Origin of the sequence: Thiomonas sp. X19 (assembly GCF_900089495.1) — a bacterium.
Taxonomy (GTDB): Bacteria; Pseudomonadota; Gammaproteobacteria; order Burkholderiales; family Burkholderiaceae_C; genus Thiomonas_A.
This window is the reverse complement of record NZ_LT605203.1, coordinates 4,342,067-4,397,776: the sequence shown is the minus strand read 5'-3', so window position 1 is coordinate 4,397,776 and position 55,710 is coordinate 4,342,067. Positions and strand designations below refer to the sequence as shown.

Genomic DNA, 55,710 nt, shown 5'->3' with positions numbered 1-55,710 from the left:
GGGGTTTTTGCGATGTACAGCGCACGCGCTGGGCTCTTCGGCAGCATGGCGGAGTCCCTGCTCGACCGGCTGGCCTCCGATGTCTCCAGCGGCCTTGATCGCATCGACCTTGCGCAGCGCGCACGTCATGCTGCGTTGTTGCGTGAGGTGCTTCTGGACAACGCGGTTGCCGGCATTGCGCTGACGCGGGGGCGTCGCATTGTCGATGCCAACTCGCGATTTGCAACCCTGCTCGGGTACCCCGACAAGACAGCATTGATCGGTCAGGCCACCGGCATCCTCTACCCCGATGAAAGCGAGTTCGCGCGGATCAAGGCCCTGTACCCGGAACTTTACGCGAAAGGCTCCGTCCAGCTGACGAGCGTACGCCTGCGGCGCCTTGATGGGGGCCTCATCACGTGCGACCTGTCGGGCGGCGTTGTGCAGGACATCAAACAGGCCCTCGCCGTCTGGACCATCGTCGACGTGACCACGCGGGATCGGCTGCAGGCGCAAATCGAGCACGAGGCTCTGCACGACCCGCTGACGGGGCTGCCCAACCGACGGGCGCTGGAAGCACATCTTCCCAAGGCGATCGCGCGTGCACAGCGCAACGGCACAGCTCTGGCTGTGGGCATGATCGATCTGGATGATTTCAAGCCAGTCAATGACACGTGGGGCCATGAGGCCGGTGATGCGCTTCTCCAGGAATTGGCCAAACGACTACGAGCCGAGTTGCGCGTGTCGGATGCGCTCGCCAGACTTGGAGGCGATGAGTTCATCGTCGTGATCGAAGATCTGGACCCATACCAAACGACAGCCGAACTTGCCCGGATTGCCAAGCGACTGCATCACGCAGTGGAAACCTCGGTGAGCGTTGCCGCGGGACACACGGCAACGGTCGGCTTGAGCATGGGCCTGGCACTGTTCCCGGCAGACGCCATGGAAGGCGATGCGCTGATGCGTCTGGCCGATGCCGCGATGTACCAAGCCAAGATGCACAAGCATGACGGCACATCCTGGTGGCGCCTGTCCAGCGTGAGTTTAACCGCCCCGGAGCGCGAAACAGGGTTCGATGCCTACGGCCGGGACGCTGCCGTCCTCCTGGACAAAGCCCATGCGCATTTCGCCAACGTTTCCGAGCGCTTTATCGATGTGTTCTACACCGATCTGGGTCAAGAGCCCCATTCGCAGGCCATCCTGGCAAACCTGAGTCCCTCGGACATGGCTGCGCTCAAACAACGCCAAGCGGATCATCTTCACCTCATGCTCGCCCCTGACACGACTCTGGCGGACGTGCAACGGGCAGCGCAGCGTCTGGGGCGCGCCCACGCCCTGGTTGGCGTGAGCAGCGCCCTGCTGGTGCATTCCATGGCCATGTACCGAAGACTGCTGACGGACCATCTGAACCAAGTCCTTTTGCCGGCGCGGGAGCGTTACCGGATTTTGCTGGTCGCCGAAAGACGCCTTCAGGACGACATTCAAGCTCAATTGCAAGTTGCTGATGCAACCATCGGTGCCTATCTGGACGTCCTGGCGACCCCCCTCCCGAGGTATGGACGGTTACTCGCCGATGTTCGCCCCCTGGAGCTTGCGGCCCTCGCGCAACTCCCCGGTATTCTTGGAGCACTCCTGATGCGCCCGAACACGCTCGGGGCACTCTCGGTCGAGAACTGCGCCGGCTCGCGAGGGGAGGACATCGCAGCGGTCCTTCGCGCCCCCAAGTTGCAGATTGTGATCCATGACCCGGCCGATCCGCGCAGCACCAACGTCATCGCCCAAGCCTGGCGGCGCGGTGAGATCACAGGACTGGCGTCTTTCACGCGTGACCCCAGCCATGACTTTTGGCGCGAATCGGCGCAGGCGTTCGGGCTGCGATCCGTGCTTGCCATTCCGCTGAGCGACGCATCGGACCATATTGTCGCCGTGCTTGCACTGTACGGCGCCTATCCGGGTCAGTTCGAATCGGCGGTGATGCGGCAAATCGCACGGGGAATCCAGCAGCGCTGGGAACAGGTGGGGTTGCGCTGCAGCGCGCCCGCGACCGTCGTGACACAGGAACGTGCGGAGATTTTGCGCCAGCAGCTTTTTTCGGGCGGCTTGCGCATGTTCATGCAACCCATCGTTGACTTGCGCAGCAGCCAGCTGATCAAGGTGGAGGCACTGGCTCGCTTGGAGCTGCCTGACGGGTCGATCATTGCGCCTGGTGTGTTCCTTCCCCTACTGGGGGAGACCGAGTTGAGCCGTCTCTTCCGCATGGGGCTGGACATGGCGCTTGTGCATCTCACTTTGTGGGATGCACAAGGTCTGCGTATCGGTGTGGCGGTCAACATGCCCCCCAGCGTGCTGCGCGACCCCGAATGTGCAGTGTGGGTCGAGGACATCCTTCGCCTGCACAAGATCGAGGCGGACCGGCTGACCCTGGAATTGCTGGAGACGCAAGCTCTGGAGAGCGGAGCGCAGGATGCAGCCCTCTCTCAGATTAAGCACCTCGGCTGCAAACTCGCCATGGATGACCTGGGCTCGGGCTACAGCAGCTTGCTGCGCCTGACGAGCGTATCGTTCGACATCATCAAGATCGATCAGGCACTGCTCACGCGCATCCGTCAAAACCCCCTTGAGACCTTGGGCCTCATGGTCACCATCATCCAGATGGGGCTCGATCTTCGCCGGGATGTGGTCGTCGAAGGCTTGGAGGATGCCGGAATGATCGAAGCGGCGTTACTCCTGGGTGCGCAATATGGGCAGGGCTTTGGCTTGGCCAGACCCATGCCGCCGGATCAAGTCGTGGCATGGCGCGCCTGCCTCCAAGCGCCAGCAAACCCGTTCAGGATTCGGACCTACCTGGGAGCCCTGGCCTATTCCTGGCTCCGCATGCGCGGCGAAGCGCAGGGACAGTCGTTGGCACCCCACCCGGTGGCGGACTTCTTACGCACGCGCGGCCTCCACACCAGCCCCGCCGCCCAGTGGTACGCCCAGGTCCATGCCAATCCCGGCGACCTCGACACGGCCCGCAAACTGCTGGACTGGTTGGTGGCACAAGTCCAGAAGGAAGGGCCGCATGGTGACGCCTGATGCCCTGGCGGGCGACTCGACGAACGATTCAATTCTGGGCTGCCTCACGTTCAGGTGCTTGGGCACCTCCACTCGGCGAGCGGGAGGCGGCGTTCGCACGCGCGACCATGCCAGGCGCCGCAGCGCTTTGCGCGTCCCGGACCTGTACCTGCCAGAGTTGCCCAAGCGCCCGGGGATCGGCCAGGTGCCAAACGCATGATGCCCATGATCTATCTTGACCACAACGCAACCACCCCCGTGGCAGCCGAAGCTCTCCAGGAGATGCGTGACGTGCTCGAACGCGTCTGGGCCAATCCCTCGTCTGCTCACGGCCCAGGCCAGGCGGCACGGCGCGTGCTGGCGGACGCGCGGACTCGGATTGCACGTTTTCTGGGTTGCGGCCCCACTGAACTGGTGTTCACCAGCGGCGCCACGGAGGCCAATCACATGGCCGTGCTCGGTGCCTGCAATGCGCGCCGCCGCGGGGCCCATTGCGGGCGCCGCAGGCTGGTGCTGTCCGCCGTTGAACATCCATCCATGATGGCGTTGGCCGCACGTGTGCGCGACAGCGGATGTCCGGTCGACGTGATCCCGGTGGACGGTGAAGGCCGCCTCGATCTGCAGGCCGCGCATGCGTTGATCGACACGGACGTAGTGCTGGTCAGTGTGATGGGCGCCAACAATGAAACGGGGGTGCTCATGCCTGTGGCGGAGTTGGCCGAGATCGCCCACACGCAAGGTGCGCTGCTGCACGTCGACGCCACGCAAGTCGTGGGCAAGAGCGTGCAGCGCTTTGCCGATAGCGCAGCTGATCTGTGGTCGGTGTCGGCGCACAAGTTCAACGGTCCGAAGGGGGTGGGAGCGCTCGTGGTGCGCAAGGGGCTGGACTGGCCGGGGCTGCTGGCAGGAAACCAGGAGCGCGGGCGCCGAGGCGGCACCGAAAACCTGCCGGGAATCGCGGGATTCGCCGCTGCTGCCGAGGGTGCGGCGCTCGACTTGGCCGCCGACGTCGATCGCATGACCGCACTGCGCGAGCGTTTCGAATCGGGGCTGAAACGGTGCTCGGCGCAACTGAATGCACCACTGACGATCTATGGCTGCGCCACACAGCGCCTGCCCAATACGAGCTTGGTGCGTTTTGGAGAACTCAAGGCCGAGCACGTGCTGCGCGCGTTGGAGCGCACAGGGGTGATCGCCGCATCGGGCTCGGCTTGCTGCAGTGGCAGGGACTTGCCATCCCATGTGCTGCTGGCTCAAGGCGAGAGCCCCCAGTACGCACGTTGTGCGGTGCGGTTTTCGCTCGGACGCCACACCACGTCCGAAGAGATTGACGCGGCACTGCTCGCGGTGCAGCGGGTCCTCGGATCATTGCTGAACACGCGTCACTGACGGCAATCTCCAGAGCAGAAGCGCGTCGCGGAAATCCTAGCGTTTAAACCTTCACGACACGACCGATAGTCAATGCCGAGGCACATCGGACGAGGCCGGTGCCAACAACACCATAGGCGCCGACCTGCGAACCGCCTTGGAAATGGCAAGGGCAGATCGAGCCATGGCAGATTGTCAGGTTCATCGCATGACCGCCGGGGCCATGGCCCGAGGTCACCCGCGCCGTCACCAAGGTGGCGCGGCGGCCTTCTTGACGGACGTCCCTGCTGCCGGCCGCGGATTGGAAACCCAGGGATGCGGCTCGGTGGTCATCGAGAGCCGCAGGATTCGGGCTGTGCAGGTGGAGACGAGGCCAGTGTCGTTGGACTGACCGCGCGCAAGAACGGGGGTGGAGCCCAGCCCGTGAGGTTGACGTCGTTGCAGATGCGGCCCCCTCGTGCCGATCGTTGGCAACAGGCCGATCAATTTTTCGTTGGCGCCAAAGGTCGACACGACTGACCTGCTGACATCCGAGTCAATGGGCTGGCCGGACGGCGCCTCCGCGCGTGAACAATTTCACACTTTGCCCAATTTTCGTCTGCCGCACCTGGCTTGTTTGCGCGAAATCATGGATTTTGCACAGCCCACGGGCCTAGGCTTCGTGTCACACATGAAGATCACTCCCCTGATACGTTTGCCAGACCTCGCGTCAGAAAAAACAAAGCCCCGTCACATGGACAGGGCTAAGTTGTTGATTCTGATTGGTGGCCAGGGACGGAATCGAACCGCCGACACGCGGATTTTCAATCCCTGAAAGTTGACATTTCCAAACGTTGACGGACGATGCTGTTTCAAGCAAAAACAATAACATAGGCGACATGTAGCGCATAAAAGCGTTTCCCATTATTCCCGAATGTGCCTAAAATTCCATTACATGGCCATTACATGGGCCACCTTGGAGGGCTTGGATATGGGCAAGCGCGAGAATTTCACAGCGGCACGGGTGGCAGAGTTCACATGCCAGGCAGGCAAGCAGCAGGCCATCTACTGGGACGCCAAGCAACCCGGTCTAGGGCTTCGCGTGACGGCGAGCGGTGCCCGCGCCTATGTGTTCCAAGGCTGGCTAGGTGCTGGCGCTGTGCGGGTGACGATAGGCCGCCCGGAAGTCTGGCCGCTCGAATCGGTATGGACGCTCGACAAGGCCAGCGGGCAGCGTGTGGAGGTGCAGCGTGGAGCGCGCCAGGAAGCCGCCCGGCTGAAGTCCCTGGTTGATGGTGGCATCAACCCAGCCGAGCAACGCCGCGAACAGGACGAAGTCAAAGCCGCAGCCCGTGTGCAGGCCAAAACCGAGCAGCAGCGCCAAGCACTGACAGTGGGTGAGGTGTGGACTGCTTACATGCAGGAGCGCCGCCCACACTGGGGAGAGCGGCACTTGTTGGACAACACGCGCATGGTGCAGCCCAGCGGCAAGCCGTCAAAGCGCCGGGGCGACAAGAGCAAGGCCCGCACAGCCGCGCCGCTTGCCGAGTTCATGCAGCTACCGCTGGCGCAGTTGGACGCCCCCACAATTGAGGCATGGGCAGCCCGCGAAGGCCAGGCGCGCCCCACATCGGCCCGGCTGGCATGGCGACTGCTGCGCGCATTCCTGACATGGTGCGCAGAGCATCCGCAATATGCAGACATCGTGCAGACGCCGAACCCGGCCAAGACCCGCCGCACCCGCGAAGCCCTGGGCAAGCCCGGCACGAAATCCGATGTGTTGACGCGGGAACAATTGCCCGCATGGTTCGCCCATGTGCGCCAGATTCAAAATCCGACCATCGCCTACGCACTGCAAATCATGCTGCTGACTGGTGCTCGCCCTGGTGAGGTGCTGGCGCTGCAATGGGAGGACATCAACACCCAGTGGCGCAGCATCGCCATTCGGGACAAGGTGGAGGGCGAGCGCATGATTCCGCTCACGCCTTATGTTGCGCAGCTACTCGCCAGCCTGCCGCGCCGCAATGAATGGGTGTTTTCCAGCCCCACAAGCGCCAGCGGGCAACTGTCTAGGCCGCACACGCCGCACGCGCGCGCCTGCAAAGCCGCTGGCCTTGACGATTTGACGCTGCACGGCCTGCGCCGTAGTTTCTCGACGCTCACGGAATGGCTGGAGATTCCCGCCGGTGTGGTGGCGCAAATCATGGGGCACAAACCCAGCGCCACGGCAGAGCGCCATTACAAGGTGCGCCCGCTGGACTTGCTGCGGGTTCACCATGAACGCATCGAGGCGTGGATTCTTGAGCAGGCCGGTATCGAGTTTCAGGCCGCGCAGGCATTGCCGACGCTGCGCCGTGTGCAGTAATTCAGTAGCCTTTACGCTACAATCTGCCCATGCTTGAAGTGCAAAGCTACTTGACAGACCAAGGGCAATGCCCCGTGCAGGACTGGCTGGCCGCTTTGCTCGACAGACAAGCCCGCGCCCGCATTGCAACCCGCTTGCTACGCCTGGAGGGTGGCAATCCGGGAGACTGCAAAGCCTTATCGGGTGGACTGTGGGAATTGCGCATTGACTGGGGGCCGGGCTACCGGGTGTATTACGCCCGCGCCGGTGCCCGCTTGGTACTGCTGCTGGCCGGTGGTGACAAGCGCACCCAGCAAGCCGACATCGCAACAGCCCGGCGATATTGGACAGACTGGCAACAAAGGAACGCACCATGAACGCATCACGCCCCCTGAATCAAACCATCGTCGAGTTGCTGCGGCAGGATGAAGGCTTTGCCGAGGAGCTACTGAATGCAGCCATCGACGAAGCCGACGAACCCGGAGGCCGCGAAGCCTTATTAGCCGCCCTTCGCAGCATTGCCGAAGCCAAAGGCATGCGCGCCATTGCCGAGGAAACCGGGCTCTCGCGTGAAACGCTCTATCGCACGCTTTCGCCGCGTGGCAATCCCACATTGCGCACGCTCATGGCCGTGACGCATGCCGCTGGCCTGCGCCTGCGGGTGGAAAAGGCGCAGGCATGAAACGCAACCTTGCCGCCGAACTGACGGAGGGCATGCAAGCTCTAGCCGCCTCACGCGCTGGCAAGACCCTGCAAAGCATCAAGCGCACCCTACTGGCCGTGCCCGAAGTGCGGGCCGAGTATGACGCCTTGGGGCATGAATTCGCCATTGCCCGCGAAATGATTGCAGCCCGCGTCCGCGCTGGCCTGTCGCAAGCCGAGGTTGCGCAGCGCATGGGCACGACGCAAAGCGTGGTGGCACGGCTGGAGAGTGGCAAGCGCCCGCCATCCCTGCGCAGCGTGCAGCGTTACGCGCAAGCCGCTGGAGCCCGCGCCGTGGTGCGCTTGGAGGCGTGAGCGTTTCGCGCCAGGCTACCCGACGGGGGAAAAAGCGGGAACCTTCGCCCGCCTGCCTGGTGCCCATGAATGAAGGGCCAGCGCGTGAAGGAGCGCAGACATGCCGCACTATGTAAACGACCCCGAGAATCCGGGCCAGCGTATCGACGTTATCGAACTGCTACGCCGCGACCCGCTGACGCCGCCTCCCGTCAACGTCGAGGGACTGCTAAAGCGCGACTTATGGACACGTCAAGAGGCCCTGCTGATTCTGGCCGGTCTTGCGCCGCACAACGTGGTGGGGACTGGTGGCATGCCAATAGGAATTATCCGCGCTGGCATCGTATATCTGGACGGCACAACATCGGCGCAGCTTGACGCGCACGGTTTGCAGCATCCCCGCGACCAAGAATGGCTGCCCGAGTTCATGGACTTGACCAGCTACGCGTCAGGGCAGGACATGAACGAGCACAAGACGCCGGCCGAATGGCTAGCGTGGGCTGATTCCAAAGCCTTTAAGCCCTATTGGCTGGAAGCAGCACGAATGGCTGGTTTGCAGCCGGGACGATTGCAAGGCGAGGGGCATGCAGCCCATTCCAAGCGCCAAGAAGCGGAAAAACGCGCCGCCGGACGCTACACCCTTTGGGACGCCGCAAAGCTGATAGGCGAACAATCCCACACGCCACATGAAGCTGTATTGGAGCGATTGATTGACGCAGCAACAACCCGTCAACTGCGCATTTATCGGGCTGGCGAAAACTTTTCGTATATCCCAGCCGAGCGCCGGAAAGTGCTTTACGGCCACGAAGCGAGTTCGTTCGACCTGAACGCATGGCTGGAGGTGCATGAGCCAACTATTGCGTGGCGTTTCCCTGAACCTGCCTGCCAGAAATCAACGCCAGCGGGCAATAGTCTTATCGAGGGCGAGGACGCGGCCGACTTTATCGAATGCGCGAACAACGAGGGCGAGCCTATCGACTGGCGCGACTGGGTTGCGGATAGGCCAGTGCTGAAGGCGGGTGAAGCCGCTCGACTTATGGCGGGGCTGGAGCCGCACACGCACGCCAGCTTGCAAATGGTTGGACGGCATGACTCTGCCTGGGCTGCCAAACGCAAGGCACGCGACTTTGAAGAAAAAGCGGCATCGCAGGGCATGGAGCGCGCAAGCCCTGCCGCCTGGCTGGCATGGGGCGAAAGCCAGGGCAAGGCTGTGCACATCGGTTTTCGCCTTGCCATGGAGCAATACGCAGCGCCAGCGGTAGAGGCTGCAACCGGCACACGGCCCATGAAGTGGCAGCGACACCAAGAGCAAGAAATCTTGCGCGTGCTGGCCGAAAAGGGTTTCACGGCAACCGCGTTACCGAAGCTGCCGAAGAAAAACAGAGCGGGTGGAGCGAAAGCGATTGTTCGCGCCGAGCTGAAATGGGAGGGCACCAAGTTCGATAAAGCGTGGGAGCGCCTGCGCCACAACAAAGACATACGCGACGCCGAGTAACACTACTCCCCCAAATTGGTGGAACGGGGGAGGGTTGCGGGGGAGGGTTGCGGGGGAGGATAGTCGGGAAATTCCAATCAATTCTGTTTTTCGTTACTGCACATGCAGGGACAAATCGGAGTTGATATGGAAACGTCGAATTACCCGCCCACACTTGCCGCGATTGCAGCAAACCGGGATTATTTGGACACCGCAGAGTTTGGCCGCGCCATCAAGCGCACAGGCCAAACCATCCGCAAGAACCTTTGCATTCAAGGGCACGCCTACGGTATTCGCCCGCACCGCGTTGGTGGTCGCCTTCTGTGGAGCGTGGCGGAAGTGGCGAAGCTGCTGCAAGGGGGTGCCTGATGGACGCCCAGAAAAAACAAACCCCCGGTGGCAGCCGGGGGCAGTCCGAGGCAGCACAGCAAGAGCTTTTCGAACAGCCTGCATTCTCCCCCGTTTGGCCGAACAACGCAACGAAGGAGGGGCAGCTACTCGCCGCTTTGCTCGACGGCGCGACCCTCAACCATCCTGAGTTTGGAAGCATCGCCCGGACATGGCGACTCGCCGCCTACGCTTGGTTGCTCAAGCGCAAAGGCTGGCACGTTCGGACGCTGACAGAGGACGGCCAGCCGTGGACTGGCAAATCCTGCGGCATCGCCCGGTACAGCCTGGAGCCTTCGGATATCAAGGCCGTGAAGGGAGCGCGCCCATGATGAACGGACACGATACCGAACGCGCCCGCAGCGCATTGCAGGCCATCCCGGCAGACTTGCCCCGCGAAGATTGGCACCGCGTAGGCCGCGCCGCAATCGCCGCAGGGTTGGACGTTGACGCCATCGACGCTTGGAGCAGCGCAGCGCCGAATTACAAGGGCGCAAAGGACGTGCAATCGGCATTTCGCAGCATCAAGCCGGACGGTGGCACAGGGCCGGGCACGCTGTTTCACCTTGCGCATCATCACGGATGGAAAGACACAGCAAAGCCGCAGCGCCAAGCAACCCCGCGCAGCGCACAGCCTGACGCTGCCGCTATCTGGGAGCAGTGCGAACCCGCAAGCCCACTGCATGGCTACATCGTGGCCAAGCGTGGCAACGCCGAAGGCTTGCGCCAGGTGCCCGCCGGTTCATCCCTGCGTATTGCCGGGCATGACGTTTCCGGCTGGCTTGTGGTGCCCTGCCGCACGCTGGCCGGTGAACTGCAAACCCTGCAATTCATCCCGCCGCCTGGTGCTGGCAAAAAGCTGAACCTTGCCGGTGCGAGCTTTGGCGACGGCCTGCACATCGTGGGCGAGATTGCGGACGCTGCATGCTGCTATGTGGTGGAGGGCATCGGCCAAGCATGGGCCTGCTGGCAAGCAACCGGGCAACCCGCCGCCGTGTGCTTTGGTGCGGGCCGCATGGGTGCCGTGGTGAAAGCCATCAAGGCGCAAGCCGTGCCGCTGGTGCTGGTGCCCGATGTGGGCAAGGAGGCGCAGGCCGAGGCCATCGCCCGCGAACACGGGTGCCAGGTGGTGCGCATGCCTGCCGATAAGCCCGCGAACTATGACGCGAGCGATTACGCCGCAGAGTTTGGAGCCGATGCGCTGGAGGTGCTGCTATCGACGCCTGCCGAACCCGAACGCCGCTACAAGCTGCGCACTGCCGCCGAACTGGCCGCACTGCCGCCGCTGGTCTGGCTGGTGCGTGGTGTGTTGCCTGCCGAGGGACTGGCCGCGCTGTTTGGCGCATCGGGCAGCGGCAAGACGTTTCTTGCCTTGGACGCCGCCGCCGCGATTGCCGAGGGCCGCCGCTGGTTTACCTATCGCGTGAGGCCCGCGCCCGTGGTGTATGTGGGCCTGGAAGGTGAGGCCGGGCTATCGCAGCGCGTGCAGGCATGGGATAAACACCACGGCAGGCCAGCGCCCGAAGGCTTGCGCTTTGTGGTGTCGCAGCCGTTCGATTTGCTCCAGCCGGATGATGTGGCAGAGCTTGCCGAGGCGTGCCGTGGTGCTGGTCTGGTGGTGCTCGACACGCTGAACCGCGCTGCGCCGGGTGTGGACGAAAACAGCAGCCAGGACATGGGCCGCATCATCGAAGCCGCCGCCGATTTGCAGCGCCGCATAGGTGGCCTGGTGCTGCTGATTCACCATGCTGGCAAAGACTCCACCAAAGGCATGCGGGGGCATTCCAGCCTACACGCCGCCCTTGATGCTGCCATCGAGGTGCGCCGGGATGGTGACGCCAGGGAGTGGCGCATTGCCAAGAGCAAAGACGGTGCCGACGCTGAGAGCATCCCGTTTCGGCTGGAGGTGGTAACGCTGGGCATTGAACCGGACGGCACGCCGGTTTCATCGTGCGCCGTGGTGGCAGACACCACACGGGCCGAGGTGCGCAAGGCACTGCCGCCGAAGTCCGGGAATCAACGCATCGTGTGGGACGCCTTGCCGGATGTGCTGAAAAAAGCCAGCCGCGAAGGCATGCCCGAATGTGTGCCAGCGGGAACGCCCTGCATCGGTGTGGAGGCCGCCATTGATGCGCTGCGGGGCCGCCTGCCGTGCGAAGCGAAGCGCCAGACAGAACGCGCACAGCAGGCCCTTACCGGACTCGCCGGACGGGGTTTGCTCCACATCGAAGGGGGGTGGTTATGGCTTGCCTGAACTTTCCCGCGATTCCCGAAATATCCCGAGAACGGGAACACCGGAACCCCGCGAGCTTTTCCCGCGATTCCCGCAGCAGCTATATAGCTGCGGGAAAGCGGGAAGCGGGAACCGGGCCGGGTGTGTGGTTGCAAAACCTTTCCCTGGAGCAAAGCCAAAACCTGGAGCCAAAGCCATGAACGCCGCCCGAACCTTCGCCCTGCTGGTGCTCTGCCTGCTGGCGCTGCCGCCTGCAACGATTGCAGCCCTTGCCCTGTATGTCCTGACCCGTGCCACTGGAGGCCGACCATGATTGACGCATTGATAGGTGGCACGCTACACGCCGCCGCCGAACAGAAAACCGGCCAAGCTGGCAAGCCGTTTGTGGTGTGCAAGGTGCGCACGCCGATGCAGAGCGGTGAAGCCTTGTTTGTGAACGTGATTGCCTTTGACAAGGCCGCATGCGCTGCGCTGCTGGCGCTGAACGCAGGGGAGCCGGTACACATCGCCGGAATGCTCACGCCGAAAGTGTGGACGCCAGCCAGTGGCGAGCCGCGCCCGGTGCTCGACATGCAGGCCCATGCGGTGCTAACGACCTACGCCGTGCAGCGCAAGCGCAAGGCCAGCGAAGCCCCTGCAAAGGCCGCCCTAGATCCGTTGGACGATGGGAGGCCGTGGGAATGAGCGCATCACAGCGAAACAAGGGCGCATCGGGCGAGCGCGAACTGTTCGCCGCCTTGTCTGAATTGATGGGCTACACGGTGCGCCGGAACATCGGCCAGACCCGCGCCGGTGGTGCTGACGGCCTGGACGTGCCCGGCTGGGCCATAGAGTGCAAGCGGTGCGAGGCGCTGGCAATTCCGGCATGGTGGCAGCAGGCACGCAGACAGGCCGAGGCGATGAACCGCAAGCCGGTGCTGTTCTATCGCCAGAGCCGCCGCCCTTGGCTTGCCGTGGTGGACGCCGCCGAGCTTGCCCCGGCCATCTTCGCGCCAGGCCGTGAACTGGCAACCCTTCGACTTGAGGCCGCCGCGCAGTTGATGCGGGCGGGTATGCGATGACGAAACCCAGAGCAACCAAGCTGCCGCCCGCCGCCAGCCAGGACGAAGCGGCATTTCTCGCCGCGCAAGAGCAGCGTATCGAACAAGGCATTGCACGCGCTGGTGCCATTGCACGCGGCAACTATCAAACCGCCCACGTTGCCGAGGCATTCGCGCGCCGCACGTTTGCTGAAACGCCACTGGGCGACGTAGCGCGGGCCATCAAGCAGGCAGGCGATGCGGTGTCTAGTGGCGACTTGTCAGGACTGGAGCACATCCTTACCGGGCAAATCGTGGCGCTGCATGGCGTATTCGTTGATTGCGCCATGCGAGCGCAGGGCAATATGGGCCAGTACCTGAACGCGGCAGAGAGCTATATGCGGCTGGCGCTCAAGGCGCAGGCTCAATGCGCCCGCACAGCCGAAGTGCTGGGCAACCTTCGCGCTGGCCCGACCATCTTTGCCAAGCAAGCGAACGTGACGACCGGCCCTCAGCAGGTGAACAACGGCAATTTCGAGAGCAGTACGCACGCGCGCACGCACGCCCAAGAAGCGCCGAAGCCAGCAAACGAACTATTGGAAGACGCAACCCATGAGCAGCAGCAAAGGATGGTCCCCGGAGCGCAGGCAGCGCCAGCGCGAGGCAATCAGGCAGTGGAGGCCGTGGGAGCAGTCAACCGGGCCGAGGACGCCCGAAGGCAAGGCCAAGGCGGCAGCCAATAGCACGAAGCACGGCCTGTTTGATGCCGAGCATCGCGCGCTGTTGCGGTGGGCTATCGAAGCCCTGCGGGAGCAGCGGCAGGCCCTTGATGAGCTATGAACGACGCCCGGCCATCGCGCCGGGTTTGTCGTTTCTGGAGCAGCCATTCCCGCACAGACATTACACAGCCATTACATGAGCGCCGGGCAACAAAAAGCCCAGCGGGTAAAGCTGGGCCAAGTGCTTGATTTTATTGGTGGCCAGGGACGGAATCGAACCGCCGACACGCGGATTTTCAATCCGCTGCTCTACCGACTGAGCTACCTGGCCGAAAACTGGACGCGAGCGCTGGGCGCTGCGAGTTGGCTTGAATCGACATGCTGTTTGCAAAGCCGCCGCAAACAAAGCGCGCAATCATAGCAAATTAAGGTTCGGTTGCTGCCGCGATCACTCCGACTGGCCATCGTCAACGGGTGGGGAGTGACTGGTGCCTTGGTTCTTGCGCCCGGTGCGCCCCCAGTCGACACCCAGTTGTTTGAGCTTGCGATAGAGATGAGTGCGCTCGAGACCGGTCTTGTCGGCGACGCGGGTCATGCTGCCGCCCTCACGGGCGAGGTGGAATTCGAAATAGGCCCGCTCGAAGTCGTCACGCGCCTCGCGCAGCGGCCGGTCGAGGGTGAACGATTGTTCGGCGATGAGCGTGAGCGGCGGCGGCTCGGGCAGGCTGGGCGCCGGCGCGGTCAAGGCCACATCTTGATGGGTTTTCGGTGCTGGCTTGCTCAGGCCTTGTTCGACGGCGCGCAGCAGTTTTTGCAGGGCGATGGGCTTTTCGAGAAAGGCCATGGCGCCGATGCGGGTGGCTTCCACGGCGTTGTCGATGGTGCCGTGCCCCGACATCATGATGACGGGCATGGTGAGTTGCCCGGCGCTGGCCCATTCCTTGAGCAGGGTCACGCCGTCGGTGTCGGGCATCCAGATGTCGAGCAGCACCAGATCGGGCTGGTGTCGCAGGCGCACCTCGCGAGCCTGCTGGGCGTTCTCGGCGGCCTCGACAGCGTGGCCTTCGTCACTCAAAATCTCGGACAACAAATCGCGAATGCCGATTTCGTCGTCCACCACCAAGATGCTTGCCATACGCTGAGGGTTCCGGGGTTTGCCGTCATGCAGCGCTTGCGGGCGCGGGGCATGTCACAGCGGGAAATATAAGAGATACACGCGCACCATGCGCATGGGTTGACGTGGGCAGATTCTGCACCTCGACCCGTGCATGGTGCTCCTCGGCGATTTTCTTCACCACCGCCAGGCCGAGTCCGGTTCCGCGCGCCTTGGTGGTGACATAGGGTTCGAAGGCACGGGCGATGATTTTTTCGCTAAACCCCGGGCCGCTGTCGGCCACGGAAAGCCTCACCCGCTGGGCTCCACTATTGGCGGAACGGAAGGTCTCGGTGCGAATGCAGACCTCACGATGTGCTTGCCCAGCGACGGCATCGAGTGCATTTTGCAGCAAGTTGTGGATGACCTGACGCAACTGGGTGGCATCACCCTCGATGCAAGGCAGCCCGGGGGCCAATTCGGCCCGCACCAGGGGGGCTTCCTCGCCGTCGCGCGCAATCATGCCGCTGTAGAGGTTGAGCACATCGCCCACGAGGGCGTTGAGGTCCATCGGGGCGAGTTCGGTGGCCGGTGTGCGGGCGTAGTCGCGGAATTCGTCGACCATGCGGCGCATGGCCGTGACCTGGTTGACGATGGTGTTGGTGGCGCGGCCGAGCATGTCGCGGTCGGCACCGACGAGTTTGCTTTCCAGCTTCATCTGCAAACGCTCCGCCGAGAGCTGGATGGGCGTGAGCGGGTTCTTGATTTCATGGGCCAGGCGTCGTGCCACCTCGCCCCAGGCGAGCGAGCGCTGCGCCGAAATGAGTTCGCTGATGTCGTCGAACACCACCACGGCGGCTGCCTGCCCGGGCAGGGACAGACGCGCACCGCGCACCAGCAGCGTGAGCGCGGTCTCGCTGCCCTGCGGGGTGTAGTCGATCTGCTTGAGCCAGTGGTCGGCGCCGCCGCTGCCGGCAAGCTCCTGGAAGGCCGCATCGATGGCGGCGGCGAAGGGCTTGAGACTCTCCACGCTGTCGATGGTCTGGCCGATGGAACCTTGCAGCGGCAAGCGCAGCACGCGCGTGGCGCTGGGATTGGCCAGGGTCAGGCGCATGCCGTCACCCAGCACCAGCACGCCGGCCGAGAGGTTGTCGAGCACGCTTTGCAAATAGGCACGCGAGGCCTCGAGGGCATGCCGGCTGGTTTCGGCTTGTTGCCGGGCCTCGGACAATTGCGCGGTCATGTCGTTGAACGAGCGCGTGAGGGTGCCGAGTTCGTCGGCCGACTGCAGCTCGGGACGCGGCCGCAGGTCGCCGCCGGCCACGGCCTTCATGCCGTCGGCCAACAACAGCAACGGGCGCGCCAACTGGTTGCCCAGCAACACGGCCATCAGCACCGCGGCGAACACGGCGAGAAACAAGGTGAGGGTCAGGGTTGAGATGTACATGCGGCGCAGGCCTTCACGCCCGAGCGCACGCTCCTGATATTCGGCGTAGGCGCGCTGCACCTCGAGCGCGCTGCGGGAGATGGCCGACGGCACGTTCTGCACCAGCATGAGGTAGCGCTGGTGCCCCGGCAGCAACAGGCTGCGCGCAGGCAGCGGTACGACCACGCGCAGCTTGAGATTCTGGTTCTCGCCGGCGATGCCGTCGTCGCCGCCCTCGACACTGGCCAGTTGGCCCATGAGGCGTAACTGGCGCATGGATTCATTCCCCGGCAAATCGGGCACCAGGGCGAATGGATTGCCGCCTGCCGTGGCCAGGACGTTGCCATTGCTGTCGAACACCGTGGCCTGCTCGACGCCGAGTTGCTGCAACAGTTGCTCCAGCTCCATGGGCGCGACGGCGCCATGGGCATCGATGATCTGGCTGGCGACATTGCGCCCCTTGGCCTGCAGGTCGGCCAGCATGACGTCGAGCGTGGTGCGGCCGAGGTTGAGGCCCGAGTCGAGCGCACGCTCGACCTTGACGTCGAACCAGGTCTCGATGCTGCGTGCGACAAACTGGTAGGAGACGACATAAATCACCGCCCCCGGCAGCACGCCCACGAGCACGAACACCGTGGCCAGCTTGAACAGCAGGCGGCTGCCGAAACGCCGCTGGCGCAGCCGCCACAACAGGCGCGAAGCGAGGCCGACGATGAGCAGCAACAGCAGCCCCGCCACGGCGATGTTGATCCAGTACAGCACGCCAAAATAGGGGTTGATGGCCTGCGTGTTCTTGGTGGACACCGCCAGTAGGAACACCAGGAACACCACCAGCGGCAGGCCTGAGGCCAGCGCCGCCCAGGCGGCTACCCGGGTGATGCGGTTGACTGTGGCGGTTTCCATGTGAAGTTGGCGCGGGGAAAATCGGCTTGCAGCTGCCAGTCGACCTGGGAGCTGACGTTGATCTGAAACGGGCGCGGCAACTGCGACAAATCGAGCTCGAAACTGGCGTACACGCTATAGCTCTGGCCAACCACAAGGTCTTTGGCGTCGGCCACTTTCAGATGCAGCGCATGCTGCACCTGACTGAGCGCCTCGTCGAGGCTGTTGTAGCTCTTTTGCAGCGCGCCGGTGGACACACGGTACTTCTCCAGCAGCGGCTGATAGGCCAGGCGGGTGAGGACTTGGGCGGTGCCGATTTTCTCGTCGAACCACCACCAGCGCCCGCGCACCACCTCGATGCGGGTGAGGAAATAGAGCGGAATGCCGCGGTGCAGCGCATCTTCCAGCGCACGCGGCAGAGCAAACACCACGGTGGCGCTGGCGTAAAGACCATCCGCCTCCTGATCCAGGCTCAGTGGCTGGGCATCGACCGTGGCCGCTCGGGCATGGTCGGCCCAGATGCCAGCGGTCAAGGCCAGCCCGAAGGCGATGAGTCCGCGGCGGCGAATGGGGTCAGGTGCCTGCGGTCGGCTCATGCGAAGGGGTGGTTTCAGTGTTCGGTGCGCTTGGCAAACAGGGCGTAGTAAAAGCCATCGCGTTCAGGCGAGCGACTCGGGAGGATTTGCCCTGGCGCGGTCCATGCTAACGCATCGTCATGCCGCCGCAGGAAGGCCGCAGCTTGCTCGCTGCCCTCTTCAGGAAACACCGAACATGTGGCGTAAAGCAGCTGCCCGCCAGGAGCCAAAAGAGGCCAAAGCGCTTCCAGCAAAGCCGCTTGCTGCACGGCCAGCGCGGGGATGTCGGCATCCTGGCGCAGCCAGCGGATGTCGGGGTGGCGGCGCACGATGCCGGAGGCGCTGCAGGGCGCATCGAGCAGGATGCGGTCGAACGCGCGGCCATCCCACCACGACGCCGTCTGTGCGGCGTTGGCGGCAACGACCTGCGCCTGCGGCAGGCGCAGGCGCGCGAGCGTGGCACCGATGCGCTCGGCGCGCGTGGCGTCGTGGTCCAGCGCCAGCACCTCGCAATCGGCACGCTCCAGGATATGGGCCGTCTTCCCGCCCGGAGCGGCGCAGGCGTCGAGCACACGCATGCCATCCCGGGCATCCAGCAGGCCGGCGGCGAACTGGGCGGACGCATCTTGCACGCTCACGGCGCCAACGTCGAACAGCGGCAAGTCCTGCACCGGCACGGGCCTGTGCAGGATCAGCGCCTGTTCCAGTCCGGGAGTTGCGGGCGCGGCGGCCTCCATGCCCTGCGCCCGCAGCAAGGCGAGGTAGGCGCCGCGGTCGCCCCAGCGGGCATTCACGCGCAGGGTCATGGCCGGGCGCTGGGCGGCAAGGTCCAGCAAGTTCGCCCAATCCTGCGGGTACGCCGCGCGCATGCGCTGCACCCACCAATCCGGATGGTTGTAGCGCGCGGGGTCTCCTTGCATCACTGCTTGCAGCAGGTTTTCGCGCTCGGTTTGCAAGCGGCGCAGCAAGGCATTGACCAGGCCGCGCGCATGCCGGGTCTTGGGCCTCAAGACACAAGCCTGCACCGCCTGGTTGATCAAGGTGTGATCGGGATAGAGAGGCGGGGCGCCGAGGGAGTCCGCTTGCGGACTGCGGGGGGCGCTTAACAATGCGATGGCGACCAGTAGCAACTGTTCGAGTTCGGGTGGCTTGATGCGCTTGGGGTGCAGCGCAGCGAGCAAGGCCTGCGCCCGGCCGAGGCCACGCAAAACCTCGAAGCTGAGGGCCTGCGCCGCGCCGCGTTCGGCCGCGCTCCAGTGTCCAGTCTTGGCGAGCTGGGGCAGCGCCGAAGCGAGGGATTGCCCCGTCAGGACGCAGCCGAGCAAATCGGCGGCAGCTCGAAGGTCGAGGTGCAAGGGACGCCGCGCGACCGTCGGCGAGCGAGCGTCAGGCCGGATGGCGGCGGTGGTTTCGATGGCGATGTTCACGCGGCGCGATGATGCAGCGCCGCACGCATGGCGTCAACCACGAGGGATGCGCGATGGCGCCATCAAGGACAGATATAGGCGTAACCCTCGCGGTATTGCAGATTGGCCGCTTCGGACACGCCGGAGGGGACGATGGAAGCGTCGAGCAACACGCGGTCTTTGGCAATCTTGCGATTGGTCAGGGTGTTGTTGCAAACCCGGAACGACACCCCTTGCGAGGCCAGGCCGCCGACCAGCCCGGCGAACTCGGCACCTTTTCCGTCGACCGCGCCGTTGAGCATGAAGTCGATGCCGGCGCCGTTACCCACAACCACGATCTTGGCCGTGGGCTCGGCGGAGAGGTGATTGCGCACATTGCCCAGGCAGCGCGAGGCTTGCGCGTCACCCTGGGTGATGTGATAGACCACCCTGACCGGGCCATCCGCGTCGGCACGGCCGGCGGCCCGGGCGCTGGTGGAGAACGCCGCAGCACCTGCAGCGGCCGATGCCAGCAGCACTTTGCGACGGATGGGGGTGGGCGTGGATGTCATGGCAAGTCTCCTCGATTCAGCAGTAGGGGGATGTGTTCTTGGACGGTTGCTGGGCAGGCGGAGTGGGACATGCCGGCACCCGACAAAGCGATGGCAAAAAGCCGCAGGCCAATGCCTGCGGCGATGATGCAAGCGTTTGCCATGAAACACAACCAGGTGTAACGCTCACCGAGTGGAAATTCGGGCTGGCGTTGCGACGGCAGATGTTGATCACCACCATTCGGTTGCCTGGGATTTGATGGCAGCCAAGGAATGGTCGAGCGACCACGATTGCGTCTTGTCCAATTTTTTGGCGCGGCGCCAGGAAGCGCGAGGGAGCGCAGACGAAAAGCTGCCGAATCAGGGCTTGATGTAGTACCAGCCCTCGGACTGCAGCTTGACCAGTTCGTACACCCCGGCCGGCACGAGGGTGGCTTCGAGCACCAGCCGCTCCTTGGGAATCTTGAGGAAGGTCATGGTGTTGTTGCAGGCCTTGAACTGCACGCCCTGGTTGGCCAGATCGCCGATCAGCCCCTCGAACAGCGCGCCTTGCGGGGTCTTGGTGCCATTCAGCAGGAAGTGGATGGCCTTGCCGTAGCCCACGACGATGAAGCGCATCTTGGGATCGAGCTGCAGCACGTTCTGGATGTTGATCAGGCCTTCGTAGGCCTGCTCCAGGCCGTCGCTCATCTGCATGGCCACTTTCCACGGCTCGCTGGAAATAGCCTGGGCCGTCACCGGCCCTTGGCTTTGGGCCTGGGCCAGCCCTGCGGCGCCAAGGCTGGCGAGACCGGCGCCGAGAAATTTGAGGCGATCACGAGGGTTCATGCTTGATTCTCCAAAGGCAGCAAGGTGCGGCTCGGTCGCCGGGTGGGCCCGGCTTGGGTTGGTGACTGGGACCGGTTTGGGGAGAGCGCCGGCAGCTCAGGGCGGTAGCGGGCGCAAGCTGATGCGATGCAAGCTCCAGCGACGGCGCCGCGCCAAGGCGCGGTAAGGCCAGTAGCCCACCAAGGTGGCGAACATCAGGGCCAGGGCATTGAACAACACAGCGCCCAGGAACAGACCGAGCACTTGGCCCGGACCGAGTTCCCGCCAATAAAGCCCCACGGCGATGGCGGCGTTGACCACGCCGACGCCCATGCCAATGGCCGCGGTGATGCGCAGCAGAGTGGGCAGGGTGATGATGCCGGTGAGATGCTGAGGTGTCATGGAGGTTTGTGCAGGTGCAGCAGCTCAGTTGCGTCAGGTGCGAATTTCGCCGTCGCCCAGCACCATCCATTTCTGGCTGGTGAGGCCTTCCAGCCCGACGGGGCCACGCGCGTGAAACTTGTCGGTGGAAATGCCGATCTCGGCGCCCAGGCCGAATTCGAAACCGTCGGAAAAACGGGTGGAGGCGTTGATCATCACCGTGGCGGAATCGACCTCGCGCACAAAGCGCATGGCATGCGCGTGGTTCGAGGTGAGGATGGTGTCGGTGTGCTGCGAGCCGTAGCGGTTGATATGGGCAATGGCCGCATCCACGTCCGGCACCAGCTTGATGGAGATGATGGGCGCGAGGTACTCGGTGCCCCAGTCGGCCTCGGTGGCGTCGCGCAGCAGCGGCGCGGCGCCGGGCACGGCCTGCAGCAAGGCGCGGCTGTCGGCGCAGCAGCGCATTTCCACGCCTTTTTGCGCGAACACGGTGCCGATGCGGGGCAGGAAATGGGCCGCTGCATCGCGCGCCACCAGCAGTGATTCGGCGGCGTTGCAAGGGCTGTAGCGCTGGGTCTTGGCGTTGTCGGTGACGCGCACGGCCATGTCGAGATCGACCTCGGCGTCCACATACACATGGCAGTTGCCGTCCAGGTGTTTGATCACCGGCACGCGGGCTTCGGCACTGATGCGCTCGATCAGCCCCTTGCCGCCGCGCGGAATGATGACGTCCACATACTGCGGCATGGTGATCAGTGCGCCCACGGCGGCGCGGTCGGTGGTGGGCACGAGCTGCACGGCATCGGCAGGAAGGTCGGCCTCCACCAGCGCCAACGCCACCAGGGCGGCCAGCGCGCGATTGCTGTGGATGGCCTCGGAGCCGCCGCGCAGGATGACGGCGTTGCCCGACTTGATGGCCAGCGAGGCGGCCTCGATGGTGACGTTGGGGCGGCTCTCGTAAATCATGCCGAACACGCCGAGCGGCACACGCATGCGGCCGACGGTGATGCCGCTGGGGCGGCGGCGCAGATCGGTCATTTCGCCGATGGGGTCGGGCAGCGCGGCGACTTGCTCGCAGCTCTCGGCCATTTGCGCGACGACCTTGTCGCCCAGCGTGAGCCGATCGACGAAGGCCGCTTCCAACCCGGCGGCGCGCGCGGCGCCCAGATCCAGCGCATTGGCATCGCGCAGTTCGGCGGCATGCTCGTGAATCAAGCCGGCCAAGGCCAGCAAGGCGCTGTTCTTGGCCGCGGTGGAGGCGCGCGCCATGGCGCGCGAAGCGGTGCGCGCACGAGCGCCGATGTCGGTGACCAGGGCGTGAATGGAATCGTCGGCGACTTGCATCATGGTGGTGCCTGGATGAGAACAGCTGGGGCCATGCCGCGCAGCCGCCACGTTCGCGGAAGGGTTCAGCGTTCATTGTCGCAAACTGCGGGCTGGCATGCGCGGCGTCTATCGGAAAAATTGATGGCCGTGACGCAAACATTGCGTACGACATGGCGACCATGTTTCCCTAAGCTTGGGTGACTTGCCAGCCCAACCAGGCCTCGTTGCCCCCACCGAAGGACAGCATTGCGAATGCCGTCATGCCAAGACATGCCGCACAACTTTCGTAACACCTCAGAACTGACTCTGCGCCTAAGCTATACCGGGTTTCCCCTGAAGTCCTGGAGCCGCCGCCCATGAAAACCAAGCTCGCCACCCGCCAGTTCCGGTTCAGCAGCTCAAGATCAGGGCTTTTCCTTGCCACCGCCTTCGCCCTGATGGGGCCTGCTGTCGCCAGTTTTGCCGCCGCACCCAGCGCCACCGAGCCTGCCCTGCATGGCGCTGGCAGCGCAGTTCCTGCCATCATCTCCACCTGCATCGCCTGCCACGGCGCCAAGGGCGAGGGCAATACCGCGGCAGGCTATCCCCGGCTGGCCGGGCTGCCAGCGGTCTACATCGCCCAGCAATTGCACAGCTTTACGCGCGGCACGCGGGTCAACGGCCTGATGAGCCCGATGGCCAAGGGTTTGAACGACGGCCAGATCACCGCGATTGCGCACTACTACAGCAGCCTGCTGCCACCCACGCTCGCCTACGGCCCCATGCCTGCTGCAGCCCAGGCTGAACTGGGTCAGCGCCTTGCCGAGCGCGGCGACTGGAGCGTGGGTATTGCTTCGTGCTTCCGCTGCCACGGGCCAGGCGGCGTGGGCGTTGCGCCCAACTTCCCGCCCCTCGTGGGCCAGCCTGCGGGCTATATCGAGGCCCAGATCAAGGCCTGGAAGGACGGCAGTCGGCATAACGACCCGCAAGGACTGATGCACACCATCGCCCTGCGCCTAAGCGATGCGGATGCCCAAGCGGTGGCCATCTGGCTGGCGGCGCAAAAGCCCATGGCCGTGAAGACGCATTGATGCCGCAGGCCCACTCTATTCCGCGGAGACTCGTCATGACACTCGCTTGCACCGCCCCGTCTGCAAGAAACCCGCTGCTCCGGCCTGCGCTGGCGTTTGGCCTGCTAGCCGCCACTCTCGCCGCCGGCGCGACGGCTCTCGCCGCTGATGTTGCGGCCGTACCGAAATCAGCGATCAACGCTGCCGTGGGCACTGGCGCCACCTTTCAGCCGCCGCCGGAAAGCGCCATTCCGAACGACGACTTCGGCAAAGCGATCAAGCTCGGCCGCGACATCTTTCTCGACACCCCCAAGTACGCTGGCAAGTACATCGGCAACACCCTGAGCTGCGTCAACTGCCACACCGACGCCGGGCGCATGGCTGGTTCGGCACCGATGTGGGCCGCCTACGTCAGCTACCCCGCCTACCGCAGCAAAAACAAGAAGGTCAACACCTTCGAGGAGCGCCTGCAGGGCTGTTTCCACTTCAGCGAGAACGGCACACCGCCGCCGCTGGGCAGCAAGACTCTGGTGGCGCTGCAGGCCTATTCCTACTGGCTGGCCAAGGGCCTGCCGACGGATGAGCCGGTTGCGGGACGCGGTTATCCCAAGCTCGCCGCAGCGTCTTTGCCGCCCGACTATGTGCGCGGCAAAGCCGTCTACCAGGCCCAGTGCGCTGTGTGCCACAACGCCAACGGCGAAGGCCGGTATGTCGATGGCCAGACCGTGTTCCCGCCCTTGTGGGGCGCCAAGTCGTTCAACTGGGGCGCGGGCATGGGCAGCATCAAGAACGCCGCGGCCTTCATCCACGCCAATATGCCCTACGGCCAGAGCTACAGCCTGACGCCCCAGGAGGCCTGGGACGTGGCCTATTACATGGACGCCCAAGAGCGCCCGCAAGACCCTCGCTGGCAGGGATCGGTCGCGGCCACCCGCGCCAAATTCCACGACAGCAAGTTCAGCCTCTACGGGCAGACCATCAACGGCAAGGTGCTGGGCGATATCGGCCCGCCAAAAAAGAACTGACACCTGCCCCAGGCCTGCGCAATGCGGGCTCATCAAAGGCCGGTTGATGCCCGTCAAACATGCACGATCAGCCCAATCCAACGACACGGCGCAACCCAGATGCCAGAGAACAACACCTCAGGCTCCGGCGCAGCTTCGTCGCTATTTTTCCGCCGCGTTTTTGCTGCAACCCTGCAGCTTGTTCGCTGCAGCGACGCATTCCTATCCAAATTTCTGGAGATTCCCCATGACAACTCGCCGCCAACTCTTCACCCAAGTCGGAACCGTGGCGCTCGGCGCTGCACTCGCCAGCCACAACGTCGCCCAGGCCGCAACGGCCCCTGCTGCCAATCTTGAGCCTGCCGGCTCCGGCCAGCTCAAGGCCCTGAGCGATGCGCTGGCGAAAGCTCCGCGCCGGCGTGACTTCAAGACCGTGCCCATGATCTTGACCGACTCCTCCGACTGGGACGCCGAGGCGCTCAAGCTGCTGCTGGACTACAAGGCTGGCCCCAAGCAGTTGTGGGACAACACCGATCTGGAAAGCCCCTGGCTGAACTTGATGCGCAATGCGATGAACGCGCAAATTTGGTCGTGGAAACACCCGGATTTTCTTTCAGTTTCAGCCACCCATGGCTCGGCGCACCTCGCGCTCTATGACGACACCATTTGGGCCAAGTACGGCTTTCCCAAAATGCTCAAGGACAAGTTCAAGAGCAATGTGTTCATCACGCAGCCGAAGGCCGCGAGCGATAAGCCCAGCGACTACGAGGCGCCCGAAGGTGTGTTCTCCCCGGCCGACAACAGCGTGACGGTGCTGCAACGTCGCGGCGCGGTGTTCCTCGCTTGCCACAACGCGATTTGGGAACTCACTCGCGGGCTGCACAAAAAAGGCATCAACCCCGACAAGCTCAGCCACCCGCAAATGGCAGCCGAGTTCACCAACCATCTCATCCCCGGCGCCGTGCTCACGCCGGGCGTGGTGGGCACGATTCCCGAACTGCAATTGGCCGGATATCAGTACATCAAGTGATCCAACCCATCAGGAGGAGATTCCAATGAAACGCACCCTGGCCCCATCACGCCTAGCGCGCCCGCACTTACGGCAGCTTGCACTTTGTGCGGCCCTCAGCGCCGTTTGTGCGGCAGCGAGCGCGCAGACAGCAACGAGCACCGACACGCCGACGCAATGGCCGATGTACGCGCTCAACCCCGGCCACAACGCCGTGGTGCCGTCGCACTTTCCGGCCATGGCATGGACTTGGCAGGTGCCCGGTGCGGCCGATGCGGCCAAGGCCAAGGTGCTCAACTCCACCATCATTCGCGATCTGGTGGGCTTCCCCATCGGCGTCGCGGTGGTGGACGGCATGGTCTATGCCACGAATGACAACGGCTACATCTACGCCGTCGATGCCCATAGCGGCAAGCTGGCGTGGAGTTTCAACGCCTACAACCAGCTCATGACCACGCCCATCGTGGCCGCCATCGACGGCCGCCCGCTGGTGTTCATCGGTGCCGGCAATTCGGTGTTTGCCTACAGCCACGCCAAGCAGTTCGGTGTGCCCGGCGCACAGGTGATCCGCGGCAATGGCGTGTCGGCGATCTACGCGCTCGACGCCAAAACCGGGGATGAAGTCTGGGTGCACAAAACCAAGGGCGAGGACATGCCGACCCCGGCGCTGTATCAGGGCAAGCTGCTGTTCGGCAACGGCGACGGTCATGCCTACGCGCTGGATGCCGCCACCGGCAAGCTGGCCTGGCGGACGCCGATCCACTCCTTCGTCAGCATGTCCTCGGCCACGCTCGATCCGGCACGCGGCGTGCTGGTGATGGGCGGCACGCATCCGAGCAAGATCTACGGCCTGGATGCCGCCACCGGCAAGCTGCTGTGGTCGGTGGAGCCGCCGCTGGTGTTCTCCAGCAGCGCCGGCGATGGCACCTGGGCGATGGACGGCAAGGGCTTGGCCATCGGCCAGATCGAAACCCGCACCAGCGCGCAACAGGCCACGAAGGAGTCGGCGTCGGAAGAACTCGCCATCGATCTGAAGACCGGCAAGATCGTCTGGAGCACCGAGCTGGGCGCGGGCAAAACGCCGCCGCGCAACAAGGACGCCGTGCCCACCGTGGTCGACGGCGTGGTCTACACCGGCAGCCCGGTGACGCATACCGAGTACGCGGTCGATGCGCAAACCGGCAGGATTCTGTGGCAGCAGCCGCTGAAGGTGAGCATGAAAGGCGCCCCGGTGATCTTTGGCAAGGTGCTGATCCAGGCCACCGCGTCTGGTGAAATCTTCACCCTCGACCGCGACAGCGGCGCGGTGCTCCACACCTACAACGCACACCAGGGCGGGTACGGCCCGCAGAACGGTGTGGTCGTCGGCGGCACCTATTTCAACGGCACCAATGCCGGCATGCTGCAGGCCATTCCGTTGTCGACCCTGGGGGTCACGGGCAAGCCCTGAACCAAGGGCAATCGCTGCCCTGTGGAGATTCACGGCTGGCCAGGAACTGGAGCGACTGCGACAGCCCAGCGCGGTCGACGGGCATCCCGATCTGGCGCCTTCCCCCGCCGGATCTCAGCCGACTTCGGCGATCTCCACGCTGCTCGTGATGGCCGCCGTTTTCGCCAGCATGGCGGTGGCCGAGCAGTATTTTTCCTGCGAGAGACGCACGGCCCGCTCCACCACCGACGGCGCCAGTCCTTTGCCACTGACGGTGAAATGCAAATGAATGCGGGTGAACACCTTGGGGTCGGAGGCGGCGCGCTCGGCCTGGAGCTTGACGCTGCAGCCACGCACGTCCTGCCGACCTTTTTTCAGGATGTAGACCACGTCATAAGCCGAGCAGCCGCCAGTACCGGCGAGCACGGTTTCCATGGGTCGCGGCGCGAGGTTGTGACCACCGGGGTCGCCGGCTTGTGCGGCCGGGGCGCCATCCATCGCCAGAATATGCCCGCTGCCGGTGGTGGCGATAAAGGCCATGCCGTCTTCGCCGGCCCATTGCACTGTGCATTCCATCATTGTTCAAACTCCTGGGTTGTTGGCAGCCTGTGTTGTCGTTGTAGGGCACCCAATACATTGCACTGCACCAAACTGGCCGGTCTTCAGCACCGCGCAGGGGAAGCAACACCAGTGGCAGGCCAGCGTTGCATCAAAATTTTTCGATAAGTCATTGATCTTATTAAACTTTATATATAAGTTGATGCTGATTTTCTAAAATACCAGACTGGCTCAAGGGGTTTTGCAACGCAGCAGCAATTGTCTTACTATGTGTTCACGTTGATCGATTTGGATCAGCTCCCCTTGTCTCCTCCACCCTCCTCCTTAGGTGGATTCCAACCCAGGCAACAAGCCTGGGTTTTTTTTGCCCGTCGTTCAGGCAGAGTCTCAACCGCGTGACGCTGTGGCGGCCCTTCCTACAATGACCGATTGTCCTCTTTTGCAGGCCGGCCGTGACCAAGAAGCATACCGATTATCTGCAGCGCATTCTCACCGCCCGGGTGTACGACGTGGCGCAGGAAACCGCGCTGGAACCCGCGCGCAATCTGAGCCGCCGGTTGCACAACAAAGTGCTGTTCAAACGCGAAGACCAGCAACCGGTGTTCAGCTTCAAGCTGCGCGGCGCCTACAACAAAATGTCGGGCCTGAGCGAAGACGAGCGCAAGCGCGGCGTCATCTGCGCCTCGGCTGGCAACCATGCGCAAGGCGTGGCGCTGTCGGCGCACAAACTGGGCTGCCGCGCTGTCATCGTCATGCCCTCGACCACCCCCAAGGTGAAGATCGACGCGGTGCGTGCCTTCGGCGGCAGCAATGTGGACGTGGTGCTCGAAGGCGAGAGCTACAGCGACGCCTACGCCCATGCGCTCACGCTGCAGGCCGCGCAGGGGCTGGCCTTCGTGCACCCCTTCGACGACCCCGACGTGATCGCCGGCCAGGGCACCATCGCCATGGAAATCCTGCGCCAGCACCAGGGGCCCATCCATGCCGTGTTCTGCGCCATTGGCGGCGGCGGCCTGATTTCGGGAGTGGCCGCGTATATCAAAGCGGTGCGACCGGAGATCAAGATCATCGGCGTGCAGACCCCCGATTCGGACGCCATGCTGCAAAGCGTGAGGGCCGGCAAGCGCGTGGAGCTGAGCGAAGTGGGCTTGTTCGCCGATGGCACAGCGGTCAAGCGCGTGGGCGAGGAAACCTTCCGTCTGGTGCGCGACCTGGTGGACGACTTCGTTGTCGTCAGCACCGACGAGGTGTGCGCCGCGCTCAAGGACGTGTTCGAGGACACCCGCAGCGTGCTGGAACCGTCCGGCGCGATGTCGGTGGCGGCGCTGAAGCAATACGCCGCTGCGCACAAGCTCAAGGGCGAAACCCTGGTGGCCATCACCTGCGGCGCCAATATGAACTTCGACCGCCTGCGCTTCGTCTCCGAGCGCGCCGAGGTGGGCGAGGCGCGCGAAGCCTTGTACGCCGTGACCATCCCCGAGCAGCCGGGCAGTTTTCGCCGCCTCTGCGGGCTGGTGGGTAGCCGCAATGTGACCGAATTCACCTATCGCATCAAAGGACCGGAAGCGGCGCATGTGTTCGTCGGCCTGGCCGTGAATGGCCGCGCCGACGCGCAGAAAATGACGCAGATTTTCGAGCGTGCCGGCTATGGCGCGCTCGATCTGAGCGACAACGAGTTGGCCAAGGTCCATCTGCGCCATCTGGTTGGCGGCCCCGCGCCGCGCACGGTGACCGGCGGCAACATGGCGGAACACGAGAGGCTGGTGCGTTTCGACTTCCCCGAGCGCCCGGGCGCGCTGCTGCGCTTCCTCGACAGCCTCTCACCCGACTGGAACATCAGCCTGTTTCACTACCGCAACCAAGGCGGCGACAGCGCCCAAATCCTGGTCGGCATCCAGGTGCCGCCGAGCGACAACCGGGCATTCAGCCATTTCCTGCAACAACTCGGCTACCAGTACACCGAGGAAACCGACAACCCGGTGACGCAGTTGTTCTTGTCTTGACCGGTTGCGGCCTGCGTGAGATCAGCCTGCGCGCGGCAACACCAGCTTGCGATGCCCCGATTCTTGGGGAAAGCCGTGCAGCGCGGCTTGCGCCAGTGGCGCGGCGACGGAAGCCAGACCGCGCTCGTAGCCGCCAATCGCGGCGTGAGAGCTCCACACCAGCGCGCCGGTGGCGGTATCGCGAATGTCCAGGGTGAGGCTGCGGACATACCAGATGGGCGGCGGCATCCAGCCGCCGAACCCGTCGTCATCGTCGCCGCCGTCCTCGTCGTCGAAACCACCAACGTATCCAAAACCGCCGGTGAAATACACACCGCTGCTGGGCAGCAGCATCGGCGCCGGCCACCCCAAGGGGCCGTAGGTGGCCGCGAGATCGGGCCGGATGCGGTAGTCGTAGCGGGCGGTGTAAGGCGCAGGCTGGTTGAGCAGGGGCACCATGCCCGCCCGCGCCATGGCATCGACCACGGCGCTCTGGAATTCGTAGGCATGAGCACTGGCCTCGTTGCCGGCAGACGCCTGAACCAGCACCTTGGCGCCGACCAGGGCCTGGGGCGCTGAGTGGGGGGTCACCACGGTCGTGCGCAAGGCGCCGAAACTTGCGCAGCCGCCGAGCAGCAAAACAGGAAGCAGCAGGCTGATGGAAACCCGCCGCCGGAGCCCGGGCAGCATGTCGCCAATGTTCATGGGGTCGACTCCTACGGCCGTGGCGCGAAGCCCGGGGCGAGATTGGGCGTAAAGCTGCTGACGCCGCCGGGGGCGGGGGCAGGCGCCGCTTGCACGCCCCCGATCTGCGGCGGTATGTAGTCTGGCGGGGCGCCGGCGCCGGGCAAAGTGGGGCTGCCGCCCTGGGGCTGGAGCTTGAGGTTCACATGCGTGCCGTTCTGGACCAGAACCGCATGGCCGTATGTGGTGGAGTCGAGGCGCACCCCGGGCGCAACCGCCCCACCCACCGCCACCGCCTGCGGCGGCTTGCCGTCCACGCCGATGAGCGCGGCGCCAGCTTCCGAACCGCCACCGATCACTCCCCAAAGCCGGTAGCGCGCCGGTGCGGCCGGTCCCTTGTCCGGCAGGGGCGCGGTGGTGCCAAACAGCCGCGGCGCCGCGGCCACCAGAGCGTCGGTATCCAGCCGGCCCACGGCTTGGGCGTCGCTGGGTATGGAGGCCGGGCGTGCCAGCAGCTGCAAGGCCCAGTAGCCGAAGCTGGCCGCGCAGGTGAATGCCAGCAGCAGCGAAACCAACCAAGCCACGCGCAGCGAGGACGTCGAGGGGGTGTCGGCAACCATGCCGGCAGCAGGCGATAGGCGAGAGAACTTGAACATGAGGCCACTATTATGGCCGTCCGGTGAAGACAGGCAAGTCGTCTGCCACCCACCCCGATGCCCGCATGGCCAACACACTGCGCGTGCGGGCTTTTGCACCAACCTCCGGGCCGGCCCCGACGGCCCACCATGGACGCCTCCGCATGATTGCCGTTTCCCCATCTTCCAAACCCCTGGCGAGCGCGGATCGATTCGCGCCTCGCCAGCGCCGCCACAGCCGCGGCTTCACCCTGATCGAGCTGATGGTGGTGCTGGTCATCATGGGCGTGCTGGCTGCGCTCATCGTGCCCAACATCCTGGGCCGTACCGACGAGGCGCGCGAAACCGCCGCCAAGACCGACATCGCCACCATCATGCAGGCGCTCAAGCTGTACAAGCTCGACAACGGCAACTACCCGACGCAGGAGCAGGGCTTGCAGGCGCTGGTGGTCAAGCCTTCGACGCCGCCCATCCCCACCAACTGGAAACCCTACCTGGACAAGTTGCCGACCGATCCCTGGGGTCGCCCCTACCAATATCTCAACCCCGGCGTCAAAGGCGCGGTCGACGTGTTCAGCTACGGCGCTGACGGCAAGCCCGGAGGCGAGGGCGCCAATGCCGACATCGGCAGCTGGCAGTAGGGTGAGCCCCCAGGCTGCTGCCTTGCAGCAGCCACCCCCCCAGGGGGATGAGCTTGGGCCAGCGAATAGACCTGTGCCTGTGCCTGTTCGCGCGCCATGCGAATGGTCTCGGCGCATGCTCAGCACCGAGCCACCCGAGAAAACTTCGGGCGGCCGTGCGTTTTCCCAAGAAGCGGGGGCAATGGGCCCCGCCACGGCGCGGCACGCCGGAACTTGCTCGCCGGCACACGCAGCGCGCGGTTTCACCCTGGTGGAGTTGCTGGTCGCGCTGCTGGTGATGGCGTTGCTCACCGGCCTGGCCGCCATGGCCCTGCCGCAAAGCGGACAGGAAAGCATGCAGCGCGAGGCCGAACGTCTGGCCGCCTTGCTGGACGCCGCGCGCGAGCAGGCAGCTGCGCGCGGCGAACCGCTGGCCTGGGCGCCGGGACCTGCCGGCTACACCTTTTTGCAACCCTCGCCGCGCGGCTGGATTCCACTGGACGATGCCCCGCTCACGGCACGGCGCTGGCAGTGGCTGAGCGGTGACGCCGCCCTGCCCGCCAACTACCAGCCACGCGGCACCAGCGCCACGGTTCAGGCCGGGCAGGTCGCGGTGCGGGCCAGCGGCGGCGTCGCCGGACCGGGTGCCGCGCCCAGCTGGCTGGTGTTCGGCACCGAGCCGGTGTCGCCGCCGCTGGACATCACGCTGCAGGACGATGGTCGCGTCGTCACCATCGCCAGCGACGGACTGGCGCCGTTCGCCGTGCGCAGCCAGCGCTGATTCGTGATCCCCGCCATGCTCCGATCGCGTCCCAGGCATCCATCGTCCCGCGGCTTCACCCTGCTCGAAGTGCTGGTGGCCCTCGCCGTGGTGGCCATCGCCCTGCTCGCCGCCATGCGCGCGTCCGGCGGGTTGCAGGACAACGCGGAGCGCTACCACCAGGCGGTTCTGGCGCAGCAATGCGCCGAGAATTTCCTGATCGACCAGCGCCTGAGCCGCATCTTCCCGCCCACCGGCCAAAGCCAGAGCCATTGCACCGAGGCCAACGCAAGCTTCACCTTGAACGTGGACGTGCAGCCCACGCCCAACCCCAACTTCCGCCGCGTCGATGTGCAGGTGCTGGACACCTCCGGCTGGACGGCTTGGAACGTGGTCACCATCATCGGCAATTTGTGATGCGCCACCCGCCTCGCACCGCCCCGCGCCGCAACGCCGGCTTCACCTTGATCGAGCTGCTGGTGGCCGCACTCATCATGGCGGTGATGGCGGGCCTGGGCTGGCGCGGGCTGGACAGCGTGGCGCAGGGACGCGACACCGCGCGCACCCGCATGCACGCGGCCGAACGCCTGTCGCTGACGATGCGCCAAATGGCCGACGACCTCGCCGCCGCCGCCGACGAGGGCGCAGCCCTGCCGGCGGTGAGCCTGGCCGGCAATGGCGACCTGCTCATCGTGCGGCGCGCACCGCAAGCCATGGGCGAAGACATGCGCGCCTGGCCTGGCGCCAGCCTGCCGCCCGACGCGGGTTGGCTGCAAGTGGCGCGCTGGGGTCTGCGTGGCAGCCGCTGGATGCGCTGGGCCAGCGCCCCGACCGCCTCGCGCGGCGCGCTGCTGGCGGCGATGCAAAGCCCGCAGGGCACCGCCATCGAAGCCTTGCCCGACATCACCGACATGCGCGTGCTGGTGTACCGCTACGCCGGCATCGGCATCCTGCAGCAAAGCGGCAGCTGGTCCAACCCCTACACCTCGGCCAACAGCGCTGCCGGCAGCAACCCGGCGTTCGCGTCGCTGCGCACCCCCGCCGCCTTGCGCCTCACGCTGCAAAGCGCCGCGCCCGATTTGCAGGGCACCATCATGCGCGAATTCCTGCTGGAGAACCGGCAGTGAACATGCAACCGCGCAAGAGCATGGCGCAACCCATGCCGCCCGCGGCGCGTACCCGCGGCGCGGCGCTGATCACCGCGCTGCTGATTGCCGCGCTGGCCGCGGTGATGGTGTCGGGCATGTTCTGGCGGCAATGGGGCGCCATCAGCCGCGAGCAGACGGCCAAGCAGGCGACCCAGGCGCGCTGGATCCTGCGCGGCACGGTGGATTGGGCGCGGCTCATCCTGCGCGAGGATGCGCGCAATTCCAGCGTGGACACGCTGAGCGAGCCATGGGCCGTGCCGCTGGCCGAATCGCGCCTGTCCACGTTTCTCGCCGCACGCGGGCAAAGCGTCGGCAGCCTGCCCGATGCCTGGCTGGAAGGCCACATCACCGACGCGCAAAGCCGCTTCAATCTGGCCGATCTGGCCCCCGGTGGGCGCATCGACCCGAACGCCCTGGCCGTGCTGCAGCGCCTGTGCGCCACCCTCGGCGTGAGCGAGGACGTGGCGCAAACCCTGGCCAATGGCGTGGCCGCGGCGCTACTCGCCACGGCCGCAACAGCCGCCGCGCCGGGCAGCGCAGCATCACAGCCTGCGCTTGGCACCAACGCCGGACAAGCCAGCTCGCTGCCGGTACAGCAGTTGCAGGACCTGGCGCGCTTGTCGCCCGCCGTGGCCCAGGCGCTGCCGGCGCTGCTTGCCGATGTCACCCTGCTGCCCACGCCAACGCCGGTGAACGCCAACACGGCTGGCGCCAACGTGTTGGCGGCGGTGCTGAACATCTCGGCCGATGCCGCCGCGCGCCTGGTGCAGTCGCGCAAGCAGAACTATTTCCGCAATACCGGCGACATCACCACGGCCTTGGGCCAACAGGCCCACCCGGACATCAACCCCGCACTGGTGAGCGTGTCCAGTGGCTTTTTCGACGCCACCGCGCGGGTGCGTATCGGCCACTTCGAGTACGCCGAGCGTGCGCTCATCCAGCGCGTCGGCCTCATCACCCTGGTGCTGCGCATGCAGCGCGTGCCGCCCTGGCTTGCGGCGGCCCCGGCGCCGGCGTCCTGACGGCACCCGCATCCCTACAATCGTTCGGTATGAGAGCCCTCCTCGACACGCCCGGCGCAAAGCCCTCCGCATGAGCACGCTCATCGTTCGCTTGCATTCAGGCAGCTCTGCCGGCGTCGGTGGCAAATCCACCGCGCTGGACTACACCTTGCTGAACGCCGGCGGACAGGCGACCGACAACGGTCATGCCCAGCCCGCGTTGCTGCCGCGGGCACAGCGCGTGGTGGCGGTGCTGCCCGCCGAGCAGCTCACCCTGCTGGCGCTGAACCTCCCGGCGATGCCACCCCAGCGACTGCAAGCCGCCTTGGCCGGGGCGCTGGAAGAGCGCCTGCTGCACGACACGGCCGGCGTGCATCTCGCCGCCGGCCCACGCGAGGCCGACGGCAGTGTGCGCCTGGCCTGCGCCTGCGAGCGCGCGCCGCTGGCCGCGGCCTTGCAAACCCTGGCCCAGGCCGGGCGCGAACCCGTCGCCGTGGTGCCCGAGCCGGCGTTGTTGGCCCCTGCAGAAGCGTGGCTCAGCGCCATGCCCGGCGGACTGCGCCTGCTCTGGCGCGACGCCGATGGCGAAGCCGCCTGGCTGCATCTGCCGACTGGTGCAACCGCCGGCGCGACACCTGCAGACTCCGCGCACGAGGACTCGCCCGCGCCGGAATTGCTCACCGCGCGGCCCACGCGCGTGTTGGTCGACCCGGACTTGCAGGATCTGGCCACACGCTGGTTCGGCACCAACGCCGAAATCACGCCCATCACCCATGCAGCCCTGCTGGCGCGCGCCACGCAGTCGGGCTGGAATTTGCGCCAGTTCGAACTGGCGCCGCAAGCGGCGATGCAACGCGGCATCGCCGGGCTGGCCAAACAGTTGCGCGCCCCGGCCTGGCGCCGCGTGGCCATGCTCGTCGGCGTGCTGCTGCTGGTGCAGATCGTCGGCATCAACCTGGTGGCGATGAAGCTGCGCAGCACCCGCAACCGGCTGCAGACGCAGGTGCAAACCGTGGTGAGCGAGGCCCTGCCGGGCACACCCGCGGTGCTCGATGCCCGGCTGCAAATGCAGCGCGCGCTCGACAACGCCCGCACCCGCGCCGGCAAGCCCACCAGCACCAGCGTGGAAGCGCTGATGGGCGCGGCGGCGCGGGTGCTGCCGGAGAAAACCACCATCGGCAAACTCGATTACACCCCGGGTCAGCTCCAGCTCGACCTGGGCAGCGCCCAAGCCGCTGCCGCGCAAGCTCGTTGCGGCCTGCTACAACTGCCTTGCAAGGCCGAGGGCGGCAAGCTCAGCGTTGGCGTGGCGGGTGGCGCGACGGGCGACGCAACAAGCGGGGCGCCGGGCGGCGCCGTCAGTGGCAACATCGGCAGCGGAGTGACGAGCTGATGGCCACCGCTCCCGAGCGTCCCTCCATGTTGCCCAGCGTGGTGATGGCCTTGCAGGCCCGCTGGGCGGGCCTGTCGCAGCGCGAACGGCGCCTGGTGAGCGTGGCCGCCACGGTGGTGGGCGTGGCCCTGATGTGGCTGGCGTTGCTGCGCCCGGCATTGCACACCTTGCACACGGCGCCTGCGGAAATCGCGCAACTGCAAACCACCTTGCGCACCGCGCAAGAGCAGGCGCAGGAGTTGGCGCGACTGGCTGCTGCCCCTGCGGTTGCGGCCACGACCAGCGATTTGCGCAGCGCCGTGGGCGACTGGCTGCATGCGCACGACGCCCAGGCCGAGGCGCAGATCACGGTGCTGCCCGGCAGCATCACGCTGGACGTGAAGCGCCTGAAGCCGCAAACCCTGCTGGGACTGGCACAGGCCGCCCGCCGCGACTGGGGTTCTTCAGTGTCGCAGGCGCAACTCGTGCGCGGCGCCGATGGACTGCTAGCTGGGCGCATCCAACTGGCGCAGCAACAAGGTTCGGGCAACTCGAGCCCGTGACGCTGCATGGCGCCGTCGGCCCGTTCGGGCTGCGATGACGCCGCCGCCAGCCCGCAGAGCGCCGCTTCCTTGCGCTTCCCCCCACGCCACATGCCCATCCCGACGTTGCGACTCCGATCCGCGCCACGGCCCTGCTCCACCGACGCCAGCATGCCCAGCCAGCGCCCATCACGCCTTCTCCTTCTCTGACCTTCTGAGATGCCCACGGCACGCATCAACCCGCACCCCATGGCCCGTCGCCCCAACCCCGCTCCCGGTGCCCGCTGGCCACTCTGGCTGGCAGGGCTGCTCGGCCTGCTGCTCGCCTTCGTGCTGTTTGCGCCGGCCAGTTGGCTGGCTGCGTCCGTTGCCCGTGCCAGCCAGCAGCATGTGCTGCTGGCGCAGGCGCAGGGCACCTGGCGCGACGGCTCGGCGCAGGTGGTGCTGGCCGGCGGGGCGCAAAGCCGGGGTGCGGCGCTGGCTCCAGGGCGCTTGCACTGGCGTATCGGCTTGGGCGGCATCTGGCATGGCCAGGTGGAGTTGGTGTTGCGCTGGCCGGAACTCGCCGCAGCACCGCTGCGGCTGCGGGCACAGCTGGGGGTCGGCGGCTGGAGCCTGCGGCAGCTTGCCGCCTCCGCGCGGGATGCGGCGACACCTGCCGCGCAAGCCTTCGAGGAAACGAAGGACCGCTCCCGAGTTGCCTCGACTCCCTTGGGTGGAGTCCGCTCGCGGACTTCTGGGGGCACTCAAGCCTGGCAGGCGCAGCTGCCTGCGGACTTGCTCGAGGGGCTGGGTACGCCGTGGAACACACTGGCCTTGCAGGGGCGCATCGGCTTGTCGTTGCGCCATGCCAGCCTAGAATCGGCTGCAGGCAGGTTGCGTTTGAACGGGGAGATTCGCGTGGATGCCGCCGACATGAGCTCGCGACTGAGCACCGTGGCACCGCTGGGAAGCTATATCCTGCGCATCCATGGCGATGGCGCAAATGCTGGCATCGACCTGTCCACGCGCTCCGGACCCTTGATCCTGGCGGGCCACGGGGTCTGGAACGGACAGCGTTTGCAGTTCGACGGCACGGCGAGGGCGGGCGCGGGGCAGGAGCAGGCCCTGGCGAATCTGCTCAGTCTGCTGGGCCAACGCGAAGGCGACCATGTGCGCATCAGTCTGTGAAGCGAAGACTTCGGGATCGACCCGTCAACCCGCATCAACCTGGATTCTTGAGACCAACCCGATATGAGTGAGCCGCGCGCCGCAACTCGAGCATCACAACCGGAGCGACGACCGTCCGGCAGGGCGCGCCGTGTGCCGGCCGCGCTGCTGCTGGGCTTGGCCCTGGTCGGCTTGCTGCCGCCTCCGGCCTGGGCGGCACCGGGCGAGGGCGGTTCGCGCCCCCGGCCGAACGCGCCCATGACCATCAATCTGGTGAATGCCGAAATTGCCAGCGCGGTGCAGGCGGTGGCTGCGGCCACCGGGCGCAACTTCATTGTCGACCCACGGGTGAAGGGGCAGATCACGCTGCAGTTCGAGAAACCCGTGCCGCCGCAGCAGGTGTACCTGGCGCTGCTGACGCAACTGCGTCTGGCGGGCTACGCGGTGGTGGAGCATGACGACGTGTTCAAGGTCGTGCCCGAGGCCGACGCGCGGCTGCAGACCACGCCGGTGGGTGTGGGCAACCGCCTGACCGCGATTCCAGGCAAGGGCGATCAGGTGGTGACGCAAATCTTCCAGTTGCGCAACCAGGCGGCGAGCAATCTGCTGCCGGTGCTGCGTCCACTGATTTCGCCGAACAACACCATCAATGTCGATCCCGGCAGCAATGCCCTCGTCATCACCGATTACGCCGACAACCTCAAGCGCCTCGCCCGCATCATCGCCGGGCTGGACGTGCCCACCGGCAGCGAGGTGGACGTGGTGCCGCTGAAGTACGCGGTGGCCGCCGAACTGGCGGCGACGCTGCAAAAACTCATCGACATGCAGGCAGCCGCGTCGCCGGGCGCGCCCGGCGCTCCGGCAGCCGCCGTCACCGGGGCCAACGGCATGCGCGCCGTGGTGCTGCCGGAAAGCAGCAGCAACGCCCTCATCATTCGCGCCGCCAACGGGGCGCAACTGGTGCAGATCGAGCAGATGATCGCCAAGCTCGACCGCCCGGACGACACCGACAACATTCACGTCGTCTATCTGCACAACGCCAACGCTGCCGATCTGGCGCGCACCCTGCGCGGCGTGCTGGCCAATAACGGCCTGGGCACCAGCACCGGGCAGAACGGACGCAATGCCCGGCCCATCGCCCAAGGCAATACGGCGAACACGCAGCAGGGCATGAACAGCACCAGCAGCTTCAGCAATGGCGCCACCAGCCCCGGCCTGGGCCAGGCGCCGGATTTCGCGCCACGCGCCGGCAGCGAGGCCATCGCCCTGCCCGAGGGCGGCTCGGTGTACGCCGACACGGCGCTGAACGCGCTCATCATCAATGCTCCGCAGCCGGTCTACCAGCAGTTGCGCGGCGTCATCCAGCAGCTCGACGTGCGCCGCGCCCAGGTGTATGTGGAGGCGCTGATCGCCGAGGTGGACGCCAACAAGGCGGCGCAACTCGGCATCCAGTGGCAGGCGATCGCCGGCAGCGCGGGCAACCAGAACGCCATTTACGGCGGCAGCAATTTCGGCACCGGCGGCAGCAACATCATCAATCTGCAAGCGGGCATCTCGGCCGGCGGCACGGCTGCGGGCCAGGCCATCGCCAGTGGCGCGCTGTCCATCCCCAACGGTCTGAACATCGGCCTGCTGCACAACGTCGCCGGTCTGGCCACGCTGGGTCTGCTGGCCAATTTCCTGCAGACCCACGACGGCGCCAACATCCTTTCGGCGCCGAATTTGATGACCCTTGACAACGAAGACGCCAAGATCGTCGTCGGCCAGAACGTGCCCTTCATCACCGGCCAGTACGCGCAGACCGGCTCCACCGCGACGGTGACGCCGTTCCAGACGGTGGAGCGCAAGGACGTGGGCCTGACGCTCAAGGTGCGGCCGCAGATCACCGCCGGCAACACCATCAAGATGGACGTGTACCAGGAGGTGTCGAGCATCGCCAGCACCAGCAACTCGGCCGGCATCATCACCAACAAGCGCTCGATCCAGACCGCCGTGCTGGTGAACGACGGTCAGACCATCGTGCTCGGCGGCCTGATGCAGGACAACGTCAGCGAGAACAACAGCAAGATCCCCGGTCTGGGCGACATTCCCGGCATCGGCGCGCTGTTCCGCTCGAACTCGCGCACGATGACCAAGACCGACCTGATGGTGTTCCTGCGACCCATCATCGTGCGCACCGAGAGCGAGGGCAGCAGCATCAGCCAGCGCCGCTACGACCACATGCAGAACTTGCAGAGCAATAGCCAGTTGCCCTCGCAGTTCGGCATGCCGAATCTCCCGGGCCCGATCCTGCCGACCATCACGCCACCCAACACGGCGCCTGCCGCACCGGCGGGCAGCGGCCCGGCGGCCAGCGCCGCGACGACGCTTGCGCCAGCGCCGCCTGTGCCCAGCCCATCGCCGAACGTGGAGCAGCAGGGCAATGTGCTGCAGGGCGTGCAGGCCAGCCAGCACGGCAGCCAGACGGTCGTGCAACTGGAGTTCGCCCAGCCGCTGCTGAACGCGCCGCCCGGGTTCACCATGGAGCAGCCGCCGAGCATCGTGCTCGACTTTCCCGGTGTCGTCTCCGGCCTGGGGCGCAATGTGGTGAGCTTCGAGCAGGGCAATCTGCGCAACGCGAACGTGATGGAAGCGCAAGGCCGCTCGCGCGTGGTGCTGAGCCTGCGCAAGGTCACCAGCTACAAGACCGAAATCCAGGGCCGACGTCTGCTGGTGCTGCTGGACAACACCGCCGTGTCAACCGTCACACCGGCGGCAGCCACCCCGGCCAAGCCCAAGCCTTGAGGCCGCTGCGATGTCGCTGCGCTACCCGCTGCCTTACGCCTTCTGCCGCGACCAGTCCCTGCTGGCCGAGCAGGACGGCGCGCTGCTCAAACTCTGGGTGAGCGAAACCACGCGCGCCGCCGGCCTGGCCGAGGTGCAGCGCACGCATGCGGTGCAAACCTTGCAGCGGGTGACGGCAACCGAGCTGCAGCAGCGCATCGGCACCGCGTACGCCGCACGCGACGGCAGTGCCGCCGAAGTGGTGAGCGAGGTCGAGGGCGATGTCGATCTTTCCCGCCTGATGCAAGACCTGCCGGCGGTGGAGGACCTGCTGGAAGCGGCCGACGACGCCCCCATCATCCGCATGCTCAACGTGCTGTTCACCCAGGCCGCGCGCGACGGCGCCAGCGACATCCACATCGAGCCCTACGAGCTGTCCTCGGTGGTGCGCTTTCGCGTCGACGGCGCGCTGCGCGACGTCGTGCGGCCGAACAAGGCGCTGCACGGCGCGCTCATTTCGCGGGTGAAAATCCTGGCCCAGCTCGACATCGCCGAAAAGCGCCTGCCGCAGGACGGGCGCATTTCGCTGCGCATCGGCGGCCGCGCGCTGGACGTGCGCGTGTCCACCTTGCCCTGCGCCCATGGCGAGCGCGCCGTCATGCGCCTGCTCGACAAATCCGCGGCCAAGCTCGACCTGCGCGCCGTGGGCATGTCGCCCACGATGCTGCAGCAGTTCGACGCGCTGGTGCACCACCCGCATGGCCTGATCCTCGTCACCGGCCCGACCGGCAGCGGCAAGACCACCACCCTGTATTCCACGCTGGCGCGGCTGGACGCCACCACCACCAACATCATGACGGTGGAAGACCCGGTGGAATACGATCTGCACGGCATCGGCCAGACGCAGGTGAATCCGCGCATCGACCTGACCTTCGCCCGCGCCCTGCGCGCTATCCTGCGGCAAGACCCGGACGTGGTGATGATCGGCGAAATCCGCGATTTCGAAACCGCGCAGATCGCCATCCAGGCCTCGCTCACCGGCCACCTCGTGCTGGCCACGCTGCACACCAACGACTCGCCATCGGCCGTGACACGCCTCATCGACATGGGGGTCGAACCCTTCCTGCTCGCCTCCTCGCTGCTCGGCGTGCTGGCGCAACGCCTGGTGCGCAAGCTGTGCCAGGCGTGCAAAAAACCCGCCGTCGACGGTCCGGGCTTGGAAGCCGTGGGCTGCCCGATCTGCAACCACACCGGCTACAGCGGCCGCACCGGCGTGTTCGAACTGCTCACCGCCAACGACGCCATCCGCGCCGCCGTGCACGAGCGCGCCAGCGAAGCCGAATTGCGCCGCCTGGCCACCGCCGCCGGCATGCACACCATGCGCGACGACGGCATGCCCTGGGTGCTGACTGGCGAGACCTCGATGGCCGAGCTGATGCGGGTGACGCGGGAATAGCGCCTGACACGGACAGCATGCAAACCACGGCGCATCTCCCCATGCCACGCGAGAACGCGCCGATCGCCAGGCCATCGACTTGGCGTGGATCGAACAGGTCCTTGCGGCGCCTGTCCGGCGTGAAGTGCAAAGCGACGGGAGAATTCGGCTTTGGGCGCCCGTCCCTCAAGCAGATGGGCGTGTTCTGCGCGTGGTGCTGCTGGAAGCTGGATCGACTGTTCACAATGCCTTTTTCGACCGAGGATTCAAGACGTGAAAATTCGCCACTTTGCTGACACCGACACGCCCTACATCACCATGCGCGATGACAGCCAGGTTGTCGAAACGCGTGACCTGGATGAAGACACGCTGGTTGAATACGACGCGCAAGCGCAAATGTGCGCACTCACCCTTGAACACGCGCGCGAACGCGCCGACATCCCGCATTTCAGTTTCGAGCAAGTCGCAGCCTGAGGTCTGCACGCTTTCATGCCCGCCTACCGCTTCGTCGCTCTCGACTCCGCCGCCACCGAGCAGCGCGGGGTGCTGGAGGCCGACAGTGCGCGGGGCGCGCGCGGCATGTTGCGGGCGCGCGGGCTCATTCCGCTGGAGGTCGACGCCATCGTCGCCGAGGCCGCGCCGGGCGAGGTGCGGCGTTTCAGGCGGCGCCTGCTCAACACCCAGCAACTCGCCTTGCTCACGCGCCAGATTGCGGGCCTGCTGGTGTCGGGCCTGCCGCTGGAGCGGGCCCTGGCGGCGCTGGCCGACGACGCTGACCGCGCCGAGGTCGGCCACATGCTCTCGGCCATCAAGAGCGAAGTCGCAGGCGGCCACAGCCTGGCCGCGGCGCTGTCGCAGCGTCCGCGCGAGTTCTCGTCCATCTACCGCGCCCTGGTGGCGGCCGGCGAGGACAGCGGCAATCTCGGCCTGGTGCTGGAAAGCCTGGCCGACTATCTCGAAAACGCGCAGCAGTTGCGCGGCAAGCTGATTCAGGCCATGGCCTATCCGGCCATCGTCGTGCTGGTGGCCATCGCCGTGGTGACGCTGCTGCTCACCTATGTCGTGCCGCAGGTGGTGGGCGTCTTCCAGGGCGCGCATCAAAAACTGCCCATCCTCACCATCGGCCTCATTGCCTTGAGCCACTTCCTGCGCCACTGGGGCTGGGCCATCATCGGGGTGCTGGTGGTGGGCGGCGTGCTGGCGCGGCAGGCGCTGCAATTGTCGGGGCCACGCGCCGCGCTGGACGGTGCGCTGCTGCGCAGTCCGCTGCTGGGGCGATTGGTGCGGGGTCTGAACACCGCCCGCTTCGCCTCCACGCTGGCCATTCTCACCGCCGCCGGCGTGCCCATCCTGCGTGCGCTGCAGGCCGCCATCGACACCCTGGCGAACACCGTGCTCAAGGCCGACGCGCAGGAAGCCTTGGCGCTGGTGCGCGAGGGCTCGACGCTGTCGGCCGCGCTCGGGCTGCACAAGCGCTTCCCGCCCGTGCTCATCACCTTCATCCGCCTGGGCGAACAAACCGGCACCTTGCCACAGATGCTGGAGCGCGCCGCCGACCAGCATGGCCAGGAAGTGCAGCGCCGGGCCTTCACCCTCGTCACCATCCTCGAGCCGCTGCTCATTCTGGGCATGGGGGTGCTGGTGCTCATCATCGTCCTGGCGGTGATGCTGCCCATCATCCAACTCAATAATCTGGTGAAGTAGCCTCCGGCTGGGCAATCCGGTCATCGCCAGTTGACGGCATCGGCAACTGCCATGCTTGGAACTTGTCAAGCAGCGTTTGCATTCTTGGATCTGGATGCGATGTTTGGTTACATTGGGCGGGGCTGCATCCGGCTCTGACGTCCGCAACTCCATATGTCCACCCCGCCCGCCGAGAGCGGCATCCATCCGCCGACTCGCGCGCTTCCTCGCGTGTGCGGCGATGGGCGGCGCCTCTTGCGCTCCGGGTCAGGCTGCGGCACCCGGAAGCCTCGCTCGGACATTGCCTCCTTGCAGCAGCGCATGGTTGCTGAGGGTGTGACCGATTTCCACATTCGGCCCGCCAGTTCCAGCTCCCATGTCTCCGCCATTCTTTCTTCATCTTGAACCGCTGAACGCCGCCGACAAACGCGCCATCGGCTACGACATGTCTTCCAACCCAGTGCGGTGGACCGCCATGCAATCGGCCCGTGACAGCAGGCAAGCCGCCCTCAGCGGCATGGTTGGACTGGTGCGGGATCAGCCCAAGAATCTCAACACAACGCCCCCGGACCCACCTACGAAGCCCGAACAGCCCGGGCAACCGCGCACCACGGCCCGGTCCGGCTTCCTGCTCTCTATGCCCGTGTTTCACCATATCCAGCCGCGTGCCACCCCAGCCGAGCGAGGTGCCGCCCTGCGGGGCTGGGTGTATATGCCGGTGCGTGCGCAGGACTTGATCGACAAACCTGCCCAGCGGGCAGGGACTGGGCACGGATTTCACGCTGCGCATTCACGACCTCGGCGCCCACGGTGGCGGGATGCTCTACAGCGGTCCGCAAGCCCGGGGGATAGCGCGTTCCAGGAAACGCTGACGCTGGATTTTTCCGGCCGCCGCTGGGCCTTGAGCTTTGCCTCGCTGCGGGCGTTCGAGCGTGCCCAGCGCAACCTCACACCACAAATCGTCCCGGCCTCCGGCTTGGCTCTCACATTGCTGCTCGCCGAACTGCGCCAAACCCTGGGGCATGAACGCATCAAGGTATCGTCCGAAGTCCAGCCCGTGACACTGGACCTCAAAACAGCCATCCCCTGTGGATTGCTGACCAGCGAGGCCGTCAGCAACGCCTTCAAACATGCCTTCCGCGAGGACGCGAGGGGATGATCCAGGTGCGCTTGAGCCTCACGGATGCGGGGGTCGAGTTCATCCAGGGCTATTTCCACGCCAGGCCCATGTCGGCCGGACAACTCGTGCGGTGGCAGTTGTCGGCTACCCTTGCATCATGAGTTCGACGCTGCAAGACCGTCTGGTGGTGGCCATCTCCTCGCGTGCCCTGTTCGATTTCGAGGAGGAGAACCGCATCTTCGAAGAATCCGACGATGCGGCCTATATGCGCCTGCAACTCGACCGCATCGAGCGCCCGGCCCAACCCGGCGTGGCATTCCAGCTGGTGCGCAAGCTGCTCGCGTTCAACACCAGCGACGCCGAGCGCGATCGGGTGGAAGTGGTGCTGCTGTCGCGCAACGACCCGGTGTCGGGGCTGCGCGTGTTCCGCTCGGCGCGGCATCATGCCACGCCCATCGACCGCGGCGTGTTCACCCGCGGCCGTCCGCCCTACCACTATCTGCACGCGCTGCAGGCCAACCTGTTCCTGTCCACCAACACCGACGACGTGCGCGCGGCGCTGGCTGCAGGCTTCGCTGCGGCGCAGGTCTACCCGCAATCCGCCCACGCCTCGGAGGCGCACCCGACCGAGGTGCGCATCGCCTTCGACGGCGACGCCGTGTTGTTCTCCGATGAAGCCGAGCGCGTGTTCCAGGCGCAAGGCCTGCCCGCGTTCCAGCAGCACGAAGCCAGCAAGGCGGCGCTGCCGCTGCCGCCCGGCCCGTTCAAACCCCTGCTCGAAGCCTTGCACCGGCTGCAAAGCGCGGCCAGCACGGGCGCCGTCGCCATGCGCCTGCGCACCGCCCTGGTCACCGCCCGCAGCGCGCCGGCGCATGAGCGTGCCATCCGCACGCTGATGCACTGGAACATCGCGGTCGATGAAGCCATGTTCCTCGGCGGCCTCGACAAGGGCCCCTTCCTGCGCGAATTCCAACCCGACTTTTTCTTCGACGACCAGACCGGCCACGTGCAGTCCGCCTCGCTGCATGTGCCGGCCGGCCAGGTGCACGCCGGGATACGCAGCGAGGGCTGAGCGTGCCACCGCGGCATCGTGCAGCGGCAGGCCAGGCTGCAGCGGTTCGCTGCGCCAGTCGCCACGCCGCAGCCCGTACGACCCAGACTTTTTTGCGCGCCCCATGGACACCAGGATGGACCCCAAGCTGCAAGCCGATTTCCTCGACGCCGTCTCCCGCTCCAAATCCTTGAGCCAGCGCCCCGACCCTGCCACGCTGCTGCGGCTTTACGCCCTGTACAAGCAGGCGTCCTCGGGCGACGCGCAAGGCGAGCGTCCCGGCGCGATGGATTTTGTCGCCCGCGCCAAGTGGGACGCCTGGGCGGCCAGGCGTGGCCAGGACTCGGCGCAAGCCATGGCGGAGTACATCCGCCAGGTGCAAGACCTGGAAGCCGCGGCCTGAGTTCGGGCTGCCGCCGACCCAGGCCGCTGCCCGGCAGACAGACACGCGGGCCGCGGGCCGAGCGGCGATAATGTGCCCATGATCTCCCTGTCGTCCTCCAGCCTTTTCCCACGCGTCCAGCGTCGGCATTGGCGCAAGCCAGGCGCCTGATACCCCCTGCGCCTGCGTGGCGCTCGCAAGATTCCCGCCCACGCCTGACGCTCGCACCTCGCGGGCCTCGGCGTTGAACCCGAGGCGGAATGGACCGTTCGCAAACATCCCACAGGATCCCAGACATGCTGCTGATGATCGACAACTACGACAGTTTCACCTTCAACCTGGTGCAGTACTTCGGCGAACTCGGCCAGGACGTACGCACCATTCGCAACGACGAACTCACCCTGGCCGAGATCGCGGCGCTGGCGCCCGAGCGCATCGTCATCTCCCCAGGCCCCTGCTCCCCGGCCGAGGCGGGCGTGAGCGTGGCGGTGCTGCAGCACTTTGCCGGGCGGCTTCCCATCCTCGGCGTCTGTCTGGGGCACCAGGCCATTGGCGCGGCTTTCGGCGGACAGGTGGTCCGCGCGCAGACCATCATGCACGGCAAGACCAGCGCCATCTCGCATGATGGCCGCGGCGTGTTCGACGGCCTGCCCAGCCCCTACACCGTGGTGCGCTACCACTCGCTGGCGATCGCCCGCGATACGTTGCCCGCCTGCCTGGAGATCACGGCCACGACCGAAGACGGCGAGATCATGGGCGTGCGCCACCGGCAGTACGCCATCGAAGGTGTGCAGTTCCATCCGGAATCCATCGAAACCGAGCATGGCCACCGCCTGCTGCAGAACTTCCTGCGTCCGTCCGCGCACTAAAAAACGCCATCTGGAGCCTGCCCCATGCCTATCACCAATCAGGAAGCGCTGGTGCGCGTGATCGAGCACCGCGAGATTTTTCACGACGAGATGCTGGCGCTCATGCGCCGCATCATGACCGGGGAAATGTCGCCGGTCATGATGGCCGGGCTGATCGCCGGCCTGCGCGTGAAAAAGGAAACCATCGGCGAGATCACCGCCGCGGCCATGGTGATGCGCGAGTTCGCCACCAAGGTGCCGGTGGCCGACGCCACCCATCTGGTCGACATCGTCGGCACCGGCGGCGACGCTGCCCACAGCTTCAACATCTCCACCACCAGCATGTTCGTCGCCGCGGCCGCCGGCGCGCGCGTGGCCAAGCACGGCGGGCGCAGCGTGAGTTCCGCCAGCGGCTCGGCCGATGTGCTCGAAGCCTTGGGCGCCAACATCCAGCTCAGGCCCGAACAGGTGGCGCAGTGCCTGGCCGACACCGGCATCGGCTTCATGTTCGCCCCCAACCATCACACCGCGATGAAGCACGCCGCGCCGGTGCGCAAGGAGTTGGGCGTGCGCACCCTGTTCAACATCCTCGGGCCGCTGACCAACCCGGCCGGCGCACCCAACCAGCTGCTGGGCGTGTTCCACCCCGATCTCGTCGGCATTCTGGTGCGCGTGCTGCAGCGCCTGGGCAGCCAGCATGTGCTGGTGGTGCATGGGCTGGATGGCATGGATGAAGTCTCGCTGTGCGGCGAGACCATGGTCGGCGAGCTCAAGGACGGTCAAATTCTCGAATACCGCATCCACCCCTCCGACTTCGGCCTGAAATGCTGCACCTTGCAGGACTTGCAGGTGAAGACCCCGCAAGAATCGGCCGGGCGCATGCGCCTGGCGCTGGACGATGTGGACGGCCCGGTGCGCGATGTGGTGCTGTTCAACGCCGGCTGCGCGCTCTATGCATCAGGGCTCGCCGCCTCGCTGTCCGACGGCTTGGAACTGGCGCGCAAGGCCATCGCCACGGGCCAGGCACGCGAGAAACTCGAGGCCTTTGTGGCGTACACGCGCGAACTCGCTGCATCGGTTGCTGCTTCCAGCGCGGCTTCAGCATGAGCGACATCCTGCAGCGCATCCTGGCGACCAAGGCTCGCGAAATCGCGGCAGCCCGCGTCTCGCGCCCCTTGTCCACGCTGCAGGCCGAGGCCCGCGCCCAGGGGCCGCGGCGCGGATTTGCCGCCGCGATGCAGGCGCGCGTGGCAGCGGGCGGAGCTGCCGTGATCGCCGAGGTGAAAAAGGCCAGCCCCTCCAAAGGCGTGTTGCGCGCGGATTTCCTTCCTGCCGACATCGCCGCAAGCTACGCCAGCCATGGCGCGACCTGCTTGTCGGTTCTCACCGATCGTGACTACTTTCAGGGCGCGCCCGAATATCTGGTGCAGGCGCGTGCGGCCTGCACCTTGCCGGTGCTGCGCAAAGACTTCATCGTCGACGCCTACCAAGTGGCCGAGTCGGCGGCCATGGGAGCCGACTGCATCCTGCTGATCGCCGCTGCGCTGAGCGACACGCAAATGCAGGAACTGGAAGATTGCGCCCTGACATACGGCCTCGACGTGCTGGTCGAAGTGCACGACCGCGGCGAACTCGACCGCGCCCTGTCGCGGCGCACGCCCCTGATCGGCGTGAACAATCGCAATCTGCGCACATTCGAAACCCGCTTGGAAACCACGCTCGAACTGCTTGCCGCCATGCCGGCTGGCCGCCTGGTGGTCACGGAGAGCGGCATCCTGTCCCCTGCAGACGCCGCCAGGATGCGCGCCGGCGGAGTTCACGCCTTCCTCGTGGGCGAAGCCTTCATGCGAGCGCCTGATCCCGGGCGCGCACTGGCGAACTTCTTTGCCACCCGCGAACCTGCTTGAACCGATTTGCCGACAGATTTCAGTTGACAAATCTTACGAACAACCTGAAAATTTTAGGTTCGCCTCGGAGGGGTGCCCGAGTGGCTAAAGGGGGCAGACTGTAAATCTGTTGGCTTACGCCTACGTTGGTTCGAATCCAACCTCCTCCACCAAGCGAAACCGCTGATTCCTGCTGAAGTTCGTCGGCCACGGTGCACATGAAAGCCCTGGCGCCTGGCAGATCGGACGCAATTGAACTCAGTTGGGCGCGTGTTGATTGGTGCGTTTGTTGGCCGAGGCGGGAGTAGTTCAATGGTAGAACCTCAGCCTTCCAAGCTGATGGCGCGGGTTCGATTCCCGTCTCCCGCTCCACCCTGGACGCTGCGGGAGCGGTTCGCAGCCTCGGTTCGAGTGGCGCAGCAGTCGGTTTAGGCAGTACCTCATTCGCCCATGTGGCTCAGTGGTAGAGCACTCCCTTGGTAAGGGAGAGGTCGCGGGTCCGATTCCCGCCATGGGCACCACATTCAAGTTCAAGTCTTCAGTTTCAGTTTTAACCCATCACTATCGTCTTCAGGAGCATTCATCATGGCGAAGAGCAAATTTGAGCGGACCAAGCCACACGTGAACGTGGGGACGATAGGCCACGTGGACCACGGCAAGACCACGCTGACGGCGGCCATCACCACGGTGCTGTCGAGCAAGTTCGGCGGCGAAGCCAAGGCGTACGACCAGATCGACGCGGCGCCGGAGGAGAAGGCGCGCGGCATCACCATCAACACCGCGCACGTCGAGTACGAGACCAAGAACCGGCACTACGCCCACGTCGACTGCCCCGGGCACGCCGACTACGTCAAGAACATGATCACCGGCGCGGCGCAGATGGACGGCGCCATCCTGGTGGTGTCGGCCGCCGACGGCCCCATGCCCCAGACCCGCGAGCACATCCTGCTGGCGCGCCAGGTCGGCGTGCCCTACATCATCGTCTTTCTCAACAAGTGCGACATGGTCGACGACGCCGAGCTGCTCGAGCTCGTCGAGATGGAAGTGCGCGAGCTGCTCACCAAGTACAACTTCCCCGGCGACGACACCCCCATCATCCACGGCTCCGCCAAGCTGGCCCTGGAAGGCGACAAGGGCGAGCTCGGCGAACAAGCCATCTTGCGCCTGGCCGACGCCCTGGACACCTACATCCCCACGCCCGAGCGCGCGGTCGACGGCGCCTTCCTCATGCCCGTGGAAGACGTGTTCTCCATCTCCGGGCGCGGCACCGTGGTGACCGGGCGCATCGAGCGCGGCATCATCAAGGTAGGCGAAGAAATCGAGATCGTCGGCATCGCCGCCACCCAAAAGACCACCTGCACCGGCGTGGAAATGTTCCGCAAGCTGCTCGACCAGGGCCAGGCGGGCGACAACGTGGGCATCCTGCTGCGCGGCACCAAGCGCGAAGACGTGCAGCGCGGCCAGGTGCTGTGCAAGCCCGGCAGCGTCAAGCCCCACACCCACTTCACCGCCGAGATCTACGTGCTCTCCAAGGACGAGGGCGGGCGTCACACCCCGTTCTTCAACAACTACCGCCCGCAGTTCTACTTCCGCACCACCGACGTCACCGGCGCCATCGAACTGCCCAAGGACAAGGAAATGGTCATGCCGGGCGATAATGTGAGCATCACCGTCAAACTCATCCACCCGATCGCCATGGAAGAAGGCCTGCGCTTTGCCATTCGCGAGGGCGGCCGCACCGTCGGCGCCGGCGTCGTGGCGAAAATTATCGAGTAAGGCAAGGTTTGGCTTCGGGCTTGCATCGAAGCCAGTCCTGGGATGAGCAGTACAGTGGCCAATCAGAAGGGTTCCACAGGGGCATAGCTCAATTGGCAGAGCGTCGGTCTCCAAAACCGAAGGTTGGGGGTTCGATTCCCTCTGCCCCTGCCACAACCGGGTTCAGCACAACCAGTCAACCATGGCCAATCCGAATGTAGAAACCGTCTCCACCGCGGCCGACAAGGCCAAGCTGGGGGCGGCAGGTGTTGTTTTTCTGGCCGCTTTTGCGGCCTATTACCTTTTGCACAGCCAGGAGTTGTGGCTGCGCGTGCTCGCTCTGGTGGTTTTACTGGCGCTGGCAGCCGGGTTATTCCTGCTCTCGGAACCCGGGAAAGCCCTGATTGCCTATACTCGAGAATCTGTTCGTGAGGTGCGCAAGGTCGTCTGGCCGGAGCGCAAGGAAGCCATCCAGATGACGGCGATCGTCTTCGGCTTCGTCATCCTGATGGCCCTTTTCCTCTGGATCACCGATAAGTCGCTTGAGTGGATTTTCTACGACCTGATCCTGGGTTGGAAACATTAATCGGAGTGGTCGATGGTTGAAACCTTGCCTGCCGGCCTCAAGCAGTGGTACGTCGTGCATGCCTATTCAGGCATGGAAAAGGCGGTCGAGCGCAATTTGCTCGAGCGCATCGAGCGGGCTGGAATGCAGTCGAAATTCGGCCGCATTCTGGTGCCGACCGAAGAAGTCGTGGAGATGAAAAATGGTCGCAAGACCATTACCGAACGCCGATTCTTCCCTGGCTATGTGCTCGTCGAGATGGAAATGGATGACGCCACCTGGCACCTGGTGAAGCACACCAGCAAGGTGACGGGCTTCGTCGGCGGCGCCAAGAATCGGCCCGCGCCGATCAGCGAAGCCGATGTCAGCAAGATCATGAGCCAGATCCAGGAAGGCGTGGAAAAGCCGCGCCCCAAGGTGCTGTTCGAGTCCGGCGAGATGGTGCGGGTCAAAGAAGGCCCATTCACCGACTTCAATGGCAATGTCGAGGAGGTGAACTACGAGAAATCGCGGCTGCGCGTCTCGGTCACCATCTTTGGTCGTGCCACTCCGGTGGAGCTTGAATTCCAACAGGTCGAAAAACTCTGACCGCATGGTTTTTATAACCTGGAGCTGGGCCCGAACAGGGAACGCATCCAGGCACAACGCGACATGCGGGCGGCCCGGCATGCTGCGATGAACCCGGTTCCGATTGATTTCGGAATTGCAGAGGCCGCATGAACGAGGAGCCTGCTCGCGTGGGCGTTTGAACTCGATAGGAGAAACTGCATGGCGAAGAAAATCGTCGGCTTCATCAAGCTGCAAGTCCCGGCCGGCAAGGCCAATCCGTCACCGCCCATCGGCCCGGCCCTGGGCCAGCGTGGTCTCAACATCATGGAGTTCTGCAAGGCGTTCAACGCCCAGACCCAGGGCGTGGAGCCAGGCTTGGCGTTGCCCGTGGTCATCACGGCTTATGCCGACAAGTCGTTCACCTTCATCATCAAGACCCCGCCCGCCGGCGTGTTGATCAAGAAGGCGATCAAGTTGGATAAAGGCTCGGCCAAGCCGCTGACCGACAAGGTTGGCAAGATTTCTCGTGCGCAGCTCGAGGACATTGCCAAGACCAAGATGAAAGATCTGACTGCCGCCGATCTGGATGCGGCCGTGCGCACCATCGCGGGTACGGCCCGCTCGATGGGCGTGATTGTGGAGGGCGTGTAAATGGCCAAGAAACTACCCAAGCGCTATGCGGCACTGCGCGCCAAAGTCGAGGCGAACAAGCTGTACTCGGTGGACGACGCGCTGAACCTGATCAAGGAATGCGCCGTGGCCAAGTTCGATGAATCCATCGACGTTGCCGTGGCCCTGGGCATTGACGCCCGCAAATCCGACCAGGTCGTGCGCGGCTCGGTCGTGCTGCCCGCCGGAACCGGCAAGGTCAAGCGCGTGGCGGTGTTCGCGCAAGGCGCCAAGGCTGAGGAAGCCAAGGCTGCCGGCGCCGACATCGTCGGCTTTGAAGATCTGGCCGAGCAAGTGAAGGCCGGCAATCTGAATTTCGACGTGGTCATCGCCTCGCCCGACGCCATGCGCATCGTTGGCGCTCTCGGCCAAATTCTCGGCCCGCGCGGCTTGATGCCCAACCCGAAGGTCGGCACCGTGACGCCCGACGTGGCTGGCGCCGTGAAGAACGCGAAGGCGGGTCAAGTGCAGTTCCGCGCCGACAAGGCCGGCATCGTGCATTCGACCATCGGCCGCGCCTCCTTCCAACCCGATGCGCTGAAGAGCAATCTGCAAGCCTTGGTGGAGGCGCTGAACAAGTCGCGCCCACAAACGGCCAAGGGCGTGTACCTGCGCAAGGTCGCGGTGTCTTCCACCATGGGCGTCGGCCTGCGCGTGGACGCGGCCAGCATCATGGCGACGGCTTGAGCCATTTGGAATGAAGTGGCAGCGGCTGGTCCGCTGCCGTGAACAAATTTGGTGGGTCGGGTTTGCAATGTTTCAACCGTGGCGCAAACCCGAGCGATCCAAGACCGTTGGCGAGATGCCTTGATCTCTTAATGACGAAGAACGGGGCAACCCGAGCTTCGAAGCCGACGCAGATGGCGAACCCGCTGGGAACTTCAGTCTCGTCTGGCCCTGCCAGGCGGGTTGTTGAGCTCCAGAGGACGCTGCAACCCGGTTTGTGGCACTTCGGTGTCCAGGCCATTTTCTTCAGGAGTCAACCTTGAGTCTGAATCGCACTGAAAAACAAGCCGTCGTGACCCAGGTCGCGGCGCTTGCGAGCAAGGCGCAAACTCTGGTGCTGGCGGAATACCGCGGAATCGATGTGGAGCCTATGACCCGGCTGCGTGCGCAAGCGCGCAGCAAAGGCGTGCATCTGCAAGTTCTGAAAAATACGCTAGCCCGACGCGCTGTGACAGGTACCGGTTTCGAGGTGCTTGCCGGTGAAATGACCGGCCCCTTGATCTACGGGTTTTCCGAGGATGCCATTGCGGCGGCCAAAGTCATCAACGACTTTGCCAAGACCAACGACAAGATGGTCATCCGCGGCGGCGCCACCAACGGCAAACTGCTCGATGCCGACAGCGTCAAGCAGCTCGCCAACATTCCCAGCCGCGAGGAGCTTCTCGCCAAGTTGCTGGGCGTGATGCAGGCACCGCTCACCGGCTTTGTCGGCTCGGTGGCCGCACTGGCGAAGAAGCGCGAGGAAGAGGCCGCTGCCTGAGCGCAGTGAAGCCATCCACGTTTCGACCCTTCGCGACACGGAACGACCCGTAGTTCTACCCAACCTTTATTGATTGAATTCAGGAGTACACAAAATGGCATTGAGCAAAGACGACATTCTGGACGCCGTCGGTGGCATGACGGTTCTGGAACTGAACGACCTGGTGAAGGCGTTCGAAGAGAAGTTCGGCGTGTCCGCCGCATCCATGGCGGTTGCCGCCCCGGGTGCTGGCGCCGCTGCAGCGGTTGTTGAAGAGCAGACGGAATTCAACGTCATGCTGCTGGAAGTCGGCGCCAACAAGGTGTCCGTCATCAAGGCCGTGCGCGAACTGACGGGCCTGGGCCTGAAGGAAGCCAAGGACCTGGTGGACGCAGCGCCCAAGGCGGTGAAGGAAGGCGTGGCCAAGGCTGACGCCGAAGCCGCGAAGAAGAAGCTTGAGGAAGCTGGCGCCAAGGCGGAACTGAAGTAATTCGCCCGGCACCGACCTGGCCCGGAAGGCTGATTTGGCCTTCCGGGCTTTCGCGCCTTCAAACGGGCGCGGTTTGTCGTTGTATGCGGTTGGTTGTGGTTGGTTGTGGTTTTCGGATCGGTTTTTGAATGTGCACCTGCAGTGGTGTGCATTCCAAAACGGTTTCAGTCCTGCGCAGCGGAGCGTCCATGTCCTACTCGTTCACCGAAAAGAAGCGGATTCGCAAGAGCTTTGGCACCCGCCAAGGCGTTATTGATATTCCTTTCCTGCTGGCCACCCAGCTCGAATCGTACGAATCTTTCCTGCAAAAGGACGTTCCGTCCGACAAGCGCAAGGATGAAGGCCTGCAGGCCGCGTTCACGGCGATCTACCCCATCGTCTCGCACAACCAGAACGTGCGCATGGAGTTCCTGGGCTACAACCTGGCACGCCCGGCGTTCGATATGCGCGAGTGCCAGCAGCGTGGCCTGACCTACGCCAGCGCGCTGCGCGCCAAGGTGCGCCTGATCGTGATGGACCGCGAAGCGGCCAAGCCCACGATCAAGGAAGTGAAGGAGCAAGAGGTGTACATGGGCGAGATCCCGCTCATGACCGACAAGGGCTCGTTCATCATCAACGGCACCGAACGCGTCATCGTCTCGCAGTTGCACCGTTCGCCGGGCGTGTTCTTCGAGCATGACAAGGGCAAGACCCATTCGTCGGGCAAGCTGCTGTTTTCCGCCCGCATCATCCCCTACCGCGGCTCCTGGCTGGACTTTGAGTTCGACCCGAAAGACATCCTCTATTTCCGCGTCGACCGCCGCCGCAAGATGCCGGTCACCATTCTGCTCAAGGCCCTGGGCCTGAACAACGAGCAGATCCTGGCGCATTTCTTCAGCTTCGACCATTTCGACCTGATGGACCAGGGCGCGATGATGGAATTCGTGCCCGAGCACTTCAAGGGTGAAGTGGCGCGCTTCGACATCGTCGACAAGTCGGGCAATGTGGTCGTTGCCAAGGACAAGCGCATGACCGTGCGCCACTTGCGCACGCTCGAAGAAACCGGCACGCAACGCATTTCCGTGCCGGAAGACTTCCTCGTGGGCAAGGTTCTGGCGCGCAATGTGGTGTCGGAAGACACCGGCGAAATCATCGCTCTGGCCAACGAAGAGTTGACCGATGCCGTGCTGAAAAAAATTCGCGATGCTGGCATTCGCCGCATCGAAACCCTTTACACCAACGACCTCGACCACGGCCCGTTCATCTCGCAGACCCTGCGGATCGACGAGACCACCGTGCCGCTCGCGGCCAAGGTCGCCATCTACCGCATGATGCGCCCCGGCGAGCCGCCGACCGAGGACGCCGTCGAGTCGCTGTTCAAGCGCCTGTTCTTCGACGCCGACGCGTACGATCTGTCGCGCGTGGGCCGCATGAAGTTCAACCGCCGCCTCGGTCGCGAGGAAATCGAAGGCGAGATGGTGCTGTCGCATGACGACATCATGGCCGTCATCAAGATGCTGGTGGAGTTGCGCAACGGCCGTGGCGAGGTGGACGACATCGACCACCTCGGCAATCGTCGCGTGCGTTGCGTCGGCGAGCTGGCGGAGAACCAGTTCCGCGCCGGCCTGTCGCGCATCGAGCGCGCGGTGAAGGAACGTCTCGGCCAGGCCGAGACCGAAAACCTGATGCCGCACGACTTCATCAATTCCAAGCCCATTTCGGCGGCGATCAAGGAGTTCTTCGGCTCCTCGCAACTGTCGCAGTTCATGGACCAGACCAACCCGCTGTCGGAAATCACACACAAGCGGCGCGTCTCGGCCCTGGGCCCGGGCGGCCTGACGCGCGAGCGCGCCGGCTTCGAGGTGCGCGACGTGCATCCCACCCACTATGGTCGCGTCTGCCCGATCGAGACGCCGGAAGGCCCGAACATCGGCCTGATCAACTCGCTGGCGCTGTTCGCGCAGCTCAACGAATACGGCTTCATCGAGACGCCTTACCGCCGCGTGGCCGACAGCCAGGTGACGGACCAGATCGACTACCTCTCGGCCATCGAGGAAGGCAAGTACGTCATTGCCCAGGCCAATGCCGGCATCGACGAACAAGGCCGCCTGATCGACGAGCTGGTGTCGGCGCGTGAAAACGGCGAA

56 protein-coding genes and 5 tRNA genes (2 of these 61 only partly in view) are annotated in these 55,710 nt (G+C 65.1%); 49 read left to right on the top strand and 12 right to left on the bottom strand.

Translation table 11 applies throughout. The features are described 5' to 3' along the window. The 14 genes from THIX_RS21545 to THIX_RS21475 all read left to right on the top strand — a co-directional run. Positions 1-3,054, top strand: the 3' portion of a protein-coding gene (locus THIX_RS21545) for an EAL domain-containing protein (RefSeq protein WP_158540976.1). The gene continues 372 nt to the left of window position 1, outside the view; only the last 3,054 of its 3,426 coding nucleotides appear in the window; its start codon lies off the left edge, out of view; the stop codon is at positions 3,052-3,054. A 204-nt stretch (positions 3,055-3,258) separates the two neighbouring features. Next, a complete protein-coding gene (locus THIX_RS21540) occupies positions 3,259-4,422 on the top strand; it encodes a cysteine desulfurase family protein (protein WP_112488546.1) in 1,164 nt (387 codons plus the stop codon). Between the two features lie 436 nt (positions 4,423-4,858). Then, positions 4,859-5,215 carry a hypothetical protein gene (locus THIX_RS21530; RefSeq protein ID WP_112487840.1) on the top strand — a complete coding sequence of 119 codons (357 nt, stop codon included), beginning with the start codon at positions 4,859-4,861 and terminating at the stop codon, positions 5,213-5,215. Between the two features lie 120 nt (positions 5,216-5,335). Then, positions 5,336-6,745 (top strand): tyrosine-type recombinase/integrase, encoded by a 1,410-nt coding sequence (locus THIX_RS21525; protein ID WP_371412975.1) that lies wholly within the window; start codon positions 5,336-5,338, stop codon positions 6,743-6,745. A gap of 29 nt (positions 6,746-6,774) precedes the next feature. After that, complete coding sequence (locus THIX_RS21520; protein ID WP_112487839.1) at positions 6,775-7,101, top strand: type II toxin-antitoxin system RelE/ParE family toxin; 327 nt, start codon at positions 6,775-6,777, stop codon at positions 7,099-7,101. Continuing rightward, on the top strand, positions 7,098-7,406 hold the full coding sequence (locus THIX_RS21515) for an addiction module antidote protein (RefSeq protein ID WP_112487838.1): 309 nt from the start codon (positions 7,098-7,100) through the stop codon (positions 7,404-7,406). Before THIX_RS21520 ends, THIX_RS21515 begins: the two co-directional genes overlap by 4 nt. After that, complete coding sequence (locus THIX_RS21510; RefSeq protein ID WP_233224673.1) at positions 7,403-7,741, top strand: helix-turn-helix transcriptional regulator; 339 nt, start codon at positions 7,403-7,405, stop codon at positions 7,739-7,741. Before THIX_RS21515 ends, THIX_RS21510 begins: the two co-directional genes overlap by 4 nt. Positions 7,742-7,841: 100 nt before the next feature. Next, on the top strand, positions 7,842-9,215 hold the full coding sequence (locus THIX_RS21505) for a hypothetical protein (RefSeq protein ID WP_112487837.1): 1,374 nt from the start codon (positions 7,842-7,844) through the stop codon (positions 9,213-9,215). Between the two features lie 126 nt (positions 9,216-9,341). After that, positions 9,342-9,563 (top strand): hypothetical protein, encoded by a 222-nt coding sequence (locus THIX_RS21500; RefSeq protein ID WP_112487836.1) that lies wholly within the window; start codon positions 9,342-9,344, stop codon positions 9,561-9,563. Continuing rightward, complete coding sequence (locus THIX_RS21495; RefSeq protein ID WP_112487835.1) at positions 9,563-9,913, top strand: hypothetical protein; 351 nt, start codon at positions 9,563-9,565, stop codon at positions 9,911-9,913. The genes THIX_RS21500 and THIX_RS21495 overlap by 1 nt, the downstream gene beginning before the upstream one ends. Then, positions 9,910-11,835, top strand: coding sequence for an AAA family ATPase (locus THIX_RS21490; protein ID WP_112487834.1), 1,926 nt, complete (start codon positions 9,910-9,912; stop codon positions 11,833-11,835). Before THIX_RS21495 ends, THIX_RS21490 begins: the two co-directional genes overlap by 4 nt. Positions 11,836-12,123: 288 nt before the next feature. Further along, on the top strand, positions 12,124-12,498 hold the full coding sequence (locus THIX_RS21485) for a single-stranded DNA-binding protein (protein ID WP_112487833.1): 375 nt from the start codon (positions 12,124-12,126) through the stop codon (positions 12,496-12,498). After that, complete coding sequence (locus THIX_RS21480; RefSeq protein ID WP_112487832.1) at positions 12,495-12,875, top strand: hypothetical protein; 381 nt, start codon at positions 12,495-12,497, stop codon at positions 12,873-12,875. Before THIX_RS21485 ends, THIX_RS21480 begins: the two co-directional genes overlap by 4 nt. Next, positions 12,872-13,576, top strand: a complete 705-nt coding sequence (locus THIX_RS21475) for a hypothetical protein (protein ID WP_112487831.1) — start codon at positions 12,872-12,874, stop codon at positions 13,574-13,576. Before THIX_RS21480 ends, THIX_RS21475 begins: the two co-directional genes overlap by 4 nt. Positions 13,577-13,807: 231 nt before the next feature. Here the strand turns inward: THIX_RS21475 and THIX_RS21470 are convergent. The 9 genes from THIX_RS21470 to THIX_RS21430 form a co-directional block, all read right to left on the bottom strand. Further along, positions 13,808-13,883: transfer RNA gene (locus THIX_RS21470), tRNA-Phe, on the bottom strand. A gap of 117 nt (positions 13,884-14,000) precedes the next feature. After that, positions 14,001-14,687: a response regulator gene (locus tag THIX_RS21465; protein ID WP_112487830.1), complete on the bottom strand. Its 687-nt coding sequence runs from the start codon at positions 14,685-14,687 to the stop codon at positions 14,001-14,003. A 25-nt stretch (positions 14,688-14,712) separates the two neighbouring features. Further along, on the bottom strand, positions 14,713-16,974 hold the full coding sequence (locus THIX_RS21460) for an ATP-binding protein (RefSeq protein WP_112487829.1): 2,262 nt from the start codon (positions 16,972-16,974) through the stop codon (positions 14,713-14,715). Beyond that, the gene (locus THIX_RS21455; protein ID WP_112487828.1) at positions 16,938-17,549 is read right to left on the bottom strand and encodes a DUF4390 domain-containing protein; all 612 of its coding nucleotides are present in this window, start codon (positions 17,547-17,549) and stop codon (positions 16,938-16,940) included. The genes THIX_RS21460 and THIX_RS21455 overlap by 37 nt, the downstream gene beginning before the upstream one ends. 14 nt (positions 17,550-17,563) lie before the next feature. Further along, entirely contained in the window at positions 17,564-18,955 is a 1,392-nt protein-coding gene (rsmB, locus tag THIX_RS21450) for a 16S rRNA (cytosine(967)-C(5))-methyltransferase RsmB (protein ID WP_233224672.1), read from the bottom strand. A 62-nt stretch (positions 18,956-19,017) separates the two neighbouring features. Further along, positions 19,018-19,485 carry a DsrE family protein gene (locus THIX_RS21445; protein ID WP_112487827.1) on the bottom strand — a complete coding sequence of 156 codons (468 nt, stop codon included), beginning with the start codon at positions 19,483-19,485 and terminating at the stop codon, positions 19,018-19,020. 339 nt (positions 19,486-19,824) lie between these two features. After that, positions 19,825-20,292 carry a DsrE family protein gene (locus THIX_RS21440; protein ID WP_112487826.1) on the bottom strand — a complete coding sequence of 156 codons (468 nt, stop codon included), beginning with the start codon at positions 20,290-20,292 and terminating at the stop codon, positions 19,825-19,827. A gap of 96 nt (positions 20,293-20,388) precedes the next feature. Beyond that, positions 20,389-20,673 carry a hypothetical protein gene (locus THIX_RS21435; RefSeq protein ID WP_112487825.1) on the bottom strand — a complete coding sequence of 95 codons (285 nt, stop codon included), beginning with the start codon at positions 20,671-20,673 and terminating at the stop codon, positions 20,389-20,391. 33 nt (positions 20,674-20,706) lie between these two features. Then, positions 20,707-21,999, bottom strand: coding sequence for a glutamate-5-semialdehyde dehydrogenase (locus tag THIX_RS21430; protein WP_112488542.1), 1,293 nt, complete (start codon positions 21,997-21,999; stop codon positions 20,707-20,709). A 338-nt stretch (positions 22,000-22,337) separates the two neighbouring features. Between THIX_RS21430 and THIX_RS21425 the strand changes: the two genes are divergently transcribed. From THIX_RS21425 to THIX_RS21410, 4 genes are all read left to right on the top strand, one after another. Then, complete coding sequence (locus THIX_RS21425) at positions 22,338-23,051, top strand: cytochrome c (protein WP_112487824.1); 714 nt, start codon at positions 22,338-22,340, stop codon at positions 23,049-23,051. A gap of 35 nt (positions 23,052-23,086) precedes the next feature. Next, positions 23,087-24,055: a c-type cytochrome gene (locus THIX_RS21420; protein WP_112487823.1), complete on the top strand. Its 969-nt coding sequence runs from the start codon at positions 23,087-23,089 to the stop codon at positions 24,053-24,055. Positions 24,056-24,281: 226 nt separating this feature from the next. Next, positions 24,282-25,064: a transcriptional initiation protein Tat gene (locus THIX_RS21415; RefSeq protein WP_112487822.1), complete on the top strand. Its 783-nt coding sequence runs from the start codon at positions 24,282-24,284 to the stop codon at positions 25,062-25,064. A gap of 25 nt (positions 25,065-25,089) precedes the next feature. Beyond that, positions 25,090-26,493 carry a PQQ-binding-like beta-propeller repeat protein gene (locus THIX_RS21410; RefSeq protein ID WP_112487821.1) on the top strand — a complete coding sequence of 468 codons (1,404 nt, stop codon included), beginning with the start codon at positions 25,090-25,092 and terminating at the stop codon, positions 26,491-26,493. Between the two features lie 114 nt (positions 26,494-26,607). On the opposite strand, the gene THIX_RS21405 is transcribed toward THIX_RS21410, so the two are convergent. Beyond that, positions 26,608-27,048: an OsmC family protein gene (locus tag THIX_RS21405; RefSeq protein WP_112488541.1), complete on the bottom strand. Its 441-nt coding sequence runs from the start codon at positions 27,046-27,048 to the stop codon at positions 26,608-26,610. Positions 27,049-27,482: 434 nt separating this feature from the next. On the opposite strand from THIX_RS21405, the gene ilvA reads away from it, so the two are divergent. Next, positions 27,483-29,033, top strand: a complete 1,551-nt coding sequence (gene ilvA, locus THIX_RS21400; protein ID WP_112487820.1) for a threonine ammonia-lyase, biosynthetic — start codon at positions 27,483-27,485, stop codon at positions 29,031-29,033. Positions 29,034-29,054: 21 nt separating this feature from the next. On the opposite strand, the gene THIX_RS21395 is transcribed toward ilvA, so the two are convergent. Continuing rightward, a complete protein-coding gene (locus tag THIX_RS21395) occupies positions 29,055-29,717 on the bottom strand; it encodes a hypothetical protein (protein WP_112487819.1) in 663 nt (220 codons plus the stop codon). A gap of 11 nt (positions 29,718-29,728) precedes the next feature. Continuing rightward, positions 29,729-30,352 (bottom strand): general secretion pathway protein GspC, encoded by a 624-nt coding sequence (locus THIX_RS21390; RefSeq protein WP_146748651.1) that lies wholly within the window; start codon positions 30,350-30,352, stop codon positions 29,729-29,731. 143 nt (positions 30,353-30,495) lie between these two features. On the opposite strand from THIX_RS21390, the gene gspG reads away from it, so the two are divergent. The 30 genes from gspG to rpoB all read left to right on the top strand — a co-directional run. Continuing rightward, a complete protein-coding gene (gene gspG, locus THIX_RS21385; protein ID WP_199195343.1) occupies positions 30,496-30,972 on the top strand; it encodes a type II secretion system major pseudopilin GspG in 477 nt (158 codons plus the stop codon). 115 nt (positions 30,973-31,087) lie between these two features. Beyond that, positions 31,088-31,732, top strand: a complete 645-nt coding sequence (locus tag THIX_RS21380) for a GspH/FimT family pseudopilin (RefSeq protein WP_158540975.1) — start codon at positions 31,088-31,090, stop codon at positions 31,730-31,732. Positions 31,733-31,747: 15 nt separating this feature from the next. Continuing rightward, positions 31,748-32,128, top strand: a complete 381-nt coding sequence (gene gspI, locus THIX_RS21375) for a type II secretion system minor pseudopilin GspI (protein ID WP_112487816.1) — start codon at positions 31,748-31,750, stop codon at positions 32,126-32,128. After that, positions 32,128-32,838, top strand: a complete 711-nt coding sequence (locus THIX_RS21370; protein ID WP_112487815.1) for a type II secretion system protein J — start codon at positions 32,128-32,130, stop codon at positions 32,836-32,838. Before gspI ends, THIX_RS21370 begins: the two co-directional genes overlap by 1 nt. A 2-nt stretch (positions 32,839-32,840) precedes the next feature. Further along, positions 32,841-33,881, top strand: a complete 1,041-nt coding sequence (gspK, locus tag THIX_RS21365) for a type II secretion system minor pseudopilin GspK (protein WP_233224783.1) — start codon at positions 32,841-32,843, stop codon at positions 33,879-33,881. Positions 33,882-33,951: 70 nt separating this feature from the next. Continuing rightward, entirely contained in the window at positions 33,952-35,253 is a 1,302-nt protein-coding gene (gene gspL / locus THIX_RS21360; RefSeq protein ID WP_112487814.1) for a type II secretion system protein GspL, read from the top strand. Beyond that, positions 35,253-35,795, top strand: coding sequence for a type II secretion system protein GspM (gene gspM, locus THIX_RS21355; RefSeq protein ID WP_112487813.1), 543 nt, complete (start codon positions 35,253-35,255; stop codon positions 35,793-35,795). Before gspL ends, gspM begins: the two co-directional genes overlap by 1 nt. A gap of 228 nt (positions 35,796-36,023) precedes the next feature. Further along, the gene (gspN, locus tag THIX_RS21350; RefSeq protein ID WP_112488538.1) at positions 36,024-36,944 is read left to right on the top strand and encodes a type II secretion system protein N; all 921 of its coding nucleotides are present in this window, start codon (positions 36,024-36,026) and stop codon (positions 36,942-36,944) included. Between the two features lie 63 nt (positions 36,945-37,007). After that, complete coding sequence (gene gspD / locus THIX_RS21345) at positions 37,008-39,707, top strand: type II secretion system secretin GspD (RefSeq protein WP_112487812.1); 2,700 nt, start codon at positions 37,008-37,010, stop codon at positions 39,705-39,707. Between the two features lie 10 nt (positions 39,708-39,717). Beyond that, positions 39,718-41,142, top strand: a complete 1,425-nt coding sequence (gene gspE, locus THIX_RS21340; RefSeq protein WP_112487811.1) for a type II secretion system ATPase GspE — start codon at positions 39,718-39,720, stop codon at positions 41,140-41,142. 252 nt (positions 41,143-41,394) lie between these two features. Then, complete coding sequence (locus THIX_RS21330; RefSeq protein ID WP_112487809.1) at positions 41,395-41,595, top strand: DUF2283 domain-containing protein; 201 nt, start codon at positions 41,395-41,397, stop codon at positions 41,593-41,595. A gap of 15 nt (positions 41,596-41,610) precedes the next feature. Then, positions 41,611-42,825, top strand: a complete 1,215-nt coding sequence (gene gspF / locus THIX_RS21325; RefSeq protein ID WP_112487808.1) for a type II secretion system inner membrane protein GspF — start codon at positions 41,611-41,613, stop codon at positions 42,823-42,825. A gap of 355 nt (positions 42,826-43,180) precedes the next feature. Then, positions 43,181-43,963, top strand: coding sequence for a CHASE domain-containing protein (locus THIX_RS21320; RefSeq protein WP_112487807.1), 783 nt, complete (start codon positions 43,181-43,183; stop codon positions 43,961-43,963). A gap of 118 nt (positions 43,964-44,081) precedes the next feature. Further along, positions 44,082-44,996 carry a 5'-nucleotidase gene (locus THIX_RS21315; RefSeq protein WP_112487806.1) on the top strand — a complete coding sequence of 305 codons (915 nt, stop codon included), beginning with the start codon at positions 44,082-44,084 and terminating at the stop codon, positions 44,994-44,996. A 103-nt stretch (positions 44,997-45,099) separates the two neighbouring features. Further along, positions 45,100-45,378: an acyl-CoA-binding protein gene (locus THIX_RS21310; protein ID WP_233224671.1), complete on the top strand. Its 279-nt coding sequence runs from the start codon at positions 45,100-45,102 to the stop codon at positions 45,376-45,378. A gap of 275 nt (positions 45,379-45,653) precedes the next feature. Continuing rightward, a complete protein-coding gene (locus THIX_RS21305) occupies positions 45,654-46,226 on the top strand; it encodes an aminodeoxychorismate/anthranilate synthase component II (RefSeq protein WP_112487804.1) in 573 nt (190 codons plus the stop codon). 24 nt (positions 46,227-46,250) lie between these two features. Beyond that, entirely contained in the window at positions 46,251-47,312 is a 1,062-nt protein-coding gene (gene trpD, locus THIX_RS21300; protein WP_112487803.1) for an anthranilate phosphoribosyltransferase, read from the top strand. Beyond that, positions 47,309-48,112, top strand: a complete 804-nt coding sequence (gene trpC, locus THIX_RS21295) for an indole-3-glycerol phosphate synthase TrpC (protein WP_112487802.1) — start codon at positions 47,309-47,311, stop codon at positions 48,110-48,112. The genes trpD and trpC overlap by 4 nt, the downstream gene beginning before the upstream one ends. Before the next feature lie 66 nt (positions 48,113-48,178). Continuing rightward, positions 48,179-48,264, top strand: a tRNA-Tyr gene (locus THIX_RS21290). Positions 48,265-48,389: 125 nt separating this feature from the next. Beyond that, a tRNA-Gly gene (locus tag THIX_RS21285) sits at positions 48,390-48,463 on the top strand. 74 nt (positions 48,464-48,537) lie between these two features. Beyond that, positions 48,538-48,612: transfer RNA gene (locus THIX_RS21280), tRNA-Thr, on the top strand. 64 nt (positions 48,613-48,676) lie between these two features. Continuing rightward, positions 48,677-49,867, top strand: coding sequence for an elongation factor Tu (gene tuf, locus THIX_RS21275; protein WP_112487721.1), 1,191 nt, complete (start codon positions 48,677-48,679; stop codon positions 49,865-49,867). A gap of 77 nt (positions 49,868-49,944) precedes the next feature. Beyond that, a tRNA-Trp gene (locus tag THIX_RS21270) sits at positions 49,945-50,020 on the top strand. Between the two features lie 28 nt (positions 50,021-50,048). Continuing rightward, positions 50,049-50,432, top strand: coding sequence for a preprotein translocase subunit SecE (gene secE, locus THIX_RS21265; RefSeq protein WP_112487801.1), 384 nt, complete (start codon positions 50,049-50,051; stop codon positions 50,430-50,432). 12 nt (positions 50,433-50,444) lie between these two features. Next, positions 50,445-50,999, top strand: a complete 555-nt coding sequence (nusG, locus tag THIX_RS21260) for a transcription termination/antitermination protein NusG (protein WP_112487800.1) — start codon at positions 50,445-50,447, stop codon at positions 50,997-50,999. 180 nt (positions 51,000-51,179) lie between these two features. Further along, positions 51,180-51,611 carry a 50S ribosomal protein L11 gene (rplK, locus tag THIX_RS21255; RefSeq protein ID WP_112487799.1) on the top strand — a complete coding sequence of 144 codons (432 nt, stop codon included), beginning with the start codon at positions 51,180-51,182 and terminating at the stop codon, positions 51,609-51,611. Continuing rightward, positions 51,612-52,316 carry a 50S ribosomal protein L1 gene (gene rplA, locus THIX_RS21250; RefSeq protein WP_112487798.1) on the top strand — a complete coding sequence of 235 codons (705 nt, stop codon included), beginning with the start codon at positions 51,612-51,614 and terminating at the stop codon, positions 52,314-52,316. A 298-nt stretch (positions 52,317-52,614) separates the two neighbouring features. Continuing rightward, entirely contained in the window at positions 52,615-53,115 is a 501-nt protein-coding gene (gene rplJ / locus THIX_RS21245; protein WP_112487797.1) for a 50S ribosomal protein L10, read from the top strand. Between the two features lie 94 nt (positions 53,116-53,209). After that, positions 53,210-53,584, top strand: coding sequence for a 50S ribosomal protein L7/L12 (gene rplL / locus THIX_RS21240; RefSeq protein ID WP_112487796.1), 375 nt, complete (start codon positions 53,210-53,212; stop codon positions 53,582-53,584). 188 nt (positions 53,585-53,772) lie between these two features. After that, positions 53,773-55,710: the start of a DNA-directed RNA polymerase subunit beta gene (rpoB, locus tag THIX_RS21235; RefSeq protein WP_112487795.1), read on the top strand. 2,166 nt of this gene lie beyond the right edge of the window; the window shows 1,938 of its 4,104 coding nt (coding positions 1-1,938); the start codon lies at positions 53,773-53,775; its stop codon lies beyond the right edge, outside the window.

What these genes read in the sequence shown, in the direction of transcription:
- THIX_RS21540 (WP_112488546.1), top strand. Translation starts at nt 3,259, where the DNA reads ATGATCTATCTTGACCACAACGCAACCACCCCCGTGGCAGCCGAAGCT.
- THIX_RS21525 (WP_371412975.1), top strand. Translation starts at nt 5,336, where the DNA reads ATGGCCATTACATGGGCCACCTTGGAGGGCTTGGATATGGGCAAGCGC.
- THIX_RS21520 (WP_112487839.1), top strand. Translation starts at nt 6,775, where the DNA reads ATGCTTGAAGTGCAAAGCTACTTGACAGACCAAGGGCAATGCCCCGTG.
- THIX_RS21515 (WP_112487838.1), top strand. Translation starts at nt 7,098, where the DNA reads ATGAACGCATCACGCCCCCTGAATCAAACCATCGTCGAGTTGCTGCGG.
- THIX_RS21510 (WP_233224673.1), top strand. Translation starts at nt 7,403, where the DNA reads ATGAAACGCAACCTTGCCGCCGAACTGACGGAGGGCATGCAAGCTCTA.
- THIX_RS21505 (WP_112487837.1), top strand. Translation starts at nt 7,842, where the DNA reads ATGCCGCACTATGTAAACGACCCCGAGAATCCGGGCCAGCGTATCGAC.
- THIX_RS21500 (WP_112487836.1), top strand. Translation starts at nt 9,342, where the DNA reads ATGGAAACGTCGAATTACCCGCCCACACTTGCCGCGATTGCAGCAAAC.
- THIX_RS21495 (WP_112487835.1), top strand. Translation starts at nt 9,563, where the DNA reads ATGGACGCCCAGAAAAAACAAACCCCCGGTGGCAGCCGGGGGCAGTCC.
- THIX_RS21490 (WP_112487834.1), top strand. Translation starts at nt 9,910, where the DNA reads ATGATGAACGGACACGATACCGAACGCGCCCGCAGCGCATTGCAGGCC.
- THIX_RS21485 (WP_112487833.1), top strand. Translation starts at nt 12,124, where the DNA reads ATGATTGACGCATTGATAGGTGGCACGCTACACGCCGCCGCCGAACAG.
- THIX_RS21480 (WP_112487832.1), top strand. Translation starts at nt 12,495, where the DNA reads ATGAGCGCATCACAGCGAAACAAGGGCGCATCGGGCGAGCGCGAACTG.
- THIX_RS21475 (WP_112487831.1), top strand. Translation starts at nt 12,872, where the DNA reads ATGACGAAACCCAGAGCAACCAAGCTGCCGCCCGCCGCCAGCCAGGAC.
- THIX_RS21465 (WP_112487830.1), bottom strand. Translation starts at nt 14,687, where the DNA reads ATGGCAAGCATCTTGGTGGTGGACGACGAAATCGGCATTCGCGATTTG.
- THIX_RS21460 (WP_112487829.1), bottom strand. Translation starts at nt 16,974, where the DNA reads ATGGAAACCGCCACAGTCAACCGCATCACCCGGGTAGCCGCCTGGGCG.
- THIX_RS21455 (WP_112487828.1), bottom strand. Translation starts at nt 17,549, where the DNA reads ATGAGCCGACCGCAGGCACCTGACCCCATTCGCCGCCGCGGACTCATC.
- THIX_RS21445 (WP_112487827.1), bottom strand. Translation starts at nt 19,485, where the DNA reads ATGACATCCACGCCCACCCCCATCCGTCGCAAAGTGCTGCTGGCATCG.
- THIX_RS21440 (WP_112487826.1), bottom strand. Translation starts at nt 20,292, where the DNA reads ATGAACCCTCGTGATCGCCTCAAATTTCTCGGCGCCGGTCTCGCCAGC.
- THIX_RS21435 (WP_112487825.1), bottom strand. Translation starts at nt 20,673, where the DNA reads ATGACACCTCAGCATCTCACCGGCATCATCACCCTGCCCACTCTGCTG.
- THIX_RS21430 (WP_112488542.1), bottom strand. Translation starts at nt 21,999, where the DNA reads ATGCAAGTCGCCGACGATTCCATTCACGCCCTGGTCACCGACATCGGC.
- THIX_RS21425 (WP_112487824.1), top strand. Translation starts at nt 22,338, where the DNA reads ATGAAAACCAAGCTCGCCACCCGCCAGTTCCGGTTCAGCAGCTCAAGA.
- THIX_RS21420 (WP_112487823.1), top strand. Translation starts at nt 23,087, where the DNA reads ATGACACTCGCTTGCACCGCCCCGTCTGCAAGAAACCCGCTGCTCCGG.
- THIX_RS21415 (WP_112487822.1), top strand. Translation starts at nt 24,282, where the DNA reads ATGACAACTCGCCGCCAACTCTTCACCCAAGTCGGAACCGTGGCGCTC.
- THIX_RS21410 (WP_112487821.1), top strand. Translation starts at nt 25,090, where the DNA reads ATGAAACGCACCCTGGCCCCATCACGCCTAGCGCGCCCGCACTTACGG.
- THIX_RS21405 (WP_112488541.1), bottom strand. Translation starts at nt 27,048, where the DNA reads ATGGAATGCACAGTGCAATGGGCCGGCGAAGACGGCATGGCCTTTATC.
- THIX_RS21395 (WP_112487819.1), bottom strand. Translation starts at nt 29,717, where the DNA reads ATGAACATTGGCGACATGCTGCCCGGGCTCCGGCGGCGGGTTTCCATC.
- THIX_RS21390 (WP_146748651.1), bottom strand. Translation starts at nt 30,352, where the DNA reads ATGTTCAAGTTCTCTCGCCTATCGCCTGCTGCCGGCATGGTTGCCGAC.
- gspG (WP_199195343.1), top strand. Translation starts at nt 30,496, where the DNA reads ATGATTGCCGTTTCCCCATCTTCCAAACCCCTGGCGAGCGCGGATCGA.
- THIX_RS21380 (WP_158540975.1), top strand. Translation starts at nt 31,088, where the DNA reads ATGCTCAGCACCGAGCCACCCGAGAAAACTTCGGGCGGCCGTGCGTTT.
- gspI (WP_112487816.1), top strand. Translation starts at nt 31,748, where the DNA reads ATGCTCCGATCGCGTCCCAGGCATCCATCGTCCCGCGGCTTCACCCTG.
- THIX_RS21370 (WP_112487815.1), top strand. Translation starts at nt 32,128, where the DNA reads ATGCGCCACCCGCCTCGCACCGCCCCGCGCCGCAACGCCGGCTTCACC.
- gspK (WP_233224783.1), top strand. Translation starts at nt 32,841, where the DNA reads ATGCAACCGCGCAAGAGCATGGCGCAACCCATGCCGCCCGCGGCGCGT.
- gspL (WP_112487814.1), top strand. Translation starts at nt 33,952, where the DNA reads ATGAGCACGCTCATCGTTCGCTTGCATTCAGGCAGCTCTGCCGGCGTC.
- gspM (WP_112487813.1), top strand. Translation starts at nt 35,253, where the DNA reads ATGGCCACCGCTCCCGAGCGTCCCTCCATGTTGCCCAGCGTGGTGATG.
- gspN (WP_112488538.1), top strand. Translation starts at nt 36,024, where the DNA reads ATGGCCCGTCGCCCCAACCCCGCTCCCGGTGCCCGCTGGCCACTCTGG.
- gspD (WP_112487812.1), top strand. Translation starts at nt 37,008, where the DNA reads ATGAGTGAGCCGCGCGCCGCAACTCGAGCATCACAACCGGAGCGACGA.
- gspE (WP_112487811.1), top strand. Translation starts at nt 39,718, where the DNA reads ATGTCGCTGCGCTACCCGCTGCCTTACGCCTTCTGCCGCGACCAGTCC.
- gspF (WP_112487808.1), top strand. Translation starts at nt 41,611, where the DNA reads ATGCCCGCCTACCGCTTCGTCGCTCTCGACTCCGCCGCCACCGAGCAG.
- THIX_RS21320 (WP_112487807.1), top strand. Translation starts at nt 43,181, where the DNA reads ATGTCTCCGCCATTCTTTCTTCATCTTGAACCGCTGAACGCCGCCGAC.
- THIX_RS21315 (WP_112487806.1), top strand. Translation starts at nt 44,082, where the DNA reads ATGAGTTCGACGCTGCAAGACCGTCTGGTGGTGGCCATCTCCTCGCGT.
- THIX_RS21310 (WP_233224671.1), top strand. Translation starts at nt 45,100, where the DNA reads ATGGACACCAGGATGGACCCCAAGCTGCAAGCCGATTTCCTCGACGCC.
- THIX_RS21305 (WP_112487804.1), top strand. Translation starts at nt 45,654, where the DNA reads ATGCTGCTGATGATCGACAACTACGACAGTTTCACCTTCAACCTGGTG.
- trpD (WP_112487803.1), top strand. Translation starts at nt 46,251, where the DNA reads ATGCCTATCACCAATCAGGAAGCGCTGGTGCGCGTGATCGAGCACCGC.
- trpC (WP_112487802.1), top strand. Translation starts at nt 47,309, where the DNA reads ATGAGCGACATCCTGCAGCGCATCCTGGCGACCAAGGCTCGCGAAATC.
- tuf (WP_112487721.1), top strand. Translation starts at nt 48,677, where the DNA reads ATGGCGAAGAGCAAATTTGAGCGGACCAAGCCACACGTGAACGTGGGG.
- secE (WP_112487801.1), top strand. Translation starts at nt 50,049, where the DNA reads ATGGCCAATCCGAATGTAGAAACCGTCTCCACCGCGGCCGACAAGGCC.
- nusG (WP_112487800.1), top strand. Translation starts at nt 50,445, where the DNA reads ATGGTTGAAACCTTGCCTGCCGGCCTCAAGCAGTGGTACGTCGTGCAT.
- rplK (WP_112487799.1), top strand. Translation starts at nt 51,180, where the DNA reads ATGGCGAAGAAAATCGTCGGCTTCATCAAGCTGCAAGTCCCGGCCGGC.
- rplA (WP_112487798.1), top strand. Translation starts at nt 51,612, where the DNA reads ATGGCCAAGAAACTACCCAAGCGCTATGCGGCACTGCGCGCCAAAGTC.
- rplL (WP_112487796.1), top strand. Translation starts at nt 53,210, where the DNA reads ATGGCATTGAGCAAAGACGACATTCTGGACGCCGTCGGTGGCATGACG.